Origin of the sequence: Mesorhizobium sp. CA16, from assembly GCF_020165175.1 — a bacterium.
GTDB lineage: Bacteria > Pseudomonadota > Alphaproteobacteria > Rhizobiales > Rhizobiaceae > Mesorhizobium.
In genome coordinates, this window is record NZ_JAIUHP010000014.1 from 1 (window position 1) to 55,138 (window position 55,138).

Sequence of the window (55,138 nt, forward strand, 5' to 3'; positions counted from 1 at the left end):
CCCCCCCCCCCCCCACCACTCTGGAGAATTTTCGCGATCCTGCACGATCGGGCGTAACAAAGCGTAAAGCCGCCGCGGCTGTGGCTGAAAGCGTCAGCCCTGGTTGGTTGCGATCCAGATGACGTGGCGGGCGCCGCGCTTGCCGTTGGCCCGCGTGCTGATCTCCTCGACCGCGAAGCCGGCATGTTTCAGCCGTCGGGTGAAGCCGCTGTCCGGCCCCTGCGACCAGACTGCAAGCACGCCGCCGGGCCTCAACGCGGCGCGGGCGGCCGCAAGGCCGGCGGCGCCATAGAGCGTGTCATTGCCCTTGTGGACGATGCCTTCGGGACCATTGTCGACATCGAGCAGGATCGCGTCCCAAGCGGCATTCTCCGCCCCTATCACCTGGCCGACATCGGCCTCGCGAATGGTGACGCGGGGATCATCGAAGCAGCCACCGAAGATTTCCGCCATGGGGCCGCGCGCCCAGGCGACGACCGCGGGGACGAGCTCGGCAACGGTGACGGCAGCATCGCCATTGAGCGCGGCGAGGGCGGCGCGCAAGGTGAAGCCCATGCCGAGCCCGCCGATAAGGATGCTTGGCCGCTCGCGTCCGGCGATACGCTGACAGGAAAGCCTGGCCAGCGCTTCCTCGGAACCGCTGAGGCGGCTGTTCATCAGCTCGTTGGTGCCGAGCATGATCGAGAATTCAGCGCCGCGCCGCTTCAGGCGCAGCTCCTGGCCGCCATCGGGCGTGCGGGCGGAGTCAAGCTGAACCCAGGGGATCACGGCCCGATTCCACTTGCTGGGATCATGCTCCGACCGCGACCGCCGGCTGGCTCCAGCGCGCGGCGAGCAGCCGGTAGGGGATCAGCGCCACCACGGCGATGATCAGCTTGACCGAAAGGTCGCCAAGCGCCCAGGAGACCCAGCGCATCGTCTCGACCGGCAGCACACCCACCAGCGGCGCGGTCTCCAGCGCGAAGCTGTCGTTGGGACCGGCAAAGGCGAAGGCGGCGGAGAAGGCGACGCCGAAGAAGACGACGGTGTCGAAGATGGAGCCGACCAGCGTGCCGACGATCGGCGCGCGCCACCAGCTCTGCCGGCGCAGCCGGTTGAAGACGGTAACGTCCAGCAATTGCGCGGCGAGGAAGGCAGCGCCGGAAGCGCCGGCGATGCGCACCAGCCGGTCGGCGGCGGTCTCGAACTCGATCAGCCCATGACGGAACAGGAAGGGCGGAATCAGGATCGAACAGGTCACCGCGGTCATGAAGCCGACGAACACCACCTTGCGCGCCACGGCCGGCCCGTAGCGGCGGTTGGCGAGGTCGGTGACCAGGAAGGAGAAAGGATAGGTGAAGGCGCCCCAGGTCAGCAGGTCCGCCAGCGACAGGCCGCCGATCTGGCCCTGCATCGGGAACTGCACGAGGATGTTCGACGCCACGACGACAAGCGCCATGGCGGCCACGAAGGGCAAATATCGCTTCAGGAAATACATTTTTTTATCCTGGGTAATGGAACCAGCCGAGCGTCATGCCGACGCTCGCTCCTGTTTCGAGCACCGGTTTGGCCGGGCTCGAGGCGGTCGTCCCCCGCCTGAAAGCTGCTGCTTTAAGCGGCCGACTGCTCGGCCAGCTTCTTGGCGATCTGCTTCTTGAGCAGACGGGCGCGCTGCGACAATTCCTTGACGTCGGCCTTGGCCAGGAAAGCGTCGAGGCCGCCGCGGTGCTCGACCGAACGCAGCGCGTTGGCCGAAATGCGCAGGCGAACATTCTGGTTCAGCGCTTCGGAAATCAGCGTCACATTGACCAGATTCGGCAGGAAGCGACGCTTGGTCTTGTTGTTGGCGTGGCTCACATTGTTGCCGGTCTGGACTGCCTTGGCAGTGAGTTCGCAGGTGCGGGACATCTTGTCTAACCTCAGTTCTAAGCCTGCCAAACCATTCTGCCCGCGCCGGGCGGCGCGCGGTCTCGGTCAGGCGGCCTTTGGAAAAGTTGGCGTTCCATAGTGGCATTTCACCACTGCGTCAAGCTCCGGCACGCGCCCCGCTGTCAGGCACGCTCCATATAAAGGCCGGATTTCACAGTATAAGCCCATCGCGAAGGGATCTGCCAGGCTGGAGCCGCTGCGTTCCGGCCGAACCGCCAGGGATCAGCCAGCCGCCATGCTCCGTCCTTCTCATGCATTCGCCGCCCTGCTTGCCGTTGCCGTGCCGGCAACGAGCTTCGCCGCCGCGCCGCCGCAGTCGTTCAAGGGCGAGTATACGGTGTCGTTTCTCGGCCTTTCGATCGCCAGGGCGACTTTCTCCAGCCGATACCAAGGCGACAACTATGCCATTGACGGCACCGTCTCGGCCGCCGGCCTCGGCAAGTTGTTCGACGACACGAAAGGCACGATTTCCTCGAAAGGCACCATTTCCGGTAAGCAGATGCAACCGCACGCATTCCGGGCCGACTATACGTCGGGCAAGAAGGCCTCGATGGTCGATATCCGCTTCAACAACGGCGCCGTCACCTCCACGCAAGTCGTTCCCGCGCCAAAGAAGCGCGATCCGAAGAGCTGGGTGCCGCTGGGCGATAGCGACCTGAAATCGGTGCTCGATCCGATGGCCGCGACCGTCATCCACGCCGACAGCCTGGACAAGGTCTGCGGACGCACGGTCAAGTTCTATGATGGCGAGATGCGCGCCGACCTGACCTTGACCTATGCCTCCAAGGGTTCGATCTCGGTGCCGGGCTACAAGGGCGACACGGTGACCTGCAAAATGGGCTTCGAGCCGGTGGCGGGCTATCGCAAGGGCCGCAAAGCTTTGAATTTCCTGAAGAACAAGAGCCGCATGCTGGTGACGTTTGCACCGCTCGGCCAATCCGGCATATATGCGCCGATCCGCGCCACGGTCGGGACCCAGATTGGCCCGCTGACCATCAGCGCGAGACGGTTCGAGGCGGTAAATTAGGACAGGCGCCATCGCGCGCCGGCGGGGGAAACATGGGGCGCGCAACACTGATCGGGTTTTCGGCGGTCGCCATGTGGGCGCTGCTGGCGCTGCTCACCAACGCTTCCGGACAGGTGCCACCCTTCCTGTTGTCGGCCATCACCTTCGCCATCGGCACCTGCGTCGGGCTCGTGGCGCGGCTGGTGATGCCGGCTTCCGACCGGGGCCGGAAGATCCCTCGCCAAGTCTGGGTGATCGGCATTGCCGGGCTGTTCGGTTATCATTTCTTCTACTTCACGGCGCTGCGCAATGCGCCGGCGGTCGAGGCGAGCCTGATCGCCTATCTGTGGCCGCTGCTGATCGTGCTCGGCTCGGCGCTGATGCCGGGCGAGCGGCTTGCCTGGAACCATGTCGTCGGGGCGCTGCTCGGCCTTGCCGGCACCTTCCTGATCGTCACCAAGGGCGGCGGGCTGGCCTTCGACGCGCGCTACGCCTTCGGCTATGCGATGGCGGCCGTCTGCGCGCTGTTGTGGTCGTCCTATTCGCTCTTGTCGCGGCGCTTTCCGTCGGTGCCGACCTCGATCGTCACCTGGTTCTGCGCGGCGACGTCGGCGCTGTCGCTTGCCTGCCATCTGCTGCTTGAGAAGACGGTACTGCCGGACAGCCTCGGACAATGGCTGGCCGTCATCGGGCTCGGCCTGATGCCGGTGGGCGCGGCCTTCTATGCCTGGGACATCGGCGTCAAGCGCGGCAACATCCAGGTGCTGGGCGCCGCGAGCTACGCCGCGCCGCTTCTGTCGACGCTGGTGCTGATCGCCGCTGGCGTCGCCGAGCCGTCGCTGCGCATCCTCGCGGCCTGCGTGCTCATCACCGGAGGCGCCGCGCTCGCGGCGAAGTCGCTGCTGATGCGCAAGCCGGCGGCCAAGGAGGTCAACGCATGATGCCGTTTTCCGGCGGCATCGAGGCCAACGCCAACGCGACGCTTTTGTTCTCGTTCGTCGCGGCCGTTATCTACGCCTTTGCGCTCGACATGCCGCCGAAGTGGACGCGCACGGCGGCAAAGACGCTTGCCGTGGCTTTGCTGGCCGTGCTTGCCGCCATGCAGGGCGGTCCGCTGCTGCTGGTCGCGGCGCTGGCACTCAGCGCTGTCGGCGACGCCTTTCTGTCACGCGACGGCGAAAAGGCCTTTCTCGGCGGGTTGGCGAGCTTTCTCGCCGGTCATATCGCCTATGTCGCGCTGTTTTCGCAGGCAGGCGGCGGGCCCGGCCTGTTGAGCGCCGAACCCTGGCGCGGCGCGATCGCCTTGGCCATGGCCGCATTCAGCATCGTCATGCTTGCCGCGCTCTGGCGCCGCGTCGGCCCGCAACTGCGCGCGCCGGTCGCCGTCTATGTCGCGGCGATCCTCGCCATGGGCATTTCGGCGCTCACGACCAATGCTCCCTGGGTAATCGCCGGCGCGGTGCTGTTCATCGCCTCGGACGGGCTGCTGGCAACCGAGCGCTTCCTGCTGGCGGCGATCTCGCCGCATCGCCTGTGGATGCGCCATGCGGTCTGGGTGCTTTACTATGCCGCCCAGCTGGCGATCACCTTGGGACTTCTACTCGCCTAGTGCGTTTCACCGTTTCACGGAAACGACGAAACGCCCTATCTCTTTGTTTTTTACGCAATTCCGGACGGAAAACCCCTCACACTTTTCCTGGAATTGCTCTAGACCGGCTGCCAGCCCGGCTCGGCCAGCTCGAAAGCGGCGAAATCGAAGCCCGGCGCCACGGTGCAGCCGACCAGCGTCCACTCGCCGAGGCTGCGCGCCGACTGCCACCAGCCGGCCGGCACGACGATCTGCGGCCGCTCGCCGGCGGCAAGGGCCGTGCCAAGCACCTGCTCGATAACGGCGCCTGCGCCTTCCTCATGCATCGACAGCGCCAGCGGCGCTCCGGCATAAAAATGCCAGACCTCGGCCGCGTCCTTCACCCGGTGCCAGGCCGAAAGCTGGCCGTGCTCGAGCAGGAAGTAGATCGCGGTCGAATGACCGCGCGGGCCGCCCGCGGCGTCGCGAAAGGTCTCGGCGTACCAGCCGCCCTCCGGATGCGGCTCGAGGCCTAGCGTTGCGATAATCTCGGCGGCGCTGGTCATTGGCGGCCTTTGCTGCGACGAACGTCGAGCCTTTTGGTCGACATGCGGTGGAACTAAAAATTGTCCTTGCGCTTGCGGATCTCGGCAAACACCTCTGCGTCCGAGGCTTTCTCCATGCCGAGATGCTTGCGGATCGCCGGGTCGTGCCAACGCAGGAACGGGTTGGTCGACAGTTCCTCTCCGATGGTCGTCGGCAATGTCGGCTTGTCGTCGGCGCGCAGCGCTTCGATCCTCGCCGCGCGCTGCTTCAGCGCCGAGTTGGTCGGGTCGACCGTCACCGCGAAACGGGCATTGGCCAAGGTGTATTCGTGGCCGCAATAGATGGCGGTTTGCGCCGGCAGCGCCGCCAGCTTCTTCAAAGAGTCATACATGACCGGCGGCTTGCATTCGAACAGGCGGCCGCAACCCAGTGCAAACAGCGTATCGGCGGTGAAGGCCACTTTTGAGGCCGGCAGATAGTAGGAGACGTGGCCGGCGGTATGGCCGGGCGTCTCCATGACCTCGATGCGTTCCTCGCCAAGGAGCACGACCGAGCCTTGGCTGACCGTCTCGTCGATGCCGGGGATCTTCGCCTTCTCGGCTTCCGGGCCGACGATGCGCAATTTGAAGCGTTCCTTCAGCGCCAGATTGGCTTCGACATGGTCAGCATGATGGTGCGTGGTGAGGATCAATGTCGGCGTCCAGCCGGTGCGCTTGACCGCCGCCAGGATCGGCGCTTCTTCCGGCGCGTCGATGATCGCCGTCTGTCCGCTTTTCGGATCGTGGACCAGCACGCCGAAATTGTCGGTGCGGCACATGAACTGCTCGATTTCGACCGGCATCGCATGTCTCCCTTTGTCGTCGCAGACATAGGGCGGCCGGCCGCCGATGTCATCCGGGTTTGTTGAACTAGGCGCCTTTGTTGAACTTTCCGCCTTTGTTGAACTTGGGCCCCTTCGCGGCTACCGTCGCGCGCATGCATTCGGATATCGTCGACCTGCGTTCCTTCTATTCGACCACGCTCGGGCGCCTGGCCGAGCATTCGATCACCATGGCGCTGTCGTCCGTATGGGCGACCGTTCCCAATGAGCGGCTGGTCGGCCTCGGCTATGCGCTGCCATGGCTGGAACGCTTCGGCACCGATGCCGAGCGCGTCTTCGCCTTCATGCCGGCGACGCAAGGCGCGGTGGTGTGGCCGGTGTCGGGGCCGACGGCGACGGCGCTGGTCTTCGACGAGGAGCTGCCGCTGGTCGATTCCTGCATCGACCGCGTGCTTTTGGTGCATTCGCTCGAACATGCCGAAAACCCGCGCGAGACGCTGAACGAGATCTGGCGCGTGCTGTCGCCGGCCGGGCGCGTGGTCATCGTCGTGCCCAACCGGCGCGGCGTCTGGGCGCGGTTCGAGCACACGCCCTTCGGCAATGGCCGGCCGTTCTCGCGTGGCCAGTTGACCGAGCTGTTGCGCGAGGCGAATTTCACCCCGGCAACATGGAGCGATGCGCTGTTCTTCCCGCCGTCGCCGCGGCGTTTCATGATGCGCTTCCACAATGTGCTGGAGAAGGCTGGCCGGCGGTTCTGGCCGATCTTTTCCGGCGTCATCGTCGTCGAGGCGCAGAAGCGGCTCTACCAGGGCGTGCCGGTCGCGCAGCGTGCTTCTCGCCGCGTCTTCGTGCCGGTCTTCTCGCCGCAGGGCGCAACGCGGCTTGGCCGGCGTGCGGCTGACGCCGCGCCTGGCCAAGTGACGCGTTCGTGATCGCCGCGCCTTGGATCGCGCGGCAATCGTCACCCTATCTGAGGCATGCCCGAGCTAAGGCATGCTCGCTCGGCGCGGTAATCATGACCGCAGCGGAAACCAGGAATATCCTTCATGGACCACCAGACCGATAGAAAGCCGGGGCGGCAGAAACCCGTTGTCTCGGTGGAGGCGAGCAGCCTCGCCGACCAGGTGGCGACGATCAAGCTGGGGCTGAAATCCTCGCCGGTGCGCAGGCAACTTGCCTGGGTCTCCATCGGTATCGTCGCGGTCATCGTCGCAACCTCGGTGGGACAGGTCCTGCTCAATCGCTGGAATCAGCCTTTCTACGATGCGCTGGCCCGGCGCGACATGACGGCCTTCCTACACCAGCTTCTGGTCTTTGCGATGATCGCCGGCGGGCTTCTGGTGCTCAATATCGGCCAGACCTGGCTCAACCAGATGATCCGTCTGAGGCTGCGCGAGGCGCTGACGCTCGACCTCATCGATCAATGGATGCGCCCAGCGCGGGCCTTTCGGCTTGCCAATGCCGGCACCATCGGCGTCAATCCCGACCAGCGCATGCAGCAGGATGCCGCTCATTTGTCGGATCTGTCGACGGATCTGGGCGTCGGCCTGCTGCAGTCGTTCATTCTGCTTGTCTCCTTCATCGGCGTGCTGTGGGAGCTGTCTTCCGGCTTCGTGTTCCATGTCGGCGGCCATTCGCTGGAGATACCGGGCTATATGGTCTGGGCCGCGTTCCTCTATGCCGGCATCGCCTCGTGGCTGAGCTGGCTGGTCGGGCGTCCGCTGATCGGCCTCAACAGCGAGCGCTACACCCGCGAGGCGGAGCTGCGCTCCTCCATGGTGCGGGTCAACGAGAATGTCGATGCGATCGCGCTCTATCATGGCGAGCCCGACGCCAGACGCCGGCTCGAGCTCGATCTCGGCACGGTGCTGGGCGCCATGCGGCGCATCTTCACCGCCCAGATCAACCTGGCCTGGGTGACCGACACCTATGGCTGGATAACCGTGGTGGCGCCCATCCTGGTGGCGTCGCCGGTCTATTTCTCGGGCGACATCTCATTCGGCGGGTTGATGATGGCGGTCGGCGCCTTCAACCAGGTTCATTCATCCCTGCGCTGGTTCATCAACAACATCGGCAGTATCGCCGACTGGCGCGCGACGCTGATGCGCGTGGCCGATTTCCGCATCGCGCTCACCGAAACCGACGCGCTGCATGATACGGAAAAACACATCCAGTTCGGCGAAAACGCCAATGGCAGCCTGACCTTCGACACGCTTCAGGTGGCTTCGCCGGAAGGCTGCACCAAGCTTGCCCAGACGGATGTCGAAATCCACGCCGGCGAGCGCGTCATGATCACCGGCGAGCCGGGCGCCGGCAAGACATTGTTCTTCCGCGCCCTTGCCGGCCTGTGGCCGTGGGGGAGCGGGCGGATCGGCCTGCCGGCCGGCGAGACTCCCATCTTCGTGCCGCGCGTGCCCTATTTCCCGGCCGGCACGCTGCGCGAGGTGCTCGATCATCCGAACGGCGAGGCCCCGGCCAGCGATGCCGAGATCGCGGCGGTGCTTGGCGAGGTCGGCCTCGATCCACTGGCAACCACCCTTGATCGTCCCAGGCGATGGGAACGCGAGCTCGGCGATGACGAACAACGGGCGCTGGCTTTCGCCAGGCTCGCCTTGCGCAAGCCGAAATGGGTGATCATCGACGAAGCCCTGGATGCGTTCGACGGGCCGACGTTGCGGCGGGTGCTAGCCATGCTGCAGAAGCGCCTGCCCGAAACCGCAATCATCAATATCGGGCGGGGCCAGCACAACACCCAGTTCTTCCCGCGCGCGCTGAATATCGTGAAGGATACCGGCGCACCGGCTTTGAAGCCGGCCCGTGTCCGCGCCGGCGCGATCGAGCCACCACCCATCGCTGCCCGCCAGGGGAAGAAATAGCTTATTTTCGCCGTGATCGCCGGGAAAATCCGCCGGGTCGTTCGAGGGTGCCATGCTTGCGATGCTCGGCCTGCTTGTGTGCCTTGCCTGCGCCGAGGCGGCGCCATTGCCCATGCCGGGCAAAGGCGCGCCGGTGGACGTGGAACTTGTGCTTGCCGTCGACATCTCGCAGTCGATGGACCAGCGTGAACTCGCCCTGCAGCGCGCCGGCTATGTCGAAGCGCTGCGCCACCCCGACTTCATCAACGCCGTACGCTCGGGTCCAAATGGCCGCATTGCGCTCGCCTATTTCGAATGGGCGGGCGTCGTGCGCGAGGACGGGGCATCGACGGCGAGGACAGCGCCAACGCCTTCGCCGACAAGATCGCCGCGCGGCCGTTCCGCAGCTTCCGCGGCACCTCGATCTCGGGTGCCCTCGGCTTCGGCGCCGGGCTCCTGGAGAGAACCGGCTTTTCGGCGCCGCGCCGCGTCATCGACATATCGGGAGACGGGCCCAACAATACCGGGCTGCCCGTCACGGCAGTCCGCGATGCCGCCGTTGCCAGCGGTGTCGTCATCAACGGCCTGCCTATACTGATCAGTCCGTCGCCGAGTGTGGGCCGTCTCGACCGCTACTACGCCGACTGCGTGACCGGAGGAGCCGGTTCGTTCGTGCTGCCGATCTACGCGGCGTCCGAATTCTCGACCGCCGTCCGCCGCAAGCTGGTCCAGGAAGTCAGCGGCCTGACAGGCGCCAGATCCTTCCACGTCGAAGATGCGACGCCGGTCGATTGCCTGCTGGGCGAGCGCCTGCGGCAGCGGTTCTCCGATCCTTATTTCCCGGAACTCGACAGATAGCCGTCTTGCGATTTTCTCAGACCGCCCGGGCGCCGTATTTGGCGCGGAACTCGTCGTAGCAGTCGCGCCGCCAGCGGCGGCCGACGACATAGCCGCGCAAGAGTTCGGCGGGCGAGTAGCCGAGCGACTTGGACGACCGGTTGGCATGATAGCCCGAAAACGCCTGCGGCAACCTGCCCTTGAGGGTATCGGCGATGATCTGACGCGCAATCATGTAAGGCGGAACGTCGGGATAGCGGTCGGCGATATAAGGATGCTTGTCGATCAGACTGGCATAGGCCTCGACATAGCCGTCGCGGCGGCCGGAGATCGAATTCTCCGAATTGTACTTCTTCCAGTCGATATCCTCGGACAGCAAGGCGCCGCCGCGTTGGGCAAAGCGCAGCAGCAATTCGCGATCCTGCATGCGCGTGATGTCGCTGTCATAGCCGCCGATCGCCAGCAGCGACTCGCGCCTTGCGGTGATCGCCGAGCCGGCAATGAAGATGGTCTGCGAGACCAGGGCGCGCTGCAGCGTGCTCTTGTCGAGGAAGGCGTCGCGATTGATGCATTTGGTGCTGCGGCCGCCCTTCAGCGATACGAACGAGCTGATGAGGACTTCGAGCGAGGGGTTCTGGTCGAAGCGCGCCAGTGTTCGTTCCAGCCGGTCCGGCAGATAGACGTCGTCCGAATCGAGAAACGTCACGACCGGCGCCCGTGCGCGTTCGATACCCGCATTGCGCGCGGCATTGGCGCCGCGCCATTTGGCGCCGACATAAATCAGCCTCGGGTCGCGGATTTCGGCGAGCGCAGCGGCCGTCCCGTCGGTCGAACCGTCGTCGACCACAATGTGCTCGAAGCGGGTAAGTGTCTGCGCCAGAGCGCTTTCCACCGCGCGCACGACCTGGCTGCGACGGTTGTGGGTTGGCGTGATCACTGAGATCAGCGGAACGTCCTGGCTCGACATCGGGCTGCCACCACCGGTCGGATCTAGCGTTTGTCGGATGGGTCCGATGGCTATCTTCGTGTCCCACCTCTGATTTGCGGCCGACGCTACAAAAAACCTCCCATTGTGTCACGCCAGGCCGGCCGAGAAATGCCGAAATTAGCGGTTTTTCCGCAACATTGCGGTCTGATGGCAACACAACTGGCCTTCCTGTTGATTAGGCGGCCCGCCAACAGGAAACAACGGATGATTTTGCCCCGATGACTTCTGAGGTAATCGACCGAACTACCTGGCTCCCGCATGGTGATCTCCAAGAAGCCGACCGATCGGCTTTGTTTCATCAAGGAGCAGGATCATGACCGCTTACGCCGTTGCCCATATGCGCCAAGTCACCCCGGGTCCCTGGATACTCGAATATCTCGAGAGCATAGACGCCACGCTGGCGCCGTTCGGCGGGCGCTTCATCGTCCACGGCGGCGACGTCGAGGTCGTCGAGAACAGCTGGCCCGGGCACCTGATCGTCATCGAATTCCCCGGTAGGCAGCGTATGCGGGACTGGTACAATTCACCGGCCTATCAGGCGATCCTTTCGCTGCGCACCCAGAACTCGCAGTCCGACGTGATCTTCGTCGACGGCGTCGAGCATCCGCACAAGGCTACGGATGTGCTTGGCTAGCGGGAAAAGATTGACGTTAGCTGTGCCCGATATAGTCCGGCACCATTTCGACCTCGTCACGGACAAGGCCGGCCGCCAGGCTGAAATGGCCGAAAAACGCCAGTGTATAGAACGCCAGTCCGACAATGACAGCAAACGGGATTTGCCAGGAGGGCATGCCGGTCTGCCGCGCATGGCCTGTCACTCGCCGGATCGTGCGCCAAGACATAGTCCCCCAGCGCGTGAAGGATTTGACGATACGCCGAGCCCTGCCAGGTGCATGAAGCTCGACGAATTTTCGATCGGCGTCCCTGCCGGTTACCAGCGCGCGCCAAAAGAAGAACCCCCAGCCCCGCGGCGAATAGTGGTGAACGCGTGCGTCCACGTTGACTATCTTGTGGCCTTCGCTCCAAAGCTGGTGCATCAGCAACGTGCACGAGACCTTGAAGCCGTTGTGGGCTGGAAATGGGTGACTGGATATCCAGTCGTGCCGAAAGGCAATGTTGTTGGTTGAGAGCACGCTTCGAGGCGAATCTCTCGTCTCCCTCAGCCATCGGGAAAAACCAGATCAACGCGAAGGTTCGCGAGAAGAAGTCATCGTATGAAAGATAGGTGTGTCCATTCACACAGATGGTTTCAGGCTGGTCGACGAAGGGTTTCAGTAGAGTTGAGAGCCAGTTCCGTTCCGGAACTGTATCGGAATCGAGAAAAACAAGGACGCTCCCTTCGCACGAGGGAATGCCATTGTTCTTGAGGTCGTAATATCTGCCGCCAGGGAACGCCGCGAAGGCCAGATCGGCAACCTGCTCCAGTTGTGGCGCTTCAGCTCCGATACTGCTTCGCAGTGAGACTGCGTCAGTTTCGAGGCCGCCGTGCGAGATTATGACCTTCGGCTTCGGAAATCCGGTAGCGGAAGCCTGGGCGATCTCGCGCGCCAAGGCCTTCAGCCCAAGGCCAATCTCGTCCCAGTCGATGGATTTGGCATTCTCCATCTCCAAGACAATAGAATAGGTGGGATGTTCAGCCATCGCGGCACAACCGGTTGATCAACCCAGTGGCTATAGTCCTAACAGCATGCTGTCAAACGATCGGGATGCAACTATGCGCTGCGAATTTGTCAGATGAGTTATCTTATCGGCAAGTTGTGCGAACTGACTCGCAAAGAGCTTGATTGCATAGACGCCGGTAGAGGACCGCCCCTGTGTCAGCGCACGCAGTAGCTGGGCGCGGGGATCTCGCGGATAATCCGGCAGCTCCAGCAGACGTCGCCGCCGAACCATTCCAGCGGATGGCCCAGCCCGGCGGAAACCATCAAACCTGCAAGATGATTGCTACCGCTGCGCGGCGATGTGCAGACGAGAATTCCCGCCCGTATTTCGGAAAGAATATTCGGGGGGATTTCCACCACTGCCGGCGATCGACGAAAGAAACGCATTTCCGTCATCGCCTCAGCAAAAACACCGCCTGCTGACCAAAAAAATTCCAGAACCACCAGGGCATCGAAAGGCCGATCTTCTGGCCGTTGGCGTCGAGCGCGGTTGCCTTCTCGACGGTCGCGCCGAGTTCCTCGCACAGATTGACGAAGTCGCGGATGGTGCAGAAATGGATGTTGGGCGTGTCGTACCAGGAGTAGGGCAGGTCCTTGGTGACCGGCATCCTGCCCTTGACCAACAGCGAGAAGCGCACGCGCCAGTGGCCGAAATTGGGGAAGGAGACGATGGCGCGGTTGCCGATACGAAGCAGCTCGTCGAGCACCAGCTTCGGGTTGCGGGTCGCCTGCAGGGTCTGTGAGAGCACGACGAAGTCGAAGCCCTTGTCGGGATAGAATTCGAGGTCCTTGTCGGCATCGCCCTGGACGACGGAAAGGCCGCGCGCCACGCATTCGTTGACGCCGCGCTGCGACAGTTCCAGCCCGCGGCCGTCGACCTGCTTGGTCGCCTGCAGGAGCTCCAGAAGCAGTCCGTCGCCCGAGCCGACATCGAGGACGCGCGAATTGGCCGGGATGAGATCGGTGACGACCTCGAGGTCGACACGCTGGGCGCGATTGACGCTCATGGCTTCGCCTCCTGCACGGCGCATGATCCCGGTCCGAAAAGTCGGCGACTTGTCGGGGTCATAGGCTTAGCCCCCTGGCGCGGGCGGCGGAGGCGATGAAGCCGTTGATGGCCGCGAACAGCTCCGGCTCGTCGAGCAGGAAGGCATCGTGGCCGCGATCGGTCTCGATCTCGACGAAGGAGACGGAAGCGCCCGCCGCGTTCAAGGCATGCACGATCGATCGGCTCTCCTCGGTCGGGAACAGCCAATCGCTGGTGAAGGAAACCAGGCAAAAACGCGTCTTGGTGCCGGCGAAGGCGTCGGCGAGGCGCCCGCCGTGATCGGCGGCAAGGTCGAAATAGTCCATCGCGCGGGTCAGATAGAGGTAGGAATTGGCGTCGAAGCGGTCGACGAAAGTCATGCCCTGATGGCGCAGATAGCTCTCGATCTGGAAATCGGCGTCGAAGCCGAAGGTCAGCGCCTCGCGGTCCTGCAAATTGCGGCCGAACTTGCGGTGGAGCGCGGCTTCCGAAAGGTAGGTGATGTGAGCGGCCATGCGCGCGACGGCGAGCCCTTTTTCCGGCCGCTTGCCGAAATCGAGATATTTGCCGCCATGCCAGTCGGGATCGGCCATGACGGCCTGTCGGCCGACTTCATGGAAGGCGATGTTCTGCGAGGAATGGCGGGCGCCGGTGGCGATGGGCAGGACGCAGAACACGCGCTCCGAATGGCTCGCCGCCCATTCCAGAACCTGCATGCCGCCCATCGAGCCGCCAAGCACGCAAAACAGCTTCTCGATGCCGAAATGATCGACCAGCATCGTCTGCGCGCGCACCATGTCGCGGATGGTGATGATCGGCAGGTCGAGCCCGTAGGGCTTGCCGGTCGCCGGGTTGGTCGAGGCCGGGCCGGTCGAGCCGAGGCAGCCGCCGACGACGTTGGAGCAGATGACGAAGAAACGGTTGGTGTCGATGATCCTGCCGGGGCCGATCAGAACCTCCCACCAGCCCGGCTTGCCGGTCACCGGATTGGTGTTGGCGACGTGCTGGTCGCCGGTCAGCGCGTGGCAGACGAGGATGGCATTGGAGCGCGCGTCGTTGAGCGTGCCGTAGGTCTGGTAGGCAATCTGGAAGGGCGAGAGCAGCGTTCCGGCGTCGAGCTTCAGCGGCTTGTCCGCGCCGAACCGCAGCACCGGGCTCGACGGATGGTCGGCCTCGTCGTTGTTTCTTGCAGCACGCTGAGCGGCCATGTCCGTCCTCATCCTGTCCCGCATCGGTCTCGTCCCGACGCGGTGTCCGGCCGGCAGCGGACAATAAAAAACCGGCATTGCCGTCGCAAAGCCGGTTACAGGTTGCAAACGGCCCTTTAGCGAGTTGTTTAACGTGGCTGCAAGCCGACCGGCCAAATCACCACGGGAGTCTGGCAATCCTTCTAGGACCAGCGCCGCGCTTCGTCAACGGGTGGCCTCCTCGCGACCGGATACGGGTGCCAGCCGGCGGCACTCGACATTCCAGCCCGTGGCCTGTATTTCCGCTGCGGCCTTGAAGGTCTTCTCGACGGATTTGTGACATGAAGCAGGATCAGCCCCGTCCGACGCCCCGCGCGGGCATCATGGACATCGAGGCCTATGTGCCGGGAAAAAGCACCGCGCCGGCCGGCGTGACGAAGGTCTATAAGCTGTCGGCGAACGAAAATCCGCTCGGGCCCTCGCCGAAAGCGATCGAGGCCGCGCGCGAAGTGGCGGCGAAGCTCGACGTCTATCCCGATGGCACCGCCCGCCGGCTGCGCGAGGCGATCGCCGAGGTGCATGGCCTCAACCCGGCCAACATCATCTGCTCCAACGGCTCCGACGAGATCCTGGGGCTACTGGCGCAGACCTATCTCGCGCCGGGCGACGAGGCCGTGTTCACCGAGCACGCCTTCATGGTCTACAAGATCTATATCCAGGCGGCTGGCGCCAAGCCGGTGGCGGTCAAGGAAACCGAGGAGCGCGCCGACATCGACGCGATTCTCGCGGCGGTGACGCCGGCGACGCGGATCGTGTTCCTCGCCAATCCCAACAATCCGACGGGCACCTATGTGCCGTTCCAGGAAGTGCGCCGGCTGCACGCTGCATTGCCGAAGAACGTGCTCCTGGTGCTCGACGCGGCCTATGCCGAATATGTGCGGCGCAACGACTACGAGGCCGGCATCGAGCTGGCGGGCAGCTCCGAGAACGTGGTGATGACCCGCACCTTCTCCAAGCTCGGCCTCGGTGGCGCGCGCGTCGGCTGGATGTACGGGCCGGCGCATATCGTCGATGCGATCAACCGCATTCGCGGCCCCTTCAACGTCAACGCCACAGCGATCGAGGCCGGCATCGCCGCGATCCGCGACCGCGCCCATATCGAGCGCAGCGTGGCGCATAACGAGAAATGGCTGGCCTGGCTCAGCGCCGAGTTGACCGGGCTCGGCCTGCGCGTCACGCCGAGCGTCGGCAATTTCGTGCTGATCCATTTTCCCGACGGCAAGAAACATTCGGCGGCGGCCGCGGACGATTATCTGAGCGCGCGCGGCTACATCCTGCGCCGCGTCACCGGCTATGGCTTCCCCAACGCGCTGCGCATGAGCGTCGGCACCGAGGAAGCCAATCGCGGCGTCATCGATGCGCTTAAGACCTTCCTGAAAAGCTAGAACACCATGGCGTCACCGATGTTCGAGAAAATAGCGCTGGTCGGCATCGGCCTGATCGGCTCGTCGCTTGCCCGCGTTGTCCGCCGCGAGGGTCTGGCGCGCCATATCGCCATAGCGACGCGCAGCCAATCGACGCTCAAGCGCGCCGAGGAGCTTGGCCTCGGTGATTCCTATAGCACCGATGCTCGCGAAGCCGTGCGCGACGCTGATCTCGTCATCGTCTCGGTTCCGGTCGGCTCGTCCGGCGAGGTCGCGGCCGAGATCGCGCCTGCGCTGAAGAAGGGCGCCATCCTCACCGATGTCGGCTCGACCAAAGCCTCCGTCATCGCGCAAATGCAGCCGCATGTGCCCGAAGGCGTGCACTTCATCCCCGGACATCCGCTGGCCGGCACGGAAAAATCCGGACCCGATGCCGGCTTCGCCGATCTCTTCGAGAATCGCTGGTGCATCTTCACGCCGCTGCCGGGCACCGATCCCGCGGCGCTCGAGACGCTTTCGGAATTCTGGCGGCGCTGCGGGTCCAACATCGACACGATGGACCCGCAGCACCACGACATGACGCTCGCGATCGTTTCGCATTTGCCGCATATCATCGCCTACAACATCGTCGGCACGGCGGACGATCTGGAAGCGGTGACCAAAAGCGAAGTCATCAAATATTCCGCTTCCGGCTTCCGCGACTTCACCCGTCTTGCCGCCTCCGACCCGACCATGTGGCGGGACGTGTGCCTGCACAACAAGGACGCGATCCTGGAGATGCTGGCGCGTTTCTCGGAGGATCTGGCCTCGCTGCAGCGGGCGATCCGCTGGGGCGACGGCGAGAAGCTGTTCGACCTCTTCACCCGCACCCGCGCCATCCGCCGTTCGATCATCGAGGCCGGCCAGGATATCGATGTGCCGGATTTTGGCCGCCAGGCGGTCGAGCACCCGGCCAAGCCTTAGGCTTTTCCCTCGTTCTCTGGCGTGGATTGACCTGTCAGCCCGGGCAGGCGCATGCGCTGGAGATTGGCCGAAACGCCCATCGCGATCGTCATCCACGGGCGGAGCAAGGAGCGACCCGAGGATCCACTCCGTGACTTCCGAGCGCTGTCGCGGTGCAGAATTCTGCTCCGCCGCATTCCATGGCTCAGGCCCCGGGATGGATTCCAGGGTCTCCGCGACGCCGCTTCGCGGCTGCTCCGCCCTGGAATGACGAGGTTGAGCGGCTTACGCCAACCCCAGCTTTTGTGCCGATTTCGCGGAAATAGCCGAGATACTTTTGCGTTCCAGCCCTGGGCTGGCGGCCAGTGCGCCGCCATCATCGCCAGCGTTTCGGCCCGATCCGGCGCGCCGAGGCGGCCGCCGAAGCGCAGGCATTTGAGCGCCGCGGCGGCGCTGGCAAAGCGTAGGGCTTCCTCTATGGGCATGGCCTCGGCAAGGCCGACGGCGAAGGCGCCGTGGAAGACGTCGCCGGCGGCGAGCGTGTCGATCGCCTTGACCTTCGGCGCCTCGACATGGCGCACGCGCCGAGTCGCGCGGTCGTGCCACCAGGTGCCGGCCGCGCCGCCGGTCACCGCGACAAAGGCATCGGTGCGCGAAGCGAGGTCGGCGCAGGCGCTTTCGGGGTCGAGCGCGTGGCCGCAGACGATGCGCGCCGCCGGTTCGGAAGCGACGATGTGCGAGGCCAAGGGCAAGAGCCGCTCCAGCACCTCGACCGGCGCGGTATCGGCATCCAGGATCGCCGGGCGGCCGATCGATCTGGCTGCGCTGAGAGCAAGCGCCGCGGCGCCCGGCCAGCGGACATCCACCAGCACGGCGTCGAAGCCGGAGAGGTCGGCAAGCGGCAGCGCCTCGGGATCGGCTTGCGCCTTTTTGTCGTAGAAGGGGACGATGACGCGCTCGCCATGCGCATCCACGAGGATCGCGGCCAGCGCCGATCGCGCGCCGGCGACGCGACGGATAAGGCTGCAGTCGACGCCTTCGGCCTTGATGTCGGCGATAAGCTGGTCGCCGACCGGATCGTCGCCCGCGCTCGCCCACAGCGAGACTTCGGCGCCGAGACGCCGCGCGGCGCAGGCGGCGCTTGTCGCCATGCCGGAAGCGATCTGGACGCCGTCGCTGGCGATGAACTTGCCTTGATGCGCGGGCAGCGTTTCGACGCGAAGGATCGTGTCGAGGGTGAAGGCGCCGACGCTGAGCAGTCTGACCGGCTGCGGCATCGTTGCTTTACTCTTCTCAGTCGGCATGATCTCACCCGAAAACCGGTCCCCACCTTTTGCTATGCTGACCTTCGGTTCGGGACCACGCTCTATTCAAGCGGCTTGACCTTGCCGAGCGGGATGAAGCCCAGCGAAGCCTTGCCCTTGACGATCTTGAGCGGCAAGGAGGGTTCCTTGCCAAGCATGGCAATGGCAGCAAAGCCCTGCTCGATCTCGCTTTTATGCTCGGGAATCGCGCCGGCAAGGATAGATGCCACCGCTTTCGGGTCCTTGAGCTTGATCGTCAGGTCCCCGTTGACCAGCCCTTCCGCGTCGACGGAGACCGGTCCGGACACGATGATGCGCGCCGTGCCGGACGACAGGTCGAGCTTGGCGATCTCGATCGACTGGCCGCGCAGGCTCTTCGGCGGCGCTGCGATCAGCGCCACGCCGTTCTTCAGCGTCACGTCGCCGCTGCCGTCCAGCGCCGGCAGCACGCGTCCGTCGATGGCATCCGCGTTGATCTCCAGGTCGCCGAAGCTGCCGACATAATTGATGTCCTGGCCGGCCGGCTGCAATTGGCCGGCCGCCTTGCCGGCGCTGAACAATTGGATCGGATCCGTGTCGTCCTGCGGGTCGGTCTGACCGTTCAGGCCTTCAGCCTGCACGGAAACGCTCCTTGGCAACGGCCACCACACTTTGACATTGGCCTGCAACCGGTCCCAGTTGATCCAGAGCGGCGGCATTCCGGGCGCCATCGTTCTCAACGGCCCGCGCAGGTCGGCGACCGGCGACAAGGGTCCGGCGATCCCGGCGACGGCGTTGAAGCTGCCGGTGGAGGCGGCGACCTTCCTGGTGTCGTCTTCATAGGCGATGTTGTCGCAGGAGACCGTGAAGCTCATCGGGTAGCCGCTGACGGCGAGGTTGGCGCAGCCGGCGGCGATGCCTTTGCTGCCCAGTCTCGCCACCGCCTGGTCGGCCTCGGTCTTGAGCCTGTCGGCGAGATAGAACCAGCCGCCGCTATAGGCGGCGAACAGCACGACAAGGAGCGCGGCAAGCCAGAACAGCCGGCGGCGAAGTTTGGGCGATCGCTCGTCACTTGACGTCATGCTGCGGCTCTCGTTAACCCGGCGAGCGGGCATTTACCAATACGCAAACAAGCGGGGGCCAGAAGAAGCACCTCGGCGGTGCGGTGTCGTTCACTCGAATGCGATCAGGCTTGGCGATATGGGCGATTTTTGGGTTTTTGGCTATGGGTCGCTGATCTGGCGGCCCGGATTCGCCCATGTCGAGACGCGCCGCGCCCGGCTTTACGGCTATCGCCGCTCGCTTTGCGTCTATTCCTTCGTGCATCGCGGCACGCGCGCGCGGCCGGGCCTGGTGCTCGGCCTCGACCGGGGCGGCTCCTGCGTCGGCCTCGCCTACCGTGTTCCCGGCAATTTGCGCGACGAGGTGCTTTCCTATCTGCGCGAACGGGAATTGGTGACCAGCGTCTATCTCGAACGCATGCTCGATGTCCGATTGGATGGCGGCTCGGTCGAGGCAGTCACCTACATCGTCGACCGCCAGCATGAGCAATATGCCGGCGCCCTCGATGCCGATCATGCGGCCAGGATCGTTCGCGGCGCCGTCGGCCAATCCGGCCGGAACGAGGACTATGTCTTGAGCACGCTCGAGCATCTCGAGGCGCTCGGCATCCGCGATCACTGGCTGGAGGAGGTGGGCCGTCGGGTCGCGTCTTCGTGACGCGCATTTTCGGCGAAATAATTTCGCCTCCAATGCTCTATCTCTTTGTTTTACGCAATTCCAGACGCAAAACCGCGACGCAGTTTTGCTGGAATTGCTCTGGTCCGATCAAAAAACAAAACCATGCCTTTGACCTCGCCCGGCCGCGACCTAGCTTAGCGGCATCCCATCCTTGGGCGTCAGGCCCGTTCCAGCATCACGGAGATCAGTCTTGCAGAAACGTCGTCTCGGTCGCACCGACCTTTCCATCGCGCCGCTGGTCCTGGGCGGCAACGTCTTCGGCTGGACCGCCGACGAGAAGACCTCCTTCGACCTGCTCGACCGGTTCATCGCTGCCGGCTTTAACGCCGTCGATACGGCCGATGCCTATTCGCGCTGGGTTCCCGGCAACAAGGGCGGCGAATCGGAAACGATCATCGGCAACTGGATGAAGAGCCGCGGCAACCGCGATCAGGTCATCGTCATCACCAAGGTCGGTTCGGACATGGGCCAGGGCAAGCGCGATCTCTCCGCTGCCTATATCGAAAAGGCGGTCGACGCTTCACTGAAGCGGCTGCAAACCGATGTCATCGACCTCTATCTGTCGCACTGGCCGGATCCGGCCACGCCTTACGAGGAAACGCTCGGTGCCTATCAGCGGCTGCTCGAAAAGGGCAAGATCCGCTATCCCGGCTGCTCCAATCTCGATGCCGGCCAGCTGCGAGCCGCGCTCGACGTCGCCAGCCTGCGCAGCCTGCCACGTTACGAGGTGCTGCAGCCCGAATACAATTTGTACGACCGCTCGTCGCTCGACGGACCGCTGCTCGACCTCTGCAAAGCCGAGGATATCGGCGTCATCACCTATTTCAGCCTCGCCAAGGGATTCCTGAGCGGCAAATACCGCAGCAAGGCCGATCTCGGCCAGAGCGCGCGCGGCGAAGACGTCGCCGAATATCTCAACGAGCGCGGCATGCGCATCCTTTCCGCGCTCGATGCCGTGGCCGAGCGCCATGCGGCCAAGCAGGCGGAGGTGGCGCTGGCCTGGATCATCGCGCGGCCGGGCGTCACCGCGCCGATCGCCAGCGCCACCACGCCGGCCCAGATGGATAGCCTAATCCGCGCCGCGTCGCTCAAACTTTCGGCCGACGATATCGCGGCATTGGACCGGGCCAGCGCCTGAGACGGGCGCTGCGCACGAACGTCCAAGACGGCCATGACGATCCCTCCTAAATCCTGTCGCATCGCGGCGGCAGGAGGGTTCGGCATGGCCGATGGCATCTTGAACGAGGCGCAGACCTGGCAGCAGGTGCTGGCGCTTATCGTGGCGGCGACGGTCGTCATGGGCAGTCCGGGACCTGCGACGATCAGCGTGACCGCCGTCGGCGCGGCTTTCGGTCTGCGTCCTTCCCTGGGTTACACGTCTGGCGTGGTGCTCGGCACGATAGCCGTGCTTCTGGCGGTGGCGGGCGGGATTTTCGGCATGCTGACCTCGGTGCCGGGAGTGGCGCCGGTGCTGGCGGTCGCCTCGGCAGGCTACATCCTTTATCTCGCCTTCAAAATAGCGACAGCGCCGCCATTGGCCGGGCGCGGAAGCACGGCGACGAAGCCTGATTTCCTTGGCGGTTTCATGCTCGCCGTCGCCAACCCGAAAGCCTATGTGGCGATTGCAGCGGTTTTCGTCGGCGCCGCGGCGCAGGCCGATGCGCTCGGCGTCTCCACCAGGTTGCTGGTGCTTGCCGCGATGATCGTCGCCATCCACGTCGTGTGGCTGCTTGCCGGAACGGCGTTCGCGCGCGTCCTGCGCCATCCGCTGGCCTCGCGGATCATCAACCTGGTGTTTGCCGCCACGCTGGTGCTGACGACCCTGCTTGCGGTGCTGCGGTAGCCGATCAGCTCTTCGCGGTTACGCCGAGTTCCGCCAGCCGCTTCACCGCCGTCGGCGGCATGGGCGGCGGGTTCGGCGCCTGCGCGGCCTCGACGAGCATCTGGTCGCAGGCGGCTTCGGTCTCGCCGATCAGCCGCTGCATGAATTCCTCCTTGCCGAGCCCTGGCGGGATCGGCGGCAGGAAGCGGGCCTTGATGGTGCCCGGATAGCGCAGGAACTTGCGGCGCGGCCAGTAGAGACCGGCAACATGAGCCACCGGGACCACAGGAACGCCGAGCTGCGTGTACAGCTCGACAATGCCGTATTTGTAGGACGGCTCGGCGCCCGGCGGGCGACGGGTGCCTTCGGGATAGATGATGAGCTGGCGCGGATTGCGGTTCATCTCCTGCCTGGTCGCGACGACGACCGCCTTCAGCGCTTTCGAACGGTTGCCGCGGTCGACCGGGATCATGCGCATCTTCAAGATGTACCAGCCGAAAAAGGGGATCCAGGTCAGCTCGCGCTTCAGGATGTAGAGCGCGTCGTCGAGATAGGGGAAGAAGGCGATCGCGTCCCAGAAGGACTGATGCTTCGGCGCCAGGATGAAGGAGCCTTCGGGCAGGTTCTCGACACCCGTGATCTCGCTCTTCGTCGCGGCGATCTTGTCATAGAGCCACATCGAGGTGCGCGACCAGAATTTCGGCACGAACCAGGCGCGGTGGCGCGGCGACAGGAAATAGAAAGGCGTCCAGAAAATCATCTGGACGATCAGGCTGAGATAGAAGACGAAGTTGAACGCCAGCGAGCGGATGATGAGCATGCAAGGGGCCCGTGAGGAAGTGTGCGTTGGTTACACCAAGCGGCGGCAAAAAGGAAACGCCGCCATTGTCGAATGGTGCCGCTAGAGTGACCGAGCCAGCCGTTCCTTGAGACGCGGCGCGGCGAAATCGAGGAAGGCGCGCAGCTTTACCGGTAGCCGGCCCTGGCCGGCATGGACGAGGCTCACCGGCCAGGGCGGCGGTTCGAAGGCCTGCAGCACCAGCCGCAGCGCGCCGGCGCGCACGGCGGCATCGGTCTGATAGGAGAGCACTTTCGTCAGGCCGAGCCCGGTAATCGCGGCATCGATGGCCGCTTCGGCGGTGTTGACTTGCAGGCGCGAGCGAACAGGGATTGTCGTTTCCGTCTTGCCGGTTCCGAAGCTCCATGCCGCGGGAGCGGCGAGACCTTCGAAGGTGACACAGTCGTGGCCGGCAAGGTCTTGCGGGGTCGTCGGCGTGCCATGCAAGGCGAGATAGGCGGGGCTTGCGCAGACGACACGGCGGATCGAGCCGACGCGGATCGCAACCATCGCCGAATCCGGCAGCTCGCCGATGCGCAGGGCGAGATCGATATGCTCCTCGACCAGTTGGGTGATCCGGTCCGACAGGGTCAAGCGGACATCCACTCGCGGGTAGACGGCGAGAAAGTCGGCGATCACCGGCAGCACATGCAGGCGGCCGAACACGACCGGCGCCGTGATGACCAGCTCGCCGGTCGGGCTCGAATATTCGCCGGCAGCATCGCGCTCGGCCTCGCCCACCTCGTCGAGGATGCGACGGCAGGCGGCAAGATAGGACTGGCCGGCATCGGTCAGCGTCAGGCGCCGCGTCGAGCGGTTGAGCAGACGCGTCCCCAAATGCTTCTCCAGTTCGGAAAGCTTGCGGCTCACCGTCGGCAGCGGCACGCCGGCGCGCTTGGCTGCAGCGGAAAGGCTGCCGGCCTCCACCGTGGCAACGAACAGGGACATAGCGTCGAGGCGGTCCATTATTCTTCCGAAATATGGAAAGATAGATTGCAAACATGCTCTCTACATCCGGTTTTCGGAAGAGCCTAATTGATGTGCGATCCTGTCCGCGGAGCGCCAGCATGAATGAATTCACCAGCGACGTCGCCTTCACGCCTACCGTCAAGGCCATCCAGTCCCGCAAGGGGTCGCGCAATTCCTATGCGCGCGTCGAGCAGCACGGCGGCTGGCGGGCAACGATCGCTCCGGATCTTGCTGCCTTCATCGAAGCACAGACCAGCGTGTTCCTGGCGACGGCCAACGCCGAAGGCCAGCCCTACATCCAGCATCGCGGCGGGCCGGCCGGTTTCCTCAAGGTGCTGGACGAGCACATGATCGGCTTTGCGGACTTTTCCGGCAATCGGCAGTTCATCACCCAGGGCAATCTCGAGGACAATGACCAGGCCTTCCTGTTCCTGATCGACTATATGCTCCGGCAGCGCATCAAGATCTGGGGCCGGGCGCGCGTCGTCGAGAATGACCCGGAGCTGACGGCGAAGCTGATGCCCGCGGACTACAAAGCACGGCCGGAGCAGGCGATCCTGTTCACGGTATCAGCCTGGGATGCCAATTGCCCGCAGCACATCCCGCAGCGCTTCGAGGCGGCGGATGTCGCGGCCGCACTTGCCGAGCGCGACCGGCGCATCGCCGGCCTGGAGCAGGAGATTGCGCGCCTGCGCACGCCAGGCGAAGTCTAATTCTTCACCACCGTCGAGGCTTCGGCGAGCGCGACGCCCTCGGGCGTCGTGCGAAGCGGCAGGAAGCCGCGCGCCAGCGACAGCACATATTTGCTGTATTCGGTCAGCAGCACGCGCAGCGCTTCCGGCTTGGTCAGCCAGCCGCCATTGCCGAGATTGGTGTTGACCACCGGATAGGGCTCCAGGCGTGCGCCATGCAGCAGCCGGCCCATCTCGAGCAGGCTGCGCGGCATGTGGTAGTTGTTGGTCACGATGATGATGCTGCCATAGGCGTGGTTTTCCACCCATTTGGCGCTTTCCTCGGCATTGCCGATGGTGTCGAGCGCGGCGCGGTCGATATCGACGCAGCAGGAAAAGAGCTGCTTGTCGCCGCCCATCGCCGCCTGCAGCTGGCGTTTGGTTGCCGACGGATGGACGCCGCTGATCAGCAGCCGTTCGCCCTTGCCGGAGGCCAACAGGTCCATCGCCGCGTCGAGCCGCGACTGCCCGCCGGTGAGCACGATGATGGCGTCGGCCCTGGCCGGATTGGCCGGAGTCGTCATATGGCTAACCTTGTCGGCAAACCAGCCGAAGCCGCCGGCAAAAAGCACCAGCGCGGCGAGAGCCACGAAACCGCAGACGCGCAGCGCGAGCCTCAAACGACCGAACCCGGCGAAGGCAGCGCTGCGCACACGCATCGCCGGCATTCGTCCAGCTGTCTCGATCGAATCCCGCGCTTCCATCATCCCCAGGTTAATCCTGAAAGCCTCTAATGGTTAACTCCGAAATGCGGCCGTTGATAGGTGAGACGGCGCACATTGCGTTACGGCAGGTATCCCGCGTGTGATCATTGTTTTGGTTGTTTATAGCGCTTTGCGCCGGTTTCCGGATTGATCTCATGGGTCAGCCCGCATCCGGCTGGCGAACGTCGATGTCGCTGAGATAGGCGACGACGGTCGCATGCGAGGTGGCCGCGGTCAGCGCGCCGATCACCAGCACCATCAGACCGACGCCGAAATAGCCGGCTGAGCCGATGGCGAAATTGCCGAACAAAGCGGTTGCCTGGTCGGCCTGGGGCGTCGCCATGTTGCGCGACGACCACCAGGAAAAGACGATGAAGACGGCGATCGCCAGGGCGCCGCCGGCGGCCGCGCCCTTCATGCCGGTGACCAGGAAATGCCAGCGGAATTCGCGCGCGATGAAGCGCGCCTCGGCGCCGACGAAATGCAGCACCTCGATGATGTGGCCGTTGCCGGCCATGGCGCCGCGTGTGGCGAACACCACCGTCAGCACGGTTGCCGACAGCATCAGCACCAGAACGGCAATGCCGATCGTCACGGTCGTGCGCGCCATGGCAACCAGCCGGTCGACCCAGGTGCGGTGATCGTCGAGTGCCGCGGTCGGTATTTTCGGCGTGATGGCGGCGCGCATGGCGGCAAAATCGGGCGGGCTGGCCTCGTCGATGGTGACGATGATGAGACGCGGCACCGGCAGCTCGTCAATGTTGAGGCCGCTGCCCAGCCACGGTTCCAGAAGACGCGCGGTCGCGTCGCGGTCGATGATCTTGGTGCCCTTCACGCCGGGGAACTCGCTGGCGATCTGCGAGGCCTGCGCAAGGGCCGCCTCCATGTCCAGACCGTCGGCCGGCTTAATCTGGATCGTCGCCTCGCGCGATATCTGGTTCTCCCAAACGGAGGCGGTATCGCGCACCAGCGTCACGGCGCCGAAGGTGAGGCAGGACAGGAAGGTCATGATGGCGATGACCAGCACCAGCGCCCGTCCAGCGATGTTCTGCGCGGGCACGATCGGCGCCGTCTTGCGCTGGACACGCCGGACCGTCGTCTTCTCGAGCGTTTCGTGCTGGAGGTGATCGGCCGGAAGGTCAGTCATAAACGTCCAACCTTCCACCGGCCAGGATCATGCGACGCGCATCGACCTGTTCCATCAGGCCGAGGTCGTGGGTGGCGATCACCACGGCGGTGCCCAGCCGGTTGAGCTCGATGAACAGTCTTAGCAGCCTGCGCGCCAGCGGCGGATCGACATTGCCGGTCGGCTCGTCGGCAAGCAGGATCTCCGGCTGTTCGATCAAGGCCCGGGCGATCGCGGCGCGCTGCTTCTCGCCGCCCGACAGCACCGGCGGCAGCACATGCATACGGTCGCCGAGCCCGACCCATTTCAGCAGCTCGGTGACGTCGGTGCGGTAGCTCGCTTCCTCGCGCCCGCGCACGCGCAAGGGCAGCGCGACATTCTCGTAGGTCGTCATATGGTCGAGCAGGCGGAAGTCCTGGAACACCACGCCGATGCGGCGGCGCAGCAGCGGCAGCTCGCCGCGCGAAATGCGCGAGCGGTCCTTGCCGAAGATGGTGATCAGGCCGCGCGTCGGCTTCAGCGACATGAACAAAAGGCGCAGCAGGGTCGTCTTGCCGGCGCCCGAAGGGCCGCTCAGGAACTGGAAGGAGCGCTCCGGAATGTGCAGGGAGATGTCCCGGAGGATCTCCGGACCCATGCCATAGCGGAGGCCGACATTTTCGAAGCGGATCACGTTCGGCGACCTGGAAACTCTCGGCGGCGACGCGCCACAATCTACTCTAACAGACCATCGGCCGGCATGGTTAACCGGCGGTTAATTTGCAACGTCCAGCATGCATCAAAGCCATTCCGGTGGGGAAGCGTTAACCAATTGCGTTTACGCAAAAGAAACGAAGACTGCACTGGTGCCGTAATGGCTGACGAGAGAACCGCGCGCCCTGTTTCCGGCGAAATCATGACCGGCACGGCAACAAATGCCGTGCCGGGACGCGTCATGCTCGATGCGGTCGACATCGTCGATGCCGACTATGTGGTGCTGCCGCGTTTTGCCGCTTATCCAGAATCGGCACCGCCGCCGCAGATGCCGTCGACGCCATCGATCGGCGGCATGGGCATGCTGCGCAGACCGGAGGCGGCGCCGTCGCGATCCTCGCGTGGCAATCCGTTGTTCTGGATAGCCGGCGCCGGCATAGCGCTCGCATCCTTCTGGGTGTCGGGTGGTCATGCGCTGGTCCGGCAAAGCCCCCTTTGGACGACCGCCGCGCCGGCGAGCGCGCTCACCATCTCCGGCGTGACGTCGCGCATCGATGCGTCGGGATTGAAGCCGGTGCTGTTCGTGGATGGCGAGGCGGCGAATGACGGGATGAAATCGGAAACGCTGCCGCCGCTCGAAATTCGCGTCACCGATAACAACGCCAATATCATCCGCTACAGGCTGGGGACATCGAACCGTTCGCTGGGCCCGGGCGAAAGATTCGGCTTTTCGAGCCGCCTCGATGTGCCTAAAGACGGCGTCAGGACAGTCTCCGTAATCTTCGCCGGCTAGGTGTGTCGATAGTCAGGTGAGGCCGGCCTGCGAACGACGGCTTCCTTCGCTTCCGGTGCTCACGTACTTCAAGTACGCTCCGCTCCGGTTCTCGGAAGCCATCGTTCTCGACTCGGCCTGACCTGAATCTCGACACACCTAGCGCCTGGCGTCCTAGGTGGTTTTGAAGGACAAAAGAATGCCAGTTGTACGCGGCAAGGACATCGAGGTCCTGTTTTCGGCGTCGGCGATCGCGCGCCGCAATCTCGAGCTCGCCAAGGAAATCGCCGGGCGCGATTACCACGACCTGCTGGTGATCTCGATCCTCAAGGGCTCGTTCGTCTTCGCCGCCGATCTCATCCGCGCCATGCATGATGTCGGCCTGTCGCCGGAAGTCGAGTTCATCTTCATCTCCAGCTACGGCGCCGGCACGACCAGCGGCGAGGTCAGGGTGCTGCGCGACATCGACAACGAAGTCGCCGGCCGCGACGTGCTGTTGATCGACGACATACTCGAATCCGGCAAGACGCTTTCCTACACCCGCGACCTGATGCTTTCGCGCGGCGCCAAGAGTTGCGCCATCGCGGTGCTGCTCGACAAGCGGATGCGCCGCCAGACCTCGCTCAACGCCGATTATGTGGGCTTCGACTGCCCGGACTATTTCGTCGTCGGCTACGGCATGGATGTGGCCCATGCGTTCCGCGAGCTGCCGTTTGTCGGGGTGGTGAAAGGCGACGCCTGAGAAGGCGGCGCCATTCCGAAAAACCGCCGATCGTTAGAATTTTCAGAAAACATCAACGTTTCGGCGGCATCTATCTCGGCATGGCAAAGCTTCTGATCGTCGAGGACGATGAGTCCGTCCGCACCCTCGCTGCCCGCGCGCTCGAGCGCGATGGCCATAATGTCACCATCGCCACCGACGGCGCGCAGGGGCTGGACATGATCCGGCAGGCGCGCGGCGGTTTCGATCTGGTGGTGTCCGACATCCGCATGCCGGAGATGGACGGCATCGAGATGGCGACATCGGCTGCAAGAGAGTTCCCGACGATGCGGATCATGCTGATGACCGGCTATGCCGACCAGCGTGAGCGCGCCGAGGAGCTCAACGGCATCATCCTCGACGTCGTGCAGAAGCCGTTCACGCTTGCCGAGATCCGTGGCCGCGTCGGCAAGGCATTAAGCTGCTTCGCTTGATACCGCATCGGCCGTGACAGCGGCGGCCGGCGCCGCACTTCGCCGACGTCCGCCGCTGAGCGCAAGCAGGCCGGCGCCGATGATCAGCGCCGCGCCCAGCACCGTGGTTTCACGCGGCACTTCGGCGAAGAACAGGAAACCCCACAGCGGCGACCACAGGATGCCGGTATATTCGAACGTGGCGACGCGATTGGCCGGCGCCATCCGGTAGGCCTGCGAGAGCAGGATCATGCCGGCGGACGCGACGAGGCCGCAGGCGGCCATCTTCAGGAAGTCCGGCATTGTCGGCCATACCCATGGCCGCACCAGGAATTCGACGCTCGGATGCGCCGCATGGGTGATGCCGGCAAGGTGGAAGACGGTTGCGACGGCGATGGCGCCGCTGAGATAGGCGCCGTTCTGATAGAAGGCCATTACGGTCGATGATTCGGTGTCGCCGATACGGCGCGCCATCAGTTGCGAGAAGCCGTAGAGGAAGGCCGAGCCCAGCGACAGCAGCGCCGCCCAGTCGAACACGCCGGCGCCGGGACGCACCATCACAATCACGCCGACTAGGCCGATCAGCACCGTCGACAGCATCTTCCATGAGACGCGCTCGCCGAGATAGGGACCGGCCATCGCCATGATGAAAAGCGGCGCCATGAAATAGAGCGCCACCGCATCGGCCAGCGGCAAGGCGGCGATCGCCAGATAATAGACCGTGTAGGACGAGAACTGGATGAAGGCGCGCAGCGTCAGCATGCCTGCCCGCTTCGACAGCACCGCCTTCAGGCCGACATCGGCCTGAACGAGCACGATCAGGATCGGCAGCGCGACGATGGCGCGGATCGCCATCACCTCGGTCACCGGATAGCCGCCCGAAACCGCCTTCACCAGCGGATCCTGCAGTGAAAAAACCAGCACGCCGAGGCAGAGGCTCAGAATGCCAAGCACCGTCCGGTTCTGCATGATCTATCCAGCGAAAAAGAACCCGCCACCATTTTCAGGCAGCGGGTACGAGTGAGGACTCTTCGATTGGTCCGCGACCGATTTCGCGGCCGCATATCCAATGGGTGTCATGACTATCCTGCGGCGTTTGACATCTGGCAAACGAATTGGAATGATGCCAGCAATCAACTTTGCTTATGGCGACTCGATGCGACCGGTCCTCGACAGCGATCTCTTGCGCACCTTCGTGGCGGTGGCCGAAACCGGCAATTTCACCCGCGCGGCGGAGAAAGCCGGGCGCACGCAATCGGCCGTGTCCATGCAGATGAAGAAGCTGGAGGACATGGTCGGCGACAATCTGTTCGAGCGCGGCTCGCGCGGCGTGGCGCTGACGCGCCGCGGCGGCGAGCTCATCGCCAACGCGCGCCGCATCGTCTCGCTGCTGGACGAGACCGCTGCCTCCCTGGTGGCGCCGCCGCTGGGCGGGCTGGTGCGCATCGGCATTCCGGCCGAGTATGGACGTTCGATCCTGTCGCGGGCGCTGGGCGAATTCGCCAAGCGCCATCCGCGCGTCGAGGTCACAGTGCGCTACGCGCATTCGGATTCGCAGGTGCGGGCGCTCGCGGCCGGCGAGCTCGACCTCGCGGTGGTGTTCGAATGGGAGGGCTCTTCCGGCGGCGAGGTGCTGATGCACGACCCGACGGTCTGGGTGACGTCGACGCTGCACCACATGCATGAGGAACGGCCGGTGCCGATCGCGCTCTACAGCCGCAACGGCTGGTGCCGCGACTTCGCCATCAAGTCGCTGCAGCAGCGCGGCCTCGACTACCGCGTCGCCTACACCAGCGACACCAATGGCGGCCTGACGCTCGCCGTCACGTCCGGCCTGGCGATCGCGCCGATCTCGCGCAGCAACATCCCGCCTGATTGCCGCGAACTGACGGCCGCCGACGGTTTCGGCGACATCGATTCCTCCAACGTCGTCCTGCACCGCAATCCGCTGGCGACCGGCGAAGCGATCGACGGCATGGAGAACGCCATACGCGAGGCGTTCATGCTGACCCGGCAGGCTGGCGCGGCGGCCGGGCTTTAGTCCGGCGGGCCACTTTCAATCTGCCTGAGCCAGCGCATGGCATCATCCAGGCGATCGTCGCCCCAGAACAGCTCGCCGTCGACGACGAAACTCGGCGAGCCGAAAATGCCGAGCGCCTTGGCTTGTTCGGTCGCGGCGGCGAGATCAGCCTTGGCGGCATCGCTGTCGGCCTCCCGCAGGATCGGTTCCGGTTTCTGCCCCGCTTTCTTGATGCTTGCCGAGATGTTCGGCTCGCTGCCGGCCGGCTCACCCATCTCGAACCAGCGTCGGTAGCTCTCCCTGGCATAGGCCTCGCACCAGCCCTCCCGCGCGGCAATGACGGCGACGCGATTGGCGCGCTCAAGTTCGGCAAGCGGGTAGGGCGCGGGCAGCTTAGGCACCATCCTGTACATCGCCGCGCGACGCTCTATGTCGCGCCACATATAGGCGGCCTTCACCGGCTTCTTGGCGAAGGGGATATTGTCCATCTCGATCATGATCGAGCGCACGTTGAATGGCCGCCAGCGGAACTCGATGCCGGTCTCAGCCTGGATCTTCGCCAGTCGCATCACCGAAAGGTAGGTGTAAGTGCTGCCGATGGAAAACCAGAAATCGATCATCGCCCCATGCTCTCGGCCATGACGCTACCGGTTCTGAATGTGCAGGGCAATCTCGCAACGCCGATGACGGGCTATTTCAGCTCCAGCAGCCGCTCGAGATAGCTGCGCTCGATATCGGGGCTGAGCGCGTTGCCGAGCCGTTTGCGGATCGCGTCGAGGATCTGGCGCGCGCGCTGGACGTCGATCTCGTCCGGAACCTTGACCGAGGTGCCGTCATCGGGACCGTTGGTGGCGCGCGGTCGTCCCAGCGGATCGCGGTCGGCGTCCTGCTGGCGGCCGCCCTGCTCGCTGCCGCCCTGATCGCCCTGCATGGCCTGCATCTGCTTCATCATTTCCTTGGCGCCGCGGCGCAGCGCTTCCAGTGCGCGGCCCTGGTGGCCGACGGCCTGGTCACCGTCGCCCTGACCGAGCGATTGTTCGGCATTGCCCATCGATTTACCGGCCTCGCCAAAGCCCTCATTGGGCTCCATGCCCAGGCCTTCGAGGCCTTTCTTCAACTGATCGAGCTCGCTCTGCAACTGGCCCTGGCCTTCCTGCAGCTGCTTCAGCGCATCGGCCAAATCCTTTGGCGACATTTTCGGCCGGCCCAGCGGATCGCGGTCCTGGCCGGGACCCGGCCGCTGCTGGTCGTCGGACTGGCCCTGTTCGCCATCCTCGCCAAGCTGCTGCTCGCCGCCTTCGCCACGCTGCCCGCGCTGCATCTGGTCCAGCCGGAAGGTGTCGTTCATCATTTCCTGCTGGCGGCGCATGATGTCGCCGAGCTTGTCCATCTGCTGGCGCATCTCGCTGTCCTGCTCGCCGCCCGGCTGCTGGCGGCCGGCCTGCAGATTGTTCATCATGTCCTGCAGCTCGGAGAGAAGCTGCTGGGCCTTGTCGCGATCGCCCGATTTGGCCAGATTCTCGATCTGGTCCATCATGCGGTCGATATCGCTCTGGCGCAGCTCGCGGCCGTTCTGCTGCATCTGCGGCGCGTTCGGGTTCTGCTGCGCGCGCTGGGCGAATTCCTGCAGGAACTGGTTCATCGCCTCGCGCAATTCCTTCATCGCCTTTTCGATCTCCTGATCGCTGGCGCCGTTCTTGATGGCGTCCTGCAACGCCTGCTGCGCCTGGCGCAGCCGCCGCTCGGCGGCCGACAGATTGCCTTCCTCAATGCCGAGCGCGATCTCCCACAGATAGGACACGACGTTGCGCAACTGATCGTCGCTCTCGGAGAGCTTCAGCCGGCTCCTCGCGCTCATGATGGCGAGATAGTTCGACATGTTGTCGAACGTGTCCTCGGGCCGCAGCGTGACCGCATCCATCAGGTCGAGAACGCGCGGCTTGGCATTGGTGTCGAGCGCCACCAGCCGGCGCTGTTCGATCACCGCTCTAGCCAGCGGATTGGCGAAGGGCCGCTCCGGCATGACAAGCGTTTTGGTTTCACTGGTGGCCGTGTGGCCGGCGTCGTCCGTGGCGGTGAGCGTCAGCTTAATGTTGCTGCCGGCCCAGACATGCTCGGTCAGGTCCTTGGTCGTCTTGGCCGCGCTCGGCTTGCCGCCGCGGCGCGGCAACGTCAATGGCATGTCGGGCGCGCCGTAAAGCGGATGCGCGTTGGTGGCGGGCGGATCCGACAGCTCGAAAACGGCCTTGGCGGAGGCTGCACCGTAGTCGTCGGCGATCTCGTAATTGAGCTCGATGGCGCCGTTGACGGCGCGCTTCGGCTCGCCGACGAAGCGGATCGTCGGCGGCTTGTCGGGAATGACGGCAAAGGCCCAGTGGCCGAGATCGCCTTCGCCGGATTTCAGCGTCAACGTACCGTTGGTGTTCAGCTTGCTGGAGAACTGGCGCACTTTTGGTGCGGTCTGGCCGGCGGCAGGCGCGGGATCTTTCGGCGCGGCGGGCTCGATGGCGCGGTCATTGCCGCCTTGATCGGCATAGCTCAGCGTCTCCTCGCCCGAACCGCCGGTGACGCGCAGCGAGATGTCGCTGCCTTGCGGAACGGAAAAGGTCTGGACGGCCTGGTTGGCATCGGCCGTCAGGAACACCGGGGCCTTGCCGGTGTAGGCAGGCGGCGTCACCCAGGCGTCGATGCGCGGGGGCACGGCATCATGCGAGGCGCGCGCGACGAAACCGTCGCTGACCCTGCCGCCAAAGGGTCCGAAGGAGAAGGCAAGCGCCGTGACGAACAGCAGCCCCGCCACGGCGCGCAAGCCCCAGCGGTCGTAGTCCGGCACGCCGGTGCGCGGCCGGTCGGCGCCGAGGCTCGAAAGCCGCTCGGCCATGCGCTTTTGGTGCTCGCGCCACAGCGCCTGCGAGAAGATGCTCTCGGCGCCGCTCGGCCGGTCGGTCTGCACCTGCACCGGGCTGTGTAGCAATTCGTTCGCCGCCTCGATGCGCCTGTCGATCTCGGCGGCCGAGGGCATGCGGAAGAAGCGCAGCGGGTAGAGCGCGGCGACCGCCGCCAGCCCGAACAGGATCAGAAGGCCGACGCGCGCCGCGTCGGGCAGGCGCGGGAACAGGCCAAACCACGAAAAGCTGAAGAACAGGCTGGCGACGACCAGCAGCGGCAGCACGAGCGGCCAGGCGCGCTCGAAGGTCATGGAGGCCCGCGTCGCCAACCGGCTGAGCGCCAAGCGCCCTGCAAAGCCGCGTCCATCGCTGGCCCGGCTGCGTTCGCCGCTGGAAATGGGTCGTTCGGTCATCGGCCCTTCCTGCCCGGGCACGATAGCCCGGACGTCATCGCCAGAAGGATACCAGCAAACACGGCAAAGGCGAGGCGGGTTCCAAAAAACGTGAAGCGGTTTGGCCGGGTTATGATCAGAAATTGGCGAGATTCGTGTTCGAGCCGCAGACGAGGACGGCCACGCGCTCGCCGTCTCCGGGCACATAGCGTCCGGAAAGCATGGCGGCGAAAGCGGCGGCGCCGCCCGGCTCGGCGATGATTCGCACGCGGTCCCACAGCGCCTTCTGCGCCGCGACGATGTCGTCGTCGCTGACCAGGATCGAGCGCTCGACGAAGGCCTCGGCGATCGGAAACATCATCTCGCCGACGCGCTTCGGCGCGAGCGAATCGGCGGCAATGCCTTCGGCGGGCGCATCGACCGGCTCGCCGGCCTCCAGGGCGCGGTAAAGCGTCGGCGCTCCCTCGGGCTCGATGGCGACGATGCGGATGCGCCCCGAAAACCAGGCCGCGATGCCGCCGATCAGGCCGCCGCCGCCGACCGCGACCAGCAGCGTGTCGATCCCAGGCAGATCGGCCTCGATCTCCAGGCCGAGCGTGCCCTGGCCGAGCAGCGTTTCCTCCTGGTTGAAGGCGTGCACCTGCAAGGCGCCGGTTCTGGCCGCGAAGTCTTCGCTGGCGGCCAGCGCTTCGGCATAGCGCGCGCCGCCGACGACCAACTCGGCGCCGTAGCCGCGAATGCGCGCGAGCTTCGCCGGTGGGCTGACTTCGGGCACGAAGATGGTCGCCTTGTGCCCGAGCTTCATGGCGGCGTAAGCGACGGCGGCACCATGATTGCCGCCGGAAGCGGCGACCACGCCGGCTTCGGGCACTTGGCGTTCGAGCAGGTTGGTGAAGGCGCCGCGCGCCTTGAACGAGCCGGAATGCTGGAGGCATTCGAGCTTCAGGTCGACCGGAAAGGCGGCCCGGTCGAAATCCGCCATGTCGATGCGCATGACCGGCGTGTGACGCACATAGGGCCGGATGCGCGGCTCCACGGCGGCGATGCGTTCGCGCGTGATCGTCTTTTTTTCCAGCATGGGCAGCTCCTTAAGGCGCGCCGCTCGGTTACTTCAGCCAGTCGGGGACCGAATCCAATCCAATCAGGTTCTCATAGGTCTGGCGCGGCCGCACGACATGAAAACGGTCGCCGTCGACCAGCACCTCGGGCACCAGGAGCCTGGTGTTGTAGGTGCCGGCCTGCACCGCGCCATAGGCGCCGGCGGTGGAAACCGCGATAAGGTCGCCCGCCTTCAGCTTTGGTAGGTCGCGGTCGAGACCGATGAAGTCGCCGGTCTCGCAGACCGGGCCGACGACGTCGACCTTCATGCGCGGCGTAGAGGCGGGCGGCTGCACCACCGGCCTGATGTCGTGGAAGGCGTCATAGAGCGTCGGCCGGATCAGGTCGTTCATGGCGGCGTCAACGACGAGGAAGTTCTTGGCGTCGCCTCCCTTCACGTAGATGACCTCAGACACGAGGATGCCGGCATTGCCGACGATCAGGCGGCCGGGCTCGAACATCACCTTCAGCCCGAGCTTGGTGACGTGCTTCCTGACGATTTCGGCGTAAGCGTCGGGCAAAGGAGGCGGGCTGTTGTCGACGCGGTAAGGAATGCCGAGGCCGCCGCCGAGATCGACATGCTCGATCGCATGCCCGTCGGCGCGCAGCGCTCCGACCAGTTCGACCAGCAATGCGAAGGCATCGTCGAAAGGCTGCAATTCGGTGATCTGGCTGCCGATATGGGTGTCGATGCCGGTCACCCTGATGCCCGGCAATTGAGCCGCGCGGGCATAGACCTGCCGCGCGTGCTGCCAGGGGATGCCGAACTTGTTCTCGGCCTTGCCGGTCGAGATCTTCTTGTGGGTCCTTGCATCGACATCCGGATTGATGCGCAGCGAGACGGGCGCCACCTTGCCGAGGGCCACGGCGCGCGCCGACAAAAGCTCCAGCTCAGGCTCGGATTCGACGTTGAAGCAGAGAATGCCGGCCGAAAGCGCAAAGTCCATCTCGCGCGCCGTTTTGCCAACGCCGGAAAACAGGATCTTGCCGGCCGGGATGCCGGCGGCCAAAGCGCGGCGCAATTCGCCTTCGGAGACCACGTCGGCGCCTGCGCCCTGCCTGGCCAGCGTCCTCAGCACGGCCTGGTTGGAATTCGCCTTCATGGCGTAGCAGACCAGTGCGTCGAGGCCGGAAAAAGCCTCCTTGAAGACGCGGAAATGCCGGGTCAGCGTCGCGGTCGAATAGCAATAGAAGGGCGTGCCGACCTCGGCTGCGATGTCGGGAATGGCGACGTCCTCGGCATGAAGCACGCCGTCGCGGTAATCGAAATGGTTCACGGGTGTTGGTTCCGGAAAGTTGAAGCTCGATGAGACCGGGTCGATCTCACCGGCTCTACAGCAGGGGATCGAGGATGAACTTCCTGTCCTTGACGGGTTTTTCCGGCTCGGGCGGCACCGGCTGCTTGGCGCGTTCGGCATCCTTGCGCGCCTGCTCCGCCGCCTCATAAGGCGTGTCGAGGCCGGTCTTCCTGCCGCAGGCCGTGACGGTGACTACCGCAGCCAGCAGCGCCAGCGTCACCAAAATCCTGCTACGGGTCATCGATCCATCCGTTCGAAACTGATTGCGTGCTGCGCTTTTAGCCGAGTTCTCAGCGCTTTGCATCCCGGCAATTTAAAGCGCGGCGCGCTTTAAATCTTTGTTTTGATGCATGTCCTTCTCCCAGAACCGCTACGCACTTCTGGGCGACATGCATTAAGCCTTGGCGAGCCGCTTTTTCCAGTAGCGGATCTGCTTTCGCACTTCCGACGGCGCGGTGCCGCCGAAGCTGGTGCGGCTCTTCACCGAATTCTGCACGGCAAGCACCGAGAAGATGTCGTCGGTGATGCCCGAATGGATCGAGCGCAGGTCGTCCAGCGAGAGCTTTTCCAGCCCGAGCTTCTTCTCCTCGGCCAGCGCCACGGCGCGGCCGGTGACATGATGAGCCTCGCGGAAGGGGAGGCCCAGATTGCGCACCAGCCAGTCGGCTAGGTCGGTCGCGGTGGCGTGGCCGGCGCCTGCGGCCTTCTTCATGGCGGCGGCGTTGACGGTCATGTCGCGCACCATGCCGGCGGTCGCCGCCAGCATCAGGTCGAGCGTCTCGGCGGCGTCGAAGACCGCTTCCTTGTCCTCTTGCATGTCCTTGCCATAGGTCAGCGGCATGCCTTTCATCACGGTCAGCAGGCCGACGAGATGGCCGTTGACGCGTCCGGTCTTGCCGCGCACCAGCTCTGCAGCGTCCGGGTTCTTCTTCTGCGGCATGATCGAGGAGCCGGTGGAGAAGGAATCCGACAGGCGGATGAAGCCGAATTGCGGCGTCGACCAGATGATGATCTCCTCGGCGAGCCTGGAGAGGTGCGTCGCGCAGATCGCGGCGAGGCTCAGGAACTCGAGCGCGAAATCGCGGTCCGAGACGCTGTCGAGGGAATTGCGCGTCGGCTCGCGGAAGCCCAGCGCCTTCGCCGTCATGTGGCGGTCTATGGAAAAGCTGGTGCCGGCAAGGGCCGCGGCGCCCAGCGGGCTTTCGTCCATGCGCTCGATGGCGTCGCGGACGCGCGAGAGGTCGCGGCCGAACATCTCGACATAGGCCATCAAATGGTGGCCGAAGGTCACCGGCTGCGCCGCCTGCATATGGGTGAAGCCGGGCATGACGGTTGCCGCATGTTCCTCGGCGCGTTCCAGGAACGCGGCGATCAGGTCCTTCAGCCCCCGGGCGACGCGCTGGCATTCCTGCTTGACCCAGAGCCGCAGGTCGACCGCCACCTGGTCGTTGCGCGAGCGAGCGGTGTGCAGGCGTCCCGCCGCCGGGCCGATAAGGTCGGCAAGGCGGGCCTCGACATTCATGTGGATGTCTTCGAGCTTGGTCGAGAATTCGAACGTGCCTGCCTCGATCTCTTTCAGGATCGTGTTCAGTCCGTGAGCGATTTTTTCTTGATCGGCGGCCGAAATAATGCCCGTTTCAGCCAACATCTCGCTATGGGCGATCGATCCGCTTATGTCCTGCGCATAGAGCTTGCGGTCGAAGCCGATCGACGCATTGATCGCTTCCATGATCGCGGCCGGACCCGAGGCAAAACGTCCGCCCCACATCTGGTTGCTGGCCTTCTTGTCGCTCATCGCTATAACCCGTGCTCCGGAGCAGTTTTGAAAATGGCAGACGGCAAGAGATTGTTTTTTCCGACTACGCGCCTCATCCTCGCCGCTTTGGTGGCGGGCGTGCTGGCCGGCGCGGTCGCGGTATATGTCAGCGAGAGCGGTTCTGGCAACAACGCTCCCGAGAAGGCCGTCGCGGTCGCCGGCAAGGACGATGCCGCCTGCGCGCCAAAGGCCGCCCGCGCCAAGCAGGTCGCCGCCAAGGCCGTCGGCCAGGTCGCGGCCCTGCAGCCCGCCGATCCGCCGCAATCGCTGAAGAGCTTGGCCTTCAACGGCCCCGACGGCAAGCCAATGACAATCGCCGACTATGCCGGCAAGACCGTGCTGCTCAATCTCTGGGCCACATGGTGCGCGCCGTGCCGCGCAGAGATGCCGGCGCTCGATGCGCTGCAGAAGGAAAAGGGCAGCAATGCCTTCGAGGTCGTCGCGGTCAATGTCGACACCGGCGACGACGCGAAGCCGAAGAAGTTCCTCAAGGAAATCGGCGTCGAGACGCTCGGCTTCTATCGGGACCCGACGATCGCGCTTTTTAACGAGGCAAAGACGCGCGGACTGGCGTTAGGGCTTCCGGTGACCATGCTGATCGACGCGGACGGCTGCCTGATCGCGCATATGAACGGCCCGGCCGAATGGTCGAGCCCCGACGCCAAGCGGCTGATGGAAGCGGCGCTCGCGCCGTGATCGTGGCCGCTATCTTACCCGCACCGTAACCACCAGCGCCTCGTGGTCGGCGCTCGGGCTGCCGTCCGGCAACACCGCCGGCAGTGTCTCCGGTGCGCTTGCCGCAAGGCCGCGGGTGAAGAACCAGTCGATATGGCCGGTGGGCGTGCTGTCGCCCGCCGGGCGCCGCTGCGTCGGCTTGTCGAACGCATTGGCGTCGCGCCAATCGTAGCCGCGCCCGGCCATGACGGCGAAGAGGGGCTCGTGGCGGTCGGGGCACATCAGCCGGTTCGGCTCGGCATCGATGCAAGCCTGCCATGCTGCCGGGTCGGTGTGACGCTCTTCATAGGTTGCGGTCAGCGTGTTGAAATCGCCGCCGATCAGGACCGGCGCTTCGGCGTCATACCTGTCGATGGCGTCGAGGAGGTGGCGCGTCTGGTCGGCACGGCCGGCAGGCGTCGTACGGTTCTCGAGATGCACCGAGACGACGGTGACGCGGCGGTCGCCGACCATCACCTGGCCGCCAAGCGCCATGCGGCCTCCGACGCGCGGCTGGCCGTGCTCCGGCAGGAACCAGGCGCCGGCCGCATCCAGCCGAACGAGGAAAGGCCGCAGCAGCGGGACGGCGCTGGTTATGGCGTTGCCATGGAAGCCCTCAACGTTCTCGGCGCCGCCATTTGCCGCTTGCTCCGCCTCATTGCCGGTGCCGAGTTCGAGGAACTCGACGCCATAGGCATAGGAATGGCCTAGACGATCGGCAAGCCGGCTCAGAAGATGGCCGTTGCCGGAGCGCGCCATGCCCTTGTCGACTTCGGACAGCAGCACGACGTGCGGCGCCCGGCCGGCGATCGTAGTAGCGATGGCATCGACATGACGCAGCCGCTCGACGTTCCAGGCCATGACGGTCAGGCTTTCGCCGGCGCTCTCGCGCGACGCCTTGCCGCCGATCTCGATCTCGCCGAGGGCGGGAACGGCGGCGGCGTGGCGCAGATGGGCGGCGCTGTCGCGCGGTCCGTCCCGCATGGCGTTGCGGGCGGCGACGGGCACGTGCGTGAGCTGCGGGACCAGCATGTCTCTTCTCATCCAGTTAGCCGGTTAATCACGGAGGCCTTTTCTCCGCCTGGCGGCGCCCTAGCTCTCTAAAGCGCCGATGTGACGTTTTCATGCCGGCGCGACCGCTGCCAGGGGAGGAGAGACTGGCTGTCCACGAGGGCTTCGAGCCCACAACAGAACTGTCACATACCTTCTCTATGAGAGCGGGCAAGGACTTGCGCAAAACCTTGTCACACTGCCACTCAAGAGGGAAAAACCATGACGATCTTCAAGCGGGGCTTTGCCGCCCTTGCCGCCGGCGCGCTCAGCACCGCGCTTGCGGTTCCTGCATTTGCGGAGCCGGTCAAATTCGATTTCTGGTTCGGTCTTTCGGGCGATCTCGCCCGCGTCGTCGACACGCTGTGCAAGAACTTCAACGATTCCCAGAAGGACTACCAGGTCGTCTGCACCAGCCAGGGCAATTACGACGCCACGCTGCAGAACACGATCGCCGCCTTCCGCGCCGGCAAGCAGCCGACCCTCGTCCAGGTCTATGACGTCGGCACTGCCACCATGATGCTGTCGGGCGCCTACAAGCCCGCCGACAAGCTGATGGAGGAGAACGGCTACAAGATCGACTATAGCGACTATTTCCCAGGCATCGCCCGCTACTACGCGACGTCGAAGGGCGAGATGCTGTCCTTCCCGTTCAACTCGTCGACGCCGCTGATGTACTGGAACAAGGACGCCTTCGCCAAGATCGGCAAGACCGAGGCGCCGAAGACCTGGGAAGACGTCGCCGCCGACCTCAAGGCGCTGAAGGACGCCGGCTATGATTGCCCGATGGCGATCAACATCTCGGCCAATGAAAGCTGGCAACTGATGGAGCAGTTCTCGGCGCTGCACAACCAGCCGATCGCCACCAAGAACAATGGCTATGACGGTCTCGACGCTCGTCTGGAAGTCAACAAGACCAAGTTCGTCCAGTACGTCACCGATCTCAAGAAGTGGTATGACGCGGGCCTGGTCAAGATCAAGTCCAAGGACCTCGGCCAGGACATGGTTCAGGCCTTCGCCACCGGCACCTGCCAGCTCATCCTGACCTCGGTCGGCGATCACGGCACCGTCGGCCGCACCCAGAAGGAAGGCATGAAATGGGACGTGGCCGAGCTGCCGGTCTATGCCGGCACCGAGCGCAAGAATTCGCTGGTCGGCGGCGCTTCGCTGTGGGTGCTGTCGGGCAAGTCGGACGCGGAATACAAGGGCGCGGCAGCGTTCCTCAACTTCATTCACGATCCCAAGACCGCTTTGTTCTGGTCGACCAACACCGGCTATATCCCGGTGACGAAGTCGGGTTTCGATTTCATGAAGTCCAACGGCTTCTACGAAAAAGCGCCCTATAAGGGCCGCGAAGTGGCGATCGCCAGCCTGACCGCGTCGGAGCCGACCGAGATCACCCGTGGCATCCGCCTCGGCAACTTCACCCAGATCCGCGCCGAGTTCGGCACGCAGATGCAGGCGATCTTCGCCAACAAGGTCAGCGTGCAGGAAGGCCTCGATGCGCTGGTCAAGAATGGCGACGCGATCCTCGAGCGCTTCCAGCAGACCTATCCGGGTAAGACCCTGCCCTGATCCCGGATACTGGAACGGCCGCCCGCCGAGCATCGACGGGCGGCCATTTCATATGGGTTTTTGATTTGGGCATGTCTTTGTCTCCTGAAACCGGTTCCCATCTTTCGGGAGACATGCCTTAGTCTTGTGCCGCGCGAGCGGGGTTGGCGGTTCAACGACATCGGCGGATCGATGGAAAAACGCGTCACTTTCAGCAAATGGACGATCGGCATCCTATTCGCGGTGCCGCAGCTAATTCTGATCTTCACCTTCTTCTACTGGCCGGCCGGGCAGGCCGTGTACTGGTCGCTGACGCTGCAGCAACCCTGGGGCGGCGGCAACATCTGGGTCGGGCTCGACAATTTCCGCTCGATTCTGTCCAACGCCAGCTACTGGGACTCGATCACCGCCAGCATGATCTTCGCCGGGATCAGCACGGGACTTGCGATGACAATCGCGCTGGTGCTCGCCGCCTTGACTGACCGCCAGCTTGCCGGCTCATGGCTTTACCGCGTGGTCCTGATCTGGCCTTACGGCATCGCCGCACCGGCGCTGGCGCTGGCGTTTCGCTTCATCCTGGCACCGGAAGCCGGCTTCATGGCCGTGGTCAACCAGGTCTGGCCCGGCTCCTGGGACCCTGGACTTGACGGCGCCGACGCCATGGCCTCGATCATCATCGCCTTCTCGTGGAAATATGTCGGCTATAATTTCATTTTCTTCCTCGCCGCCTTCCAGGCGATTCCGCGCTCGCTGATCGAGGCGGCGGCGATGGACGGCTCCGGCGTCATCAGGCGCTTCTGGGATATCCAGTTTCCGCTGATCACGCCGACCATCTTCTTCCTGCTGGTCATCAACATCACCGAGAGCTTCCAGGATTCCTTCGGCATCGTCGACATCATGACCGCAGGCGGACCGGCCAACGCCACCAATCTGATGGTCTACAAGATCTATTCCGACGGCTTCAAAGGCCTCGATTATTCGGGCGCCGCCGCGCAGAGCATCATCCTGATGCTGCTCATCATCGCGCTCACCATCGTCCAGTTCCGCTTCATCGAGCGGCGCGTGCATTATCGTTGAGGCGGGCCATGGTCGAGCGCACCCCGATCCTCAATTTCTTCACGCATCTGATCCTGTTCGTCGGCTTCGTATTCTGCGTGGCGCCGTTCGTCATCGTAGCGATCGCCGCCTCGCATAATCTAAAGGACGTCAACGACGTGCCGATGTCGCTGCTGCCGGGCAGCGATTTCTGGGTCAACATCAGGACGGCCTGGACGACCGCCGACCTCGGTCCGAAGCTGCTCAACTCCTTCATCATGGCGTTTGGCGTGGCCGCCGGGAAAGTCATCATCTCGGCGCTGACCGCCTTCTCGATCGTCTATTTCCGTTATCCCGGCCGCATGCTGATGTTCTGGCTGATCTTCATCACGCTGATGCTGCCGCTCGAGGTGCGCATCGTGCCGACCTACGCGGTGGTCGCCAACGTGCTCGAGCCCTATCAGGCGATCATGGACCTGACCGGCCTCTCCTGGCTGATCGAAAAGGTCTCGGGCGTGCAGGTTTCGCTCAGCCTGGGACTGCTCAATTCCTATAGCGGCCTGATCCTGCCGCTGGTCGCGACCGCTACTGGCACCTTCCTCTACCGCCAGTTCTTCCTGACCGTGCCGGATGAGTTGACCGAAGCGGCGCGCATGGACGGCGCCGGCGCGCTGCGCTTCTTCGTCGATATCCTGCTGCCGCTATCGCGCAACAACATGGCGGCGCTCGGCACCATCATGTTCCTGTGGGCCTGGAACCAGTATCTGTGGCCGTTGCTTATCACCACCGACCAGTCGCATGCGATGGCGGTGACAGAGCTGAAGCAGCTCATCCCCAATGTCGGCGGCGCGCCGGAATGGCATATCGCCATGGCCGGCACGCTGATCGTCATGCTGCCGCCGCTGATCGTCGTGGTGCTGATGCAGCGCTGGTTCGTGCGCGGCCTGATCGCCACCGAAAAATAAGGAGACGGAAAATGGCCTCCATCACCATTCGGGGCGTCAAGAAGAACTACGCCAAGACGCAGGTCGTGCATGGCGTCGACCTCGACTTCGCTTCGGGCGAATTCGTCGTCATCCTCGGGCCGTCCGGTTGCGGCAAGTCCACGCTGCTTAGAATGATTGCCGGGCTGGAAGAGATTTCCGACGGCACGATCGCGATCGACGGCACGGTGGTCAATAAGCTCGAGCCGCGCGAGCGCGGCTGCGCCATGGTGTTCCAGAACTACGCGCTCTACCCGCATATGAGCGTGGCCCAGAACATCGGCTATTCGCTGAAGGTGGCTGGTGTTCCGTCGGCCGAACGCGCCCAGCGCGTCCAGGCGGTTGCGCGCGTCCTGGAGCTAGAGCACCTGCTCGACCGCAAGCCGATGGCGCTCTCCGGCGGCCAGCGCCAGCGCGTCGCCATGGGCCGCGCCATGATCCGCGAGCCGAAGGTGTTCCTGTTCGACGAGCCGCTCTCCAACCTCGATGCCAAGCTGCGTGTGCAGATGCGCTCCGAGATCCGCAAGCTGCACCGGCGCCTCAGCGCCACTTCCGTCTTCGTCACGCACGACCAGGTCGAGGCGATGACGCTGGCCGACCGGCTGGTGGTGATGAATGGCGGCCGTGTCGAGCAGGTGGGCACACCGGCGGAAGTCTATAGCCGGCCGGCCAGCCGCTTCGTCGCCACCTTCGTCGGCGCGCCGGCGATGAACATGCTCGAAGGCACCGTCACGCTCGACGGGCTGTCATTGCTCGGAGGCAGCCGCAAGCTCAACGTGTCGCGCACGGGCGTTCCCGTGGGCGCGAAAGTCGCGGTCGGTATCCGGCCGGAGGCGGTGCGCATGGTGGCGCCGGGCACGCCGGGAGCGCTTGCGGCGACCGTCGATCTCATCGAGGAATTGGGCGCCGGCCGCGTCGTCTATGTCGATCTCGACGGCGCGCCGTTCTCTGTCGTGACGTCGGAGATCGTCCACTCCGAACCGGGCAGCACGATCGGCCTGCAGTTCGCCGAAGCGGACCTGCACTTCTTCTCCTCGGAGACGGGCGGCAGGCTCGACGTGTTCAAGGCCTCGGTGCCGGAACCGGTGCTGTAAGGCGGGCCTTGCAAGGCTGACTTTGCAAATTATCTGAGGGTTCACGGAATGAAGATCATCCAGGTCACCGACGTCCATCTCGATCGTCGGCGCCAGATACGCTATGGCGCGGATCTGAACGAGCGGCTCGATCGCTGCATATATCATATCAATACTCGGCATGGAGATGCGGCGCTCTGCATCTTCACCGGCGATCTGGCCGACGACGGCGAAGCCGAGAGCTATGCCGATTTGAAATCGGCGCTGAGCCGGCTCACTGTGCCTTACCAGCTGCTGCCTGGAAACCATGACCGGCGCGCCAATCTGATCGCCGCCTTTCCGGATAACGGGACGGACGGCAACGGCTTCGTGCAGTCGGTGCTCGACACGCCGGAAGGGCGACTCGTTTTTCTCGACAGCATGGCGGAGGGCCGTGTCACCGGCGAGTTGTGCGACAACCGGCTTGCATGGCTCGACGTACGGCTTGGCGAGGCGGCAGGCAAGGCGGTTTATATTTTCCTGCATCATCCACCCGTCGAGCTTGGCCTCACTCTGCTCGACCCGCTCGGCCTCGAACAGCCGCAGCGGCTCATCGACGTGCTGACCCGCCACGGCAATGTCCGCTACATCTTCTTCGGCCATGTCCATCGCGACATCGCCGGCACCGTCGCCGGCATTCCGTTCTCGGTGCAGCGCGGCCTGCATGCCCGGTTCATGCTCGACCTGGTCGGCGACGAAGTGGTCGAGCAGGCGCCGCCCGCCTATTCGATTATCCTGATCGATGGGCAGCGCGTGGTCATCCACAGCGTTGATTTCCTGGAGCAATGGCCGCTTTGGTCGCCTGCAACTGGGCAGCGCGTGCGCTGAGGCATGCCGATATTCAGGTGAGGCCGGCCTGCAAACGGCGGTTTCCTGCGCTTCCGGTGCTCACGTACTTCAAGTACGCTCCGCTCCGGTTCTCGAAACCCGCCGTTTTCGGCTCGGCCTGACCTGAATATCGGCATGCCTCAACTCCGACCTAAGCAAAGACATGCGCCTTGCCGGTGACGGTCAAGCGCACGATCTCGCCGATCTCCGGCGCGTCCATGCCCGTCCTGCGCAGGATCAGCGGCGTGTTGCCGATGGCGGCCGCATCGGGCGGGTCCGGGCTGTTGAGCAGCCGCACCGCGACGGTGCAGACCGAACCAGCGAACTCGCAGTCCGTCACTTCGCCGAACAGCATGTCGGGTGTGCCCGACATGCCTTCGCGCGAGGTCCGTTTAAGCAGGATCTGCTCGGGCCGCAGCATGATGCGGGCGACATCGCGCCGTCCCTTCGTGTCGACGGCGATGCGGCCGAGCCGCGATACGGCGAAGCCGTCCGCGATCCTGGCCGGCACGATGATGGCGTCGCCGAGGAACTCGGCGACCATCCTGTCCCTGGGTTGGAAATAGAGCTCTCGCGGCGTGCCGACCTGCGAGAACAACCCTTCGCGCATCACCGCCACCTGGCTGGCGAAGGACAGCGCCTCGGCCTGATCGTGCGTGACCAGGATGGTGGTGATGCCCGCCTCCTCCAGAAGCTCGGCCACCGCCTTGCGCATCGAAGCGCGAAGCCCGGTGTCGAGCGCCGAGAACGGTTCGTCAAGCAGCATCAGCCGGGGCTTCATCGCCATGGCGCGGGCAAGCGCCACGCGCTGCTGCTGGCCGCCGGAAAGCTCGTGCGGCCGGCGCTTCAGGATCGCCTTGTCCAGCCCGACGATGTAGGCGAGCTCGACGATATGCTCGGCTCGCTTGTCGGCATTCCGCGGGATGCCGAAGCCGATATTGTCGGCGATGGTGAGATGCGGGAACAGGGCGCCGTCCTGGGCCACCACGCCGATGCCGCGGCGATGCGCGGGCACGGCCGCGCCGCCGTTGGCGAGCACCTTGCCGTCGAGTGCGATGCGGCCGCGGTCCGGCGCCTCGAAACCGGCGATCAGCCTGAGCAAGGTGGTCTTGCCGCAGCCGGAAGGCCCGACGATCGCGGTGCGGCTGCCGCTTTCCACCGCAAGGTCGACGCCGGCGAGCGCCGTCACCGGGCCGTAGCTTTTCGCGACGCCGCTGAGTTCGAGAAAGCTCATCGTCCGGCCATCCGCTTCGACTGGATGTAGAGCCACCAGGTCATCGGCAATGACATCGCCACCATGATCAGCGCGTAAGGGGCGGCGGAGGCGTAGTCGATCTCGCCGCTATAGGACCAGAATGCCATCGCCAGCGTGCGGGTGCCGTTGGGCGCCAGCATCTGGGTGGCGGTGAGCTCGTTGGTGATGCCGAGCGCCACCATCGCCATGCCGGCCGCGGCGCCCGGCGCCGAAAGGCGGATGGTCGTCGACCACAGCGCCTTGACCCGCGGACGGCCGAGGCTGGAGGCGGCGCGCTCCAGCTCCACAGGCGCCTGCGCGATCGAGGCGCGCAGGCTTATCAGCGCGCGCGGCAGGAACATCAGCGCGTAACCGAACAGGATGGTGAACAGCGTCTGGTAGAGCGGCAGCGCGACGCGCACGGTCATGGTCACCAGCGCCAGCGCGATGACCACGCCCGGCAACGCGCCGACGATATAGTTGCAGCTCTCGAGCAGGCGCTGCAGCGGCCCCGGCGCGCGGATCGAAATCCAGGCCATCGGCATGGCGGCAATTGTCGCGAGCACCGCGCCGGCAATGGCGAGGAACAGCGTCTGGCCGAGTGCCAGGCCGATCTCGTCCCACCGCCAGACTTCGGTGCCCCCGGCAAGCAGCCAGCGGCCGACCGTGACGAAGGGCACGCCGAGCGACAGCAGCGCGACGCCGGCCGGCAAAAGCAGGCAGAACAAGGTGGCGCGGCCGAGGCGAGCACGCTGCTGCTCGCGCGCGGCGCCGGAACCGACGCGGGCATAGCGCTCCTCGCCGCGTATCATCACCTCGAGGGCGAGCAGGAAGAGGCAGCAGACCACCAGCACGGCGGCCAGCATGTTGGCCGCCGGACCGTTGAAGGTCGACTGGAACTGGTCGACGATCGCGGTGGTGAAGGTGTCGAAACGGATGAAGACATAGAGGCCGTATTCGGCCAAGAGATGCAGGCCGACCAGCAGCGAGCCGCCACAGATGGCGAGCCTGAGCTGCGGCAGCACGACGCGCGCGAAGACCCGCCACGGGTCAAGACCGAGCGCCGCGGCCGCATCCTCCAGCGCCGGATCGAGGCGGCGCAGCGCGGCGGCGATCGGCAGGTAAAGGAATGGGAAATAAGCGATAACGGAGACCAGCACGCCGGCCCACAGCCCGTGCAGGCCCGGAACGAAGCTGATCCAGGCATAGGAGTGCACGAAAGCGGGGATGGCGAGCGGCGCGACCGACAACCAGGACCACCAGCGGTTGCCCGGCAGGTCGCTGCGCTCTGTCAGCCAGGCCAGCGCCACTGACAGAACGATGGCGATCGGCACCGTGACGACCACGAGGAGCACGGTGTTGACCAGCAATTCGCCGACGCGCGGGCGGAAGATCAGCGCCACCACGGTGTCCCAGCCGGTCTGGATCGCGACCCAGACGATGAAGGCGAGCGGCAGCAGCGCAACGAGCGAGATGAGGGCCGCGGCGAGCGTGATCCACGACGCGGACCGGTGCTTCTTCATCCCGGCCGCAGGCAGTCTTGCCGGCGTCATGTCGATCGCCGATTGCATCAGGCAGGCCGCTGGGTCGCCTCCGCCTGCCGGCGGAAGCGGTGCGATGTGCCATTCAGGCGGGTCGAAGCGCGGTCGACTGTCATCGACGGGGCGATCTCCAAACAAAAACGCTCCCGCGGAAGGCGAATTGCCGCGGGAGCACGGTCGTTCGCCCTTTTAGGACGAACGCGAACTAAAGCAAGCCGGCTTGCGTCATCAACTCGATGACCTTCTTGGAATTCAATCTGGCCGGATCCACTTTCGGCGCCTGCAGATCGGCCAGCGGCACCAGCTTCGGGTTGGACTGGGCATCCTTGCCGACCGCATATTCATAGGACGTTCCGGTCTTCAGCACGTCCTGGCCGCCCTTGCCGGTCACCCACTTCAGGAACGCCTGGGCTTCCTTCGGGTGCTTGCTCGACGCCAGCACGCCGCCGCCGGAGATCGACACGAAGGCGCCCGGATCCTGGTTCTTGAAATAATGCAGGGCGACATTCCGGCTGTTTTCGCCGGTCTTGGCCTGATCGCCGAAATAGTAATAGTGATAGATCACGCCGCCATCGATCTCGCCGGCATTGACCGCCTTCATCACCGTTGAGTTGCCCTTGTAGGCGGTGAAATTCTCCTTCATCGCCTTCAGCCAGTCGGCGGTAGCGGCCTCGCCCTTGAGTTCAAGCAGGGCGCTGACAATGGCCTGGAAGTCGGGGCCGGACGGCGAGGCGGCCCAGCGGCCCTTCCAGCTCGGATCGGCAAGATCGAGCAGCGACTTCGGCAACTGGTCTTCCTTCAGCTTGGCCTTGTTATAGGCAAAGACGGTGCTGCGGGCGGCAACGCCGACCCATTTGCCAGTCGACGGCTGGTATTCCTGCGGAACCTGCGCCAGCGTATCGGCGTCGACCGGCGCGAACAGTCCGGCGGCTTCGACCAGCGCCATTGCCGGCGAATTCTCAGTCAGGAACACGTCTGCCGGCGAGGCCGCTCCCTCGGCGACGATTTGGTTGGAGAAGTCGCTGTCGCCGCCATTGCGCAGCGTGACCTTGATGCCGGTTTCCTTGGTGAAGCCCGCTGCCCATTCCTTGGCGAGGCTTTCATGCTGGGCATTGTAGACGACGATGCCTTGATCCTTGGCCATGGCGGAGCCTGCGGTCAGGCCGAGCGCCAGCGCGGCGCCGGCGAGTGTGGAAAGGGCAATTTTCATGGGCATCGTCCTCAATTCGAGACAGGGGTCTTGGGCACGGCTGCACCTATCAATACATGATTGTTATAGTCAACATTGTGACCCTGCTTCAATCGGTCGCCGTTCCGCAAACTTTCGTGATTTTGCGGTAGTTTGGCTTGGACATTATTTCGCCGGCCACGTAACAAACCAGGGCCGAGACGCGAACATTGGGGGTAAACTCTTGTGACCGGCAAGGACGAGGCCGAGCTTTCCCGGCTGCTCAGGGCCGCGATCGCGGGAGACGAAAGGGCTTATGCCGACTTTCTGCACGGGATCGCCGCCCTCGTTCGCGGCTTTGTCCGGCGCAAGATCGTTCAAGGCGGGGTCGATCCCGAGGATGTCGTGCAGGAAACCTTGCTGGCCATTCATGTCAAACGCCACACCTGGCGGCCGGATGCGCCGGTGTTGCCCTGGGTCTATGCGATCGCCCGCTTCAAGCTGATCGACGCGTTCCGCCGGCGCGGGCGGCGCATCGAGGTCGAGATCGACGAGATCGCCGAAACCTTCGCCGAGCCGGAAACGGAAACGGTGAGCGAGCGCGACATCAATCGGGCGCTCGACGGGCTGCCGCCCGCGCAACGCTCGGTGGTGGCATCGATCTCGGTCGATGGCCATTCGATCGGCGAGACGGCGAGCAAGCTCGGCATCAGCGAGACGGCGGTGCGCGTGTCGCTGCATCGCGGCCTGGCCGCGATCGCCAAAAGATTTGGACGAACAGCGACATGAGGACAGAGGATCTCATCAAGGCGCTCGACGCCGATGCCCGCGACGAGGCGATGCCGATGGGCAGGGCCTGGTGGCTGGCGGTCGGCGTGGCCATGGCGATCGCGGCGATGGTCTTCTTTGCGACCATCGGGCCGCGTCCCGACATCATGCCGGCCATGCACACGATGCGCTTCATGTCCAAATTCGTGTTCACGCTGACGCTCGCCGCCAGTGCCTTCGCGCTGATCCGCGCGCTGTCGATGCCGGGCGCCTCGACCAGGCGGGCGACGGCCTGGATGATCGCCGCGCCGCTTCTGGTGGTGCTGGCGGTGGTTCTCGAGCTTTTCGTCGTGCCCGAGGCCGATTGGGGCAAGCGGCTCATCGGCTCGAACATGATGATCTGCATGAGCTTCATCCCGCTGATCGGCATCGGCCCGCTGGCTATCTTCCTCGGTATGCTGCGCTATGGCGCGCCGACGCGGCCGGTGCTGGCGGGCGCGGTGGCCGGCCTGCTCGCCGGAGGGCTCGCGGCGACCTTCTACGCCGCGCATTGCTTCGACGATTCGCCGCTCTTCGTCGCCACCTGGTATACGGTCGCGATCGCCTTCCTGACCGCGCTCGGCGCGCTTGGCGGGCGGTTTTTCGTCCGCTGGTAGGATTACACCGATCCTTCGGTACAGTTTTGAAACAGTACCTTAATCATACCGGCAATTGTTTGCCGGTTATCGGAGTGGCCGCTGCCGCTCATGCAACCATTCCTTAAAATCGATCCGCCAGAGTTGTGGCAACGCGCAGTCGCGCATTGGGTGGGATCGCATTGTGGCGTGGTTGAGTTGGAAAGGTCCGCGGGCCGGCAAGCGCGCCGTGCCCGTCTTGATGGCAGCCGGACTCGTTGCCTTGACTGCATCGGTCCTGTTGCCGGCCCTGGAACTCGGCACGGACGCGTTGAAGGTCTGCCTGCAGATATCCGTCGCCGTCACGGCCGTCACGCTGTTTGTCTCCGCGCTGTCCATCCGCAAGATCATCGACGACCGCCGGCAGATTGCCGAGAGCGAGCAACGCTTCCGCCGGGCCATGGAGGATTCGGCGATCGGCGTCGCCATTGTCGGCCTCGATGGCCGCATCCTTCAGACCAATCCTGCCTTCGCCGACATGCTGGGATACACCCGCTCGGAAATCGAGGCGCTGACCTTCTTCCAGATCACGCATCCCGACGATCTGCAGATCGGCCGCGAGACGATGACGAGTCTGAAGGAAGGCAAGATCCACTCCTTCCGTTTCGAGAAGCGGTATCTGCGCAAGGACGGCACCCCGGTCTGGGCGCAGCTCGCCGGCTCGGTCATTCGTGAAGAGGAGACGGGTCGTCCTCTCTATCTGGTGTCGCAGATCGAGGACATCGATGCGCGCAAGCAGGCCGAAGCGCGCATCGCCGAGGCAGAGGACCGGTGGAATTTCGCGCTCACCAGTGCCGGACAGGGTATCTGGAGCCTCGATATGCGCAGGGGCGGCACCACCTATTCCGAAACCTGGGTGAAGATGCTGGGCTATGCCGATGGCGAGCTCGACGGCGACCCCGATCGCTGGCTGGCCATGATCCATCCCGACGACCAGGAACGCGTCGCCGAGGCGGATCGCGCGCATCTTGCTGGCGAGACGCCCTTTTTCGAGGCCGAGTTCCGCATGCGGCACAAGGACGGCCGCTGGGTCTGGATTCTCGACCGCGGCAAGGCGATCGAGCGCGATGGCGAGGGCCGGCTGATCCGGGCAATCGGTAGCCTGACCGATATCACGGAACGCAAGGAGGCCGAGGCGCGGCTGATGGTTTCGGCGGCCATGCTGGCCGATGAGAAAGAGCGTCTCAGGGTGACGTTGCAGTCGATCGGCGATGCGGTGATCTGCACCGATGCCGCCAACCGCATCACCTTTATGAATCCGGTCGCGGAAAAACTCACCGGCGTCGTGGTCGGCGAGGCCCTGGGCAAGCTGCTCGGCCATGTCTACTGGGCGGTCGACGAGGAAAGCGGGCAGAAAATCGGGCTCTCGCGCCCTTCGGCGAGCGAGCAGCCGCACTGCGACCAGAACACGCGCGCTGTGCTTGTCCGGCGCGACGACACGCGCTGCAGCATCCGCCAGGTGGTGTCGCCGATCATGAACGACCGCGACGAGTTCTGCGGCCTCGTTATCGTCTTCCAGGATTTCAGCGACGCGCGCGCCCTGCAGCGCCAGCTAGCCTACGCCGCCGCCCACGACGCGCTGACCGGGCTCGCCAATCGCTCGAGCTTCATCCGCATCATGGAAGATCTCGTTGACCAGTGCCGCCTCAATGGCGGTGAGCATCAGTTCATGTTCATCGATCTCGATCACTTCAAGGCGGTCAACGACACCGGCGGCCATGCCGCGGGCGATGCGCTGCTCAAGCGCGTGGCCGACGCCCTGCGCAATGTGCTTGGCCCGGAAGACATCGTCGCGCGGCTTGGCGGCGACGAGTTCGCCGTCGTCCTCAAATCGGGCGCCGCGGCGTGCGGGCCGATCGCGGCGCGCTCGATCATCGACGCCATCGGCAATCTCGACTTCAGCTGGGACGGGCGCCCGCATTCGATCGGCGCCAGCATCGGGCTTGCGCCGATCCGCGCCGGTTGCGGCGAAGTGGACGAGATCATCGCCCGCGCCGACGCCGCCTGCTATGCCGCCAAGGCGGCCGGGCGCGGCTGCGTTTCCGCCGCGCCCGACGAAGTTTCGACAGGCGAAATTTCGAACGGCGGCGTGCCACTTCCGCCGCTCGCCGCGGCGTCCTGAGCCGTTTCGAAAGGGTTTAGCCGGGGAAGATCAGCGCGTCGGCACCGGATGGTCGCCGCGATAGTCGTAGAAGCCGCGGCCGGTCTTGCGGCCGAGCCAGCCGGCCTCGACATATTTCACCAGCAGCGGGCAGGGGCGGTATTTCGAATCCGACAGGCCCTCATGCAGCACCTGCATGATTGACAGGCAGGTGTCGAGGCCGATGAAGTCGGCAAGCTGCAGCGGTCCCATCGGGTGGTTGGCGCCGAGCCGCATGGCGGTATCGATGGCGTCGACCGTGCCGACGCCCTCATAGAGCGTGTAGATCGCCTCGTTGATCATCGGCAAAAGGATGCGGTTGACGATGAAGGCCGGGAAATCCTCGGAAACGGTGATCGTCTTGTCGAGGTGCTTCACATAGCTCTTGGCGGCCTCGAAGGTCTGGTCCTCGGTGGCGATGCCGCGCACCAGCTCGACCAGCTTCATCACCGGCACCGGGTTCATGAAATGAATGCCGATGAAGCGTTCCGGCCGGTCGGTCTGCGCGGCAAGCCGGGTGATCGAGATCGACGAGGTGTTTGTCGCCAGGATCGCTTCCGGGTTGAGCTGCGGGCAAAGCTGCGCGTAGATCTTGCGCTTGACCGTCTCATCCTCGGTCGCCGCTTCGATCACCAGATCGGCGGCCGCGAGATCGGCCATGGTCGGGGCGGCGGAAATACGCGCCATTGCTTCGTTGCGCGCCTTCTCCTCGAGCTTGCCGGAACCGACCTGGCGCGCCATGTTGCCGCTGATGGTGGCGATGCCCTTCTCGATACGGTCGGGCGACACGTCGTGGATCAGGACCTTGTAGCCGCCCAGCGCCGAGACATGGGCGATACCGCCACCCATCTGACCCGCGCCGACAATGCCGATCGTCTCGATCTTGCTCATGACCCCGATCCCGTCCGGAGCATCTTCCGCGTCTTGAAGCGCGGAAACGCTCCTGTTGTTCATTTCCTGCAACCCGGACGCAAAACCGCCGGATTGGCTTCAGGCCTTGATGGCCCGCTTTTTGTGCAGTGCAAACTAAAAGGGCGGGGCGACTTCGTCTACCCCACCCTTCCGATTTTAATATGCCAGAACCGGTGGCGTCAAAGCGCCTTTTGCAGCTCCGGCAGGATGACGAAGAGATCGCCGACCAGGCCGTAATCGGCGACCTGGAAGATCGGGGCTTCCTCGTCCTTGTTGATGGCGACGATCACCTTCGAGTCCTTCATGCCGGCCAGGTGCTGAATGGCGCCGGAGATGCCGACGGCGATGTAGAGGTCGGGCGCGACCACCTTGCCGGTCTGGCCGACCTGCCAGTCGTTCGGTGCATAGCCGGCGTCGACTGCGGCGCGCGAGGCGCCGACCGCGGCGCCGAGCTTGTCGGCGACCGGCAGGATGACTTCCTGGAACTTCTCCGAGGAACCAAGCGCACGGCCGCCCGAGATGATGATCTTGGCCGAGGTCAGCTCCGGACGGTCGTTCTCGGAGAGCTTGTTCTCGATGAAGGAGGAGAGGCCTGGATTGGCGGCGGCGTCGACCGTCTCGACCGCGGCCGAGCCGCCTTCGGGCGCCGCCGCGAAGGACGCGGTGCGCACCGTGATGACCTTCTTGGCGTCGGTGGACTGCACGGTCTGGATGGCGTTGCCGGCATAGATCGGCCGTTTGAAGGTGTCGGGCGAGACCACCTCGATGATCTCGGACACCTGGGCGACGTCGAGGAGTGCCGCCACGCGCGGCGCGACGTTCTTGCCCGACGAGGTCGCGGGTGCGACGATCGCGTCATAGGAGCCGGCGAGCGAGACGACCAGCGCCGCCGTCGGCTCGGCGAGACGCTCGGCAAGCTCGTCGGCCTCGGCCAGCATCACCTTGCGCACACCCTTCAGCTTGGCGGCGGCATCAGCCGCGCCCTTGGCGCCCTTGCCGGCCACCAGCACGTCGACATCGGAGCCGATCTGGAGGGCGGCCGACAGCGCCTTGGCGGTCTGGTCGGAAAGACTTGCGTTGTCGTGTTCGGCGATGAGGAGAATTGCCATTTTCTTTGTCCTTTCCCGATCGCTTTAAAGCACGCCGGCTTCGTTCTTCAGCTTCTCGACCAGCTCGGTCACGCTCTTGACCTTGACGCCCGCCTTGCGGCCGCCGGGCTCCTCGGTCTTGATCACCTTGAGGCGCGGCTTGACGTCGGCGCCGTAGTCGGCCGGGCTCTTCTCGTCGAGCGGCT

55 protein-coding genes, 2 pseudogenes and 1 riboswitch (1 of these 58 cut by a window edge) are annotated in these 55,138 nt (G+C 64.6%); of the genes and pseudogenes, 26 read left to right on the forward strand and 31 right to left on the reverse strand.

Features of this window, described 5'->3' with window-relative positions; all coding sequences use genetic code 11:
* Nucleotides 1–93 precede the first annotated feature (93 nt).
* From LB525_RS19300 to rpmB, 3 genes are all read right to left on the reverse strand, one after another.
* On the reverse strand, nt 94–768 hold the full coding sequence (locus LB525_RS19300) for a hypothetical protein (protein WP_140845867.1): 675 nt from the start codon (nt 766–768) through the stop codon (nt 94–96).
* Nucleotides 769–790: 22 nt separating this feature from the next.
* Nucleotides 791–1,477 (reverse strand): queuosine precursor transporter, encoded by a 687-nt coding sequence (locus LB525_RS19305; RefSeq protein ID WP_224545921.1) that lies wholly within the window; start codon nt 1,475–1,477, stop codon nt 791–793.
* A gap of 113 nt (nt 1,478–1,590) precedes the next feature.
* Nucleotides 1,591–1,887 (reverse strand): 50S ribosomal protein L28, encoded by a 297-nt coding sequence (gene rpmB, locus LB525_RS19310; RefSeq protein WP_095767449.1) that lies wholly within the window; start codon nt 1,885–1,887, stop codon nt 1,591–1,593.
* Between the two features lie 256 nt (nt 1,888–2,143).
* On the opposite strand from rpmB, the gene LB525_RS19315 reads away from it, so the two are divergent.
* Genes LB525_RS19315 through LB525_RS19325 form a run of 3 tightly spaced genes read left to right on the forward strand, consistent with a single transcriptional unit; the run spans nt 2,144 to nt 4,523 of the window.
* Nucleotides 2,144–2,935: a DUF3108 domain-containing protein gene (locus tag LB525_RS19315; protein ID WP_224545932.1), complete on the forward strand. Its 792-nt coding sequence runs from the start codon at nt 2,144–2,146 to the stop codon at nt 2,933–2,935.
* Between the two features lie 32 nt (nt 2,936–2,967).
* On the forward strand, nt 2,968–3,855 hold the full coding sequence (locus LB525_RS19320; RefSeq protein ID WP_095767451.1) for a DMT family transporter: 888 nt from the start codon (nt 2,968–2,970) through the stop codon (nt 3,853–3,855).
* Complete coding sequence (locus LB525_RS19325; protein WP_224545944.1) at nt 3,852–4,523, forward strand: lysoplasmalogenase; 672 nt, start codon at nt 3,852–3,854, stop codon at nt 4,521–4,523. The genes LB525_RS19320 and LB525_RS19325 overlap by 4 nt, the downstream gene beginning before the upstream one ends.
* Before the next feature lie 98 nt (nt 4,524–4,621).
* Here LB525_RS19325 and LB525_RS19330 read toward each other — a convergent pair whose 3' ends face one another.
* Both LB525_RS19330 and gloB read right to left on the reverse strand, forming a co-directional pair.
* The gene (locus LB525_RS19330; protein ID WP_224545946.1) at nt 4,622–5,047 is read right to left on the reverse strand and encodes a cupin domain-containing protein; all 426 of its coding nucleotides are present in this window, start codon (nt 5,045–5,047) and stop codon (nt 4,622–4,624) included.
* Between the two features lie 53 nt (nt 5,048–5,100).
* Complete coding sequence (gene gloB / locus LB525_RS19335) at nt 5,101–5,868, reverse strand: hydroxyacylglutathione hydrolase (protein WP_224545948.1); 768 nt, start codon at nt 5,866–5,868, stop codon at nt 5,101–5,103.
* 134 nt (nt 5,869–6,002) lie between these two features.
* Between gloB and LB525_RS19340 the strand changes: the two genes are divergently transcribed.
* From LB525_RS19340 to LB525_RS19350, 3 genes and pseudogenes are all read left to right on the forward strand, one after another.
* The gene (locus LB525_RS19340) at nt 6,003–6,779 is read left to right on the forward strand and encodes a class I SAM-dependent methyltransferase (RefSeq protein WP_095767455.1); all 777 of its coding nucleotides are present in this window, start codon (nt 6,003–6,005) and stop codon (nt 6,777–6,779) included.
* A gap of 114 nt (nt 6,780–6,893) precedes the next feature.
* Entirely contained in the window at nt 6,894–8,723 is a 1,830-nt protein-coding gene (locus LB525_RS19345) for an ABC transporter ATP-binding protein/permease (RefSeq protein WP_224545950.1), read from the forward strand.
* Nucleotides 8,724–8,784: 61 nt separating this feature from the next.
* A pseudogene (locus tag LB525_RS19350) lies at nt 8,785–9,560 on the forward strand (DUF1194 domain-containing protein).
* A 16-nt stretch (nt 9,561–9,576) separates the two neighbouring features.
* Here LB525_RS19350 and LB525_RS19355 read toward each other — a convergent pair.
* Nucleotides 9,577–10,506, reverse strand: coding sequence for a glycosyltransferase family 2 protein (locus LB525_RS19355; protein WP_224545953.1), 930 nt, complete (start codon nt 10,504–10,506; stop codon nt 9,577–9,579).
* Nucleotides 10,507–10,840: 334 nt separating this feature from the next.
* Between LB525_RS19355 and LB525_RS19360 the strand changes: the two genes are divergently transcribed.
* A complete protein-coding gene (locus LB525_RS19360; protein ID WP_224545955.1) occupies nt 10,841–11,161 on the forward strand; it encodes a DUF1330 domain-containing protein in 321 nt (106 codons plus the stop codon).
* Between the two features lie 56 nt (nt 11,162–11,217).
* Here LB525_RS19360 and LB525_RS19365 read toward each other — a convergent pair whose 3' ends face one another.
* From LB525_RS19365 to metX, 4 genes are all read right to left on the reverse strand, one after another.
* A complete protein-coding gene (locus tag LB525_RS19365) occupies nt 11,218–12,168 on the reverse strand; it encodes a glycosyltransferase family A protein (RefSeq protein WP_224545957.1) in 951 nt (316 codons plus the stop codon).
* Nucleotides 12,169–12,344: 176 nt separating this feature from the next.
* Nucleotides 12,345–12,575 carry a hypothetical protein gene (locus LB525_RS19370; RefSeq protein ID WP_224545959.1) on the reverse strand — a complete coding sequence of 77 codons (231 nt, stop codon included), beginning with the start codon at nt 12,573–12,575 and terminating at the stop codon, nt 12,345–12,347.
* Nucleotides 12,576–12,580: 5 nt separating this feature from the next.
* On the reverse strand, nt 12,581–13,195 hold the full coding sequence (gene metW / locus LB525_RS19375) for a methionine biosynthesis protein MetW (protein WP_140692700.1): 615 nt from the start codon (nt 13,193–13,195) through the stop codon (nt 12,581–12,583).
* Between the two features lie 58 nt (nt 13,196–13,253).
* Nucleotides 13,254–14,423 (reverse strand): homoserine O-acetyltransferase MetX, encoded by a 1,170-nt coding sequence (gene metX / locus LB525_RS19380; RefSeq protein ID WP_224545961.1) that lies wholly within the window; start codon nt 14,421–14,423, stop codon nt 13,254–13,256.
* Nucleotides 14,424–14,519: 96 nt separating this feature from the next.
* A riboswitch (SAM riboswitch) is annotated at nt 14,520–14,597 on the reverse strand.
* 146 nt (nt 14,598–14,743) lie between these two features.
* On the opposite strand from metX, the gene hisC reads away from it, so the two are divergent.
* On the forward strand, nt 14,744–15,847 hold the full coding sequence (hisC, locus tag LB525_RS19385; RefSeq protein WP_224545963.1) for a histidinol-phosphate transaminase: 1,104 nt from the start codon (nt 14,744–14,746) through the stop codon (nt 15,845–15,847).
* 6 nt (nt 15,848–15,853) lie between these two features.
* Complete coding sequence (locus tag LB525_RS19390; RefSeq protein WP_224545965.1) at nt 15,854–16,789, forward strand: prephenate/arogenate dehydrogenase family protein; 936 nt, start codon at nt 15,854–15,856, stop codon at nt 16,787–16,789.
* 338 nt (nt 16,790–17,127) lie between these two features.
* Here the strand turns inward: LB525_RS19390 and LB525_RS19395 are convergent.
* A pseudogene (locus tag LB525_RS19395) lies at nt 17,128–18,045 on the reverse strand (sugar kinase); the annotation flags it as partial.
* 89 nt (nt 18,046–18,134) lie between these two features.
* Nucleotides 18,135–19,133 carry a DUF2125 domain-containing protein gene (locus LB525_RS19400; protein ID WP_224545967.1) on the reverse strand — a complete coding sequence of 333 codons (999 nt, stop codon included), beginning with the start codon at nt 19,131–19,133 and terminating at the stop codon, nt 18,135–18,137.
* A 118-nt stretch (nt 19,134–19,251) separates the two neighbouring features.
* On the opposite strand from LB525_RS19400, the gene LB525_RS19405 reads away from it, so the two are divergent.
* The 3 genes from LB525_RS19405 to LB525_RS19415 all read left to right on the forward strand — a co-directional run bounded on the left by LB525_RS19405 (nt 19,252) and on the right by LB525_RS19415 (nt 21,634).
* Entirely contained in the window at nt 19,252–19,770 is a 519-nt protein-coding gene (locus LB525_RS19405) for a gamma-glutamylcyclotransferase (RefSeq protein ID WP_224545969.1), read from the forward strand.
* Nucleotides 19,771–19,981: 211 nt separating this feature from the next.
* A complete protein-coding gene (locus tag LB525_RS19410) occupies nt 19,982–20,929 on the forward strand; it encodes an aldo/keto reductase (RefSeq protein WP_224545971.1) in 948 nt (315 codons plus the stop codon).
* 84 nt (nt 20,930–21,013) lie between these two features.
* On the forward strand, nt 21,014–21,634 hold the full coding sequence (locus LB525_RS19415; protein ID WP_224545972.1) for a LysE family translocator: 621 nt from the start codon (nt 21,014–21,016) through the stop codon (nt 21,632–21,634).
* A 4-nt stretch (nt 21,635–21,638) separates the two neighbouring features.
* Here the strand turns inward: LB525_RS19415 and LB525_RS19420 are convergent, their stop codons facing one another.
* Nucleotides 21,639–22,433, reverse strand: a complete 795-nt coding sequence (locus LB525_RS19420) for a lysophospholipid acyltransferase family protein (protein ID WP_224545974.1) — start codon at nt 22,431–22,433, stop codon at nt 21,639–21,641.
* Nucleotides 22,434–22,514: 81 nt separating this feature from the next.
* Nucleotides 22,515–23,417, reverse strand: a complete 903-nt coding sequence (locus LB525_RS19425; RefSeq protein WP_224545976.1) for a LysR family transcriptional regulator — start codon at nt 23,415–23,417, stop codon at nt 22,515–22,517.
* Nucleotides 23,418–23,518: 101 nt separating this feature from the next.
* On the opposite strand from LB525_RS19425, the gene LB525_RS19430 reads away from it, so the two are divergent.
* On the forward strand, nt 23,519–24,133 hold the full coding sequence (locus LB525_RS19430; protein ID WP_224545978.1) for a pyridoxamine 5'-phosphate oxidase family protein: 615 nt from the start codon (nt 23,519–23,521) through the stop codon (nt 24,131–24,133).
* On the opposite strand, the gene LB525_RS19435 is transcribed toward LB525_RS19430, so the two are convergent.
* The 3 genes from LB525_RS19435 to ftsE all read right to left on the reverse strand — a co-directional run bounded on the left by LB525_RS19435 (nt 24,130) and on the right by ftsE (nt 26,654).
* A complete protein-coding gene (locus LB525_RS19435) occupies nt 24,130–24,858 on the reverse strand; it encodes a YdcF family protein (RefSeq protein WP_224545980.1) in 729 nt (242 codons plus the stop codon). The two genes, LB525_RS19430 and LB525_RS19435, sit on opposite strands and share 4 nt — an antisense overlap.
* Before the next feature lie 157 nt (nt 24,859–25,015).
* The gene (locus LB525_RS19440) at nt 25,016–26,002 is read right to left on the reverse strand and encodes a cell division protein FtsX (protein ID WP_095767469.1); all 987 of its coding nucleotides are present in this window, start codon (nt 26,000–26,002) and stop codon (nt 25,016–25,018) included.
* On the reverse strand, nt 25,995–26,654 hold the full coding sequence (gene ftsE / locus LB525_RS19445; protein WP_027167480.1) for a cell division ATP-binding protein FtsE: 660 nt from the start codon (nt 26,652–26,654) through the stop codon (nt 25,995–25,997). The genes LB525_RS19440 and ftsE overlap by 8 nt, the downstream gene beginning before the upstream one ends.
* A gap of 180 nt (nt 26,655–26,834) precedes the next feature.
* Here ftsE and LB525_RS19450 point away from each other — a divergent pair, with 180 nt between their 5' ends.
* The 3 genes from LB525_RS19450 to LB525_RS19460 all read left to right on the forward strand — a co-directional run bounded on the left by LB525_RS19450 (nt 26,835) and on the right by LB525_RS19460 (nt 28,640).
* The gene (locus tag LB525_RS19450) at nt 26,835–27,467 is read left to right on the forward strand and encodes a hypothetical protein (RefSeq protein ID WP_224545982.1); all 633 of its coding nucleotides are present in this window, start codon (nt 26,835–26,837) and stop codon (nt 27,465–27,467) included.
* A 178-nt stretch (nt 27,468–27,645) separates the two neighbouring features.
* Nucleotides 27,646–28,188 carry a hypoxanthine phosphoribosyltransferase gene (gene hpt / locus LB525_RS19455; protein ID WP_095767471.1) on the forward strand — a complete coding sequence of 181 codons (543 nt, stop codon included), beginning with the start codon at nt 27,646–27,648 and terminating at the stop codon, nt 28,186–28,188.
* Between the two features lie 80 nt (nt 28,189–28,268).
* Nucleotides 28,269–28,640, forward strand: a complete 372-nt coding sequence (locus LB525_RS19460; RefSeq protein ID WP_224527434.1) for a response regulator — start codon at nt 28,269–28,271, stop codon at nt 28,638–28,640.
* Here LB525_RS19460 and LB525_RS19465 read toward each other — a convergent pair.
* The gene (locus tag LB525_RS19465; protein WP_224545984.1) at nt 28,623–29,588 is read right to left on the reverse strand and encodes a DMT family transporter; all 966 of its coding nucleotides are present in this window, start codon (nt 29,586–29,588) and stop codon (nt 28,623–28,625) included. The genes LB525_RS19460 and LB525_RS19465 overlap by 18 nt on opposite strands.
* A gap of 187 nt (nt 29,589–29,775) precedes the next feature.
* On the opposite strand from LB525_RS19465, the gene LB525_RS19470 reads away from it, so the two are divergent.
* Nucleotides 29,776–30,660, forward strand: a complete 885-nt coding sequence (locus LB525_RS19470) for a LysR family transcriptional regulator (RefSeq protein ID WP_095767564.1) — start codon at nt 29,776–29,778, stop codon at nt 30,658–30,660.
* On the opposite strand, the gene LB525_RS19475 is transcribed toward LB525_RS19470, so the two are convergent.
* The 6 genes from LB525_RS19475 to argH all read right to left on the reverse strand — a co-directional run bounded on the left by LB525_RS19475 (nt 30,657) and on the right by argH (nt 38,110).
* On the reverse strand, nt 30,657–31,259 hold the full coding sequence (locus tag LB525_RS19475; protein WP_224545986.1) for a 2-hydroxychromene-2-carboxylate isomerase: 603 nt from the start codon (nt 31,257–31,259) through the stop codon (nt 30,657–30,659). The genes LB525_RS19470 and LB525_RS19475 overlap by 4 nt on opposite strands.
* Nucleotides 31,260–31,330: 71 nt before the next feature.
* Nucleotides 31,331–33,940, reverse strand: coding sequence for a TIGR02302 family protein (locus LB525_RS19480; RefSeq protein ID WP_224545988.1), 2,610 nt, complete (start codon nt 33,938–33,940; stop codon nt 31,331–31,333).
* A gap of 115 nt (nt 33,941–34,055) precedes the next feature.
* A complete protein-coding gene (locus tag LB525_RS19485; protein WP_224545990.1) occupies nt 34,056–34,997 on the reverse strand; it encodes a threonine/serine dehydratase in 942 nt (313 codons plus the stop codon).
* A gap of 28 nt (nt 34,998–35,025) precedes the next feature.
* The gene (gene lysA / locus LB525_RS19490; RefSeq protein WP_224545992.1) at nt 35,026–36,294 is read right to left on the reverse strand and encodes a diaminopimelate decarboxylase; all 1,269 of its coding nucleotides are present in this window, start codon (nt 36,292–36,294) and stop codon (nt 35,026–35,028) included.
* Between the two features lie 55 nt (nt 36,295–36,349).
* Nucleotides 36,350–36,556 (reverse strand): lipoprotein, encoded by a 207-nt coding sequence (locus tag LB525_RS19495; protein WP_095767477.1) that lies wholly within the window; start codon nt 36,554–36,556, stop codon nt 36,350–36,352.
* Nucleotides 36,557–36,709: 153 nt separating this feature from the next.
* Nucleotides 36,710–38,110, reverse strand: a complete 1,401-nt coding sequence (gene argH / locus LB525_RS19500) for an argininosuccinate lyase (protein ID WP_224545994.1) — start codon at nt 38,108–38,110, stop codon at nt 36,710–36,712.
* A 33-nt stretch (nt 38,111–38,143) separates the two neighbouring features.
* Here argH and tlpA point away from each other — a divergent pair, with 33 nt between their 5' ends.
* A complete protein-coding gene (tlpA, locus tag LB525_RS19505) occupies nt 38,144–38,827 on the forward strand; it encodes a thiol:disulfide interchange protein TlpA (RefSeq protein ID WP_224545996.1) in 684 nt (227 codons plus the stop codon).
* A gap of 9 nt (nt 38,828–38,836) precedes the next feature.
* Here tlpA and LB525_RS19510 read toward each other — a convergent pair whose 3' ends face one another.
* Complete coding sequence (locus LB525_RS19510; RefSeq protein ID WP_224545998.1) at nt 38,837–39,877, reverse strand: endonuclease/exonuclease/phosphatase family protein; 1,041 nt, start codon at nt 39,875–39,877, stop codon at nt 38,837–38,839.
* A gap of 240 nt (nt 39,878–40,117) precedes the next feature.
* On the opposite strand from LB525_RS19510, the gene LB525_RS19515 reads away from it, so the two are divergent.
* From LB525_RS19515 to LB525_RS19535, 5 genes are all read left to right on the forward strand, one after another.
* Nucleotides 40,118–41,470, forward strand: coding sequence for an extracellular solute-binding protein (locus LB525_RS19515; protein ID WP_224546000.1), 1,353 nt, complete (start codon nt 40,118–40,120; stop codon nt 41,468–41,470).
* Nucleotides 41,471–41,641: 171 nt separating this feature from the next.
* Nucleotides 41,642–42,526, forward strand: coding sequence for an ABC transporter permease subunit (locus LB525_RS19520; protein ID WP_224546002.1), 885 nt, complete (start codon nt 41,642–41,644; stop codon nt 42,524–42,526).
* Between the two features lie 8 nt (nt 42,527–42,534).
* Nucleotides 42,535–43,449: an ABC transporter permease subunit gene (locus tag LB525_RS19525; RefSeq protein WP_095767483.1), complete on the forward strand. Its 915-nt coding sequence runs from the start codon at nt 42,535–42,537 to the stop codon at nt 43,447–43,449.
* 11 nt (nt 43,450–43,460) lie between these two features.
* Nucleotides 43,461–44,561, forward strand: coding sequence for a sn-glycerol-3-phosphate ABC transporter ATP-binding protein UgpC (gene ugpC, locus LB525_RS19530; RefSeq protein ID WP_224546004.1), 1,101 nt, complete (start codon nt 43,461–43,463; stop codon nt 44,559–44,561).
* Nucleotides 44,562–44,609: 48 nt separating this feature from the next.
* On the forward strand, nt 44,610–45,407 hold the full coding sequence (locus LB525_RS19535) for a phosphodiesterase (protein ID WP_224546006.1): 798 nt from the start codon (nt 44,610–44,612) through the stop codon (nt 45,405–45,407).
* A 151-nt stretch (nt 45,408–45,558) separates the two neighbouring features.
* Here the strand turns inward: LB525_RS19535 and LB525_RS19540 are convergent, their stop codons facing one another.
* From LB525_RS19540 to LB525_RS19550, 3 genes are all read right to left on the reverse strand, one after another.
* Nucleotides 45,559–46,641, reverse strand: coding sequence for an ABC transporter ATP-binding protein (locus LB525_RS19540; RefSeq protein ID WP_095767486.1), 1,083 nt, complete (start codon nt 46,639–46,641; stop codon nt 45,559–45,561).
* Nucleotides 46,638–48,212 carry an ABC transporter permease gene (locus LB525_RS19545; protein WP_224546008.1) on the reverse strand — a complete coding sequence of 525 codons (1,575 nt, stop codon included), beginning with the start codon at nt 48,210–48,212 and terminating at the stop codon, nt 46,638–46,640. Before LB525_RS19545 ends, LB525_RS19540 begins: the two co-directional genes overlap by 4 nt.
* 175 nt (nt 48,213–48,387) lie before the next feature.
* Nucleotides 48,388–49,392 (reverse strand): iron ABC transporter substrate-binding protein, encoded by a 1,005-nt coding sequence (locus LB525_RS19550; RefSeq protein WP_224546019.1) that lies wholly within the window; start codon nt 49,390–49,392, stop codon nt 48,388–48,390.
* Nucleotides 49,393–49,596: 204 nt separating this feature from the next.
* On the opposite strand from LB525_RS19550, the gene LB525_RS19555 reads away from it, so the two are divergent.
* The 3 genes from LB525_RS19555 to LB525_RS19565 all read left to right on the forward strand — a co-directional run bounded on the left by LB525_RS19555 (nt 49,597) and on the right by LB525_RS19565 (nt 52,914).
* The gene (locus LB525_RS19555) at nt 49,597–50,139 is read left to right on the forward strand and encodes a sigma-70 family RNA polymerase sigma factor (protein ID WP_224546021.1); all 543 of its coding nucleotides are present in this window, start codon (nt 49,597–49,599) and stop codon (nt 50,137–50,139) included.
* On the forward strand, nt 50,136–50,774 hold the full coding sequence (locus LB525_RS19560; RefSeq protein WP_224546023.1) for an NrsF family protein: 639 nt from the start codon (nt 50,136–50,138) through the stop codon (nt 50,772–50,774). Before LB525_RS19555 ends, LB525_RS19560 begins: the two co-directional genes overlap by 4 nt.
* A gap of 241 nt (nt 50,775–51,015) precedes the next feature.
* Nucleotides 51,016–52,914 (forward strand): PAS domain S-box protein, encoded by a 1,899-nt coding sequence (locus tag LB525_RS19565; RefSeq protein ID WP_224546025.1) that lies wholly within the window; start codon nt 51,016–51,018, stop codon nt 52,912–52,914.
* A 30-nt stretch (nt 52,915–52,944) separates the two neighbouring features.
* Here LB525_RS19565 and LB525_RS19570 read toward each other — a convergent pair whose 3' ends face one another.
* From LB525_RS19570 to LB525_RS19580, 3 genes are all read right to left on the reverse strand, one after another.
* Nucleotides 52,945–53,823, reverse strand: coding sequence for a 3-hydroxybutyryl-CoA dehydrogenase (locus LB525_RS19570; RefSeq protein WP_140632869.1), 879 nt, complete (start codon nt 53,821–53,823; stop codon nt 52,945–52,947).
* 200 nt (nt 53,824–54,023) lie between these two features.
* On the reverse strand, nt 54,024–54,953 hold the full coding sequence (locus LB525_RS19575; RefSeq protein ID WP_224546027.1) for an electron transfer flavoprotein subunit alpha/FixB family protein: 930 nt from the start codon (nt 54,951–54,953) through the stop codon (nt 54,024–54,026).
* Nucleotides 54,954–54,977: 24 nt separating this feature from the next.
* Nucleotides 54,978–55,138: the 3' portion of an electron transfer flavoprotein subunit beta/FixA family protein gene (locus LB525_RS19580; protein WP_224546029.1), read on the reverse strand. It continues 589 nt past the right edge of the window; 161 of the gene's 750 nt are visible here — the last part of the coding sequence; its start codon lies off the right edge, out of view; it ends in the stop codon at nt 54,978–54,980.

Coding starts and splice junctions, on each gene's coding strand:
- LB525_RS19305 (WP_224545921.1), bottom strand. CDS start 1,477: ATGTATTTCCTGAAGCGATATTTGCCCTTCGTGGCCGCCATGGCGCTT.
- rpmB (WP_095767449.1), bottom strand. CDS start 1,887: ATGTCCCGCACCTGCGAACTCACTGCCAAGGCAGTCCAGACCGGCAAC.
- LB525_RS19315 (WP_224545932.1), top strand. CDS start 2,144: ATGCTCCGTCCTTCTCATGCATTCGCCGCCCTGCTTGCCGTTGCCGTG.
- LB525_RS19320 (WP_095767451.1), top strand. CDS start 2,968: ATGGGGCGCGCAACACTGATCGGGTTTTCGGCGGTCGCCATGTGGGCG.
- LB525_RS19325 (WP_224545944.1), top strand. CDS start 3,852: ATGATGCCGTTTTCCGGCGGCATCGAGGCCAACGCCAACGCGACGCTT.
- LB525_RS19330 (WP_224545946.1), bottom strand. CDS start 5,047: ATGACCAGCGCCGCCGAGATTATCGCAACGCTAGGCCTCGAGCCGCAT.
- gloB (WP_224545948.1), bottom strand. CDS start 5,868: ATGCCGGTCGAAATCGAGCAGTTCATGTGCCGCACCGACAATTTCGGC.
- LB525_RS19340 (WP_095767455.1), top strand. CDS start 6,003: ATGCATTCGGATATCGTCGACCTGCGTTCCTTCTATTCGACCACGCTC.
- LB525_RS19345 (WP_224545950.1), top strand. CDS start 6,894: ATGGACCACCAGACCGATAGAAAGCCGGGGCGGCAGAAACCCGTTGTC.
- LB525_RS19355 (WP_224545953.1), bottom strand. CDS start 10,506: ATGTCGAGCCAGGACGTTCCGCTGATCTCAGTGATCACGCCAACCCAC.
- LB525_RS19360 (WP_224545955.1), top strand. CDS start 10,841: ATGACCGCTTACGCCGTTGCCCATATGCGCCAAGTCACCCCGGGTCCC.
- LB525_RS19365 (WP_224545957.1), bottom strand. CDS start 12,168: ATGGCTGAACATCCCACCTATTCTATTGTCTTGGAGATGGAGAATGCC.
- LB525_RS19370 (WP_224545959.1), bottom strand. CDS start 12,575: ATGCGTTTCTTTCGTCGATCGCCGGCAGTGGTGGAAATCCCCCCGAAT.
- metW (WP_140692700.1), bottom strand. CDS start 13,195: ATGAGCGTCAATCGCGCCCAGCGTGTCGACCTCGAGGTCGTCACCGAT.
- metX (WP_224545961.1), bottom strand. CDS start 14,423: ATGGCCGCTCAGCGTGCTGCAAGAAACAACGACGAGGCCGACCATCCG.
- hisC (WP_224545963.1), top strand. CDS start 14,744: ATGAAGCAGGATCAGCCCCGTCCGACGCCCCGCGCGGGCATCATGGAC.
- LB525_RS19390 (WP_224545965.1), top strand. CDS start 15,854: ATGGCGTCACCGATGTTCGAGAAAATAGCGCTGGTCGGCATCGGCCTG.
- LB525_RS19400 (WP_224545967.1), bottom strand. CDS start 19,133: ATGACGTCAAGTGACGAGCGATCGCCCAAACTTCGCCGCCGGCTGTTC.
- LB525_RS19405 (WP_224545969.1), top strand. CDS start 19,252: ATGGGCGATTTTTGGGTTTTTGGCTATGGGTCGCTGATCTGGCGGCCC.
- LB525_RS19415 (WP_224545972.1), top strand. CDS start 21,014: ATGGCCGATGGCATCTTGAACGAGGCGCAGACCTGGCAGCAGGTGCTG.
- LB525_RS19420 (WP_224545974.1), bottom strand. CDS start 22,433: ATGCTCATCATCCGCTCGCTGGCGTTCAACTTCGTCTTCTATCTCAGC.
- LB525_RS19425 (WP_224545976.1), bottom strand. CDS start 23,417: ATGGACCGCCTCGACGCTATGTCCCTGTTCGTTGCCACGGTGGAGGCC.
- LB525_RS19430 (WP_224545978.1), top strand. CDS start 23,519: ATGAATGAATTCACCAGCGACGTCGCCTTCACGCCTACCGTCAAGGCC.
- LB525_RS19435 (WP_224545980.1), bottom strand. CDS start 24,858: ATGATGGAAGCGCGGGATTCGATCGAGACAGCTGGACGAATGCCGGCG.
- LB525_RS19440 (WP_095767469.1), bottom strand. CDS start 26,002: ATGACTGACCTTCCGGCCGATCACCTCCAGCACGAAACGCTCGAGAAG.
- LB525_RS19450 (WP_224545982.1), top strand. CDS start 26,835: ATGGCTGACGAGAGAACCGCGCGCCCTGTTTCCGGCGAAATCATGACC.
- hpt (WP_095767471.1), top strand. CDS start 27,646: ATGCCAGTTGTACGCGGCAAGGACATCGAGGTCCTGTTTTCGGCGTCG.
- LB525_RS19460 (WP_224527434.1), top strand. CDS start 28,269: ATGGCAAAGCTTCTGATCGTCGAGGACGATGAGTCCGTCCGCACCCTC.
- LB525_RS19465 (WP_224545984.1), bottom strand. CDS start 29,588: ATGCAGAACCGGACGGTGCTTGGCATTCTGAGCCTCTGCCTCGGCGTG.
- LB525_RS19470 (WP_095767564.1), top strand. CDS start 29,776: ATGCGACCGGTCCTCGACAGCGATCTCTTGCGCACCTTCGTGGCGGTG.
- LB525_RS19475 (WP_224545986.1), bottom strand. CDS start 31,259: ATGATCGATTTCTGGTTTTCCATCGGCAGCACTTACACCTACCTTTCG.
- LB525_RS19480 (WP_224545988.1), bottom strand. CDS start 33,940: ATGACCGAACGACCCATTTCCAGCGGCGAACGCAGCCGGGCCAGCGAT.
- LB525_RS19485 (WP_224545990.1), bottom strand. CDS start 34,997: ATGCTGGAAAAAAAGACGATCACGCGCGAACGCATCGCCGCCGTGGAG.
- LB525_RS19495 (WP_095767477.1), bottom strand. CDS start 36,556: ATGACCCGTAGCAGGATTTTGGTGACGCTGGCGCTGCTGGCTGCGGTA.
- argH (WP_224545994.1), bottom strand. CDS start 38,110: ATGAGCGACAAGAAGGCCAGCAACCAGATGTGGGGCGGACGTTTTGCC.
- tlpA (WP_224545996.1), top strand. CDS start 38,144: ATGGCAGACGGCAAGAGATTGTTTTTTCCGACTACGCGCCTCATCCTC.
- LB525_RS19510 (WP_224545998.1), bottom strand. CDS start 39,877: ATGCTGGTCCCGCAGCTCACGCACGTGCCCGTCGCCGCCCGCAACGCC.
- LB525_RS19515 (WP_224546000.1), top strand. CDS start 40,118: ATGACGATCTTCAAGCGGGGCTTTGCCGCCCTTGCCGCCGGCGCGCTC.
- LB525_RS19520 (WP_224546002.1), top strand. CDS start 41,642: ATGGAAAAACGCGTCACTTTCAGCAAATGGACGATCGGCATCCTATTC.
- LB525_RS19525 (WP_095767483.1), top strand. CDS start 42,535: ATGGTCGAGCGCACCCCGATCCTCAATTTCTTCACGCATCTGATCCTG.
- ugpC (WP_224546004.1), top strand. CDS start 43,461: ATGGCCTCCATCACCATTCGGGGCGTCAAGAAGAACTACGCCAAGACG.
- LB525_RS19535 (WP_224546006.1), top strand. CDS start 44,610: ATGAAGATCATCCAGGTCACCGACGTCCATCTCGATCGTCGGCGCCAG.
- LB525_RS19540 (WP_095767486.1), bottom strand. CDS start 46,641: ATGAGCTTTCTCGAACTCAGCGGCGTCGCGAAAAGCTACGGCCCGGTG.
- LB525_RS19545 (WP_224546008.1), bottom strand. CDS start 48,212: ATGCAATCGGCGATCGACATGACGCCGGCAAGACTGCCTGCGGCCGGG.
- LB525_RS19550 (WP_224546019.1), bottom strand. CDS start 49,392: ATGAAAATTGCCCTTTCCACACTCGCCGGCGCCGCGCTGGCGCTCGGC.
- LB525_RS19560 (WP_224546023.1), top strand. CDS start 50,136: ATGAGGACAGAGGATCTCATCAAGGCGCTCGACGCCGATGCCCGCGAC.
- LB525_RS19570 (WP_140632869.1), bottom strand. CDS start 53,823: ATGAGCAAGATCGAGACGATCGGCATTGTCGGCGCGGGTCAGATGGGT.
- LB525_RS19575 (WP_224546027.1), bottom strand. CDS start 54,953: ATGGCAATTCTCCTCATCGCCGAACACGACAACGCAAGTCTTTCCGAC.